Source organism: Variovorax sp. Soil_C_12, assembly GCF_057657375.1.
On record NZ_JBDGIO010000001.1, the window covers coordinates 554,429 to 609,028 of the forward strand.

The 54,600-nt window shown below is 67.3% G+C and carries 59 protein-coding genes and 1 pseudogene (2 of these 60 only partly in view); 5 read left to right on the top strand and 55 right to left on the bottom strand.

The genetic code is table 11. The features are described from left to right. The 5 genes from AC3A6X_RS02800 to petA all read right to left on the bottom strand — a co-directional run. Positions 1-59, bottom strand: the 5' portion of a protein-coding gene (locus AC3A6X_RS02800) for a ClpXP protease specificity-enhancing factor (RefSeq protein WP_487840714.1). It extends 514 nt beyond the left edge of the window; only the first 59 of its 573 coding nucleotides appear in the window; the start codon lies at positions 57-59; the stop codon falls past the left edge of the window. Positions 60-86: 27 nt separating this feature from the next. After that, entirely contained in the window at positions 87-698 is a 612-nt protein-coding gene (locus AC3A6X_RS02805) for a glutathione S-transferase N-terminal domain-containing protein (RefSeq protein ID WP_068684852.1), read from the bottom strand. Between the two features lie 95 nt (positions 699-793). Next, positions 794-1,549, bottom strand: a complete 756-nt coding sequence (locus AC3A6X_RS02810) for a cytochrome c1 (RefSeq protein ID WP_487840715.1) — start codon at positions 1,547-1,549, stop codon at positions 794-796. Positions 1,550-1,569: 20 nt separating this feature from the next. After that, positions 1,570-2,970 (bottom strand): cytochrome b, encoded by a 1,401-nt coding sequence (locus AC3A6X_RS02815; protein ID WP_487840716.1) that lies wholly within the window; start codon positions 2,968-2,970, stop codon positions 1,570-1,572. A 14-nt stretch (positions 2,971-2,984) separates the two neighbouring features. Beyond that, a complete protein-coding gene (gene petA / locus AC3A6X_RS02820) occupies positions 2,985-3,599 on the bottom strand; it encodes a ubiquinol-cytochrome c reductase iron-sulfur subunit (RefSeq protein ID WP_487840717.1) in 615 nt (204 codons plus the stop codon). Positions 3,600-3,754: 155 nt separating this feature from the next. Between petA and mscL the strand changes: the two genes are divergently transcribed. After that, complete coding sequence (mscL, locus tag AC3A6X_RS02825) at positions 3,755-4,183, top strand: large conductance mechanosensitive channel protein MscL (RefSeq protein ID WP_487840718.1); 429 nt, start codon at positions 3,755-3,757, stop codon at positions 4,181-4,183. A gap of 3 nt (positions 4,184-4,186) precedes the next feature. On the opposite strand, the gene pdxA is transcribed toward mscL, so the two are convergent. After that, the gene (gene pdxA / locus AC3A6X_RS02830; protein WP_487840719.1) at positions 4,187-5,224 is read right to left on the bottom strand and encodes a 4-hydroxythreonine-4-phosphate dehydrogenase PdxA; all 1,038 of its coding nucleotides are present in this window, start codon (positions 5,222-5,224) and stop codon (positions 4,187-4,189) included. Next, positions 5,221-5,997: a Nif3-like dinuclear metal center hexameric protein gene (locus tag AC3A6X_RS02835; protein WP_487840720.1), complete on the bottom strand. Its 777-nt coding sequence runs from the start codon at positions 5,995-5,997 to the stop codon at positions 5,221-5,223. The genes pdxA and AC3A6X_RS02835 overlap by 4 nt, the downstream gene beginning before the upstream one ends. A 191-nt stretch (positions 5,998-6,188) precedes the next feature. On the opposite strand from AC3A6X_RS02835, the gene AC3A6X_RS02840 reads away from it, so the two are divergent. After that, positions 6,189-7,346, top strand: coding sequence for a S1C family serine protease (locus AC3A6X_RS02840; RefSeq protein ID WP_487840721.1), 1,158 nt, complete (start codon positions 6,189-6,191; stop codon positions 7,344-7,346). Between the two features lie 10 nt (positions 7,347-7,356). On the opposite strand, the gene tatC is transcribed toward AC3A6X_RS02840, so the two are convergent. The 43 genes and pseudogenes from tatC to AC3A6X_RS03055 form a co-directional block, all read right to left on the bottom strand. Next, the gene (tatC, locus tag AC3A6X_RS02845) at positions 7,357-8,160 is read right to left on the bottom strand and encodes a twin-arginine translocase subunit TatC (RefSeq protein ID WP_106555007.1); all 804 of its coding nucleotides are present in this window, start codon (positions 8,158-8,160) and stop codon (positions 7,357-7,359) included. A gap of 61 nt (positions 8,161-8,221) precedes the next feature. Further along, the gene (gene tatB / locus AC3A6X_RS02850) at positions 8,222-8,680 is read right to left on the bottom strand and encodes a Sec-independent protein translocase protein TatB (protein WP_487840722.1); all 459 of its coding nucleotides are present in this window, start codon (positions 8,678-8,680) and stop codon (positions 8,222-8,224) included. A 13-nt stretch (positions 8,681-8,693) separates the two neighbouring features. Continuing rightward, positions 8,694-8,933: a Sec-independent protein translocase subunit TatA gene (tatA, locus tag AC3A6X_RS02855; protein ID WP_309964963.1), complete on the bottom strand. Its 240-nt coding sequence runs from the start codon at positions 8,931-8,933 to the stop codon at positions 8,694-8,696. Between the two features lie 67 nt (positions 8,934-9,000). Further along, on the bottom strand, positions 9,001-9,360 hold the full coding sequence (locus AC3A6X_RS02860; protein ID WP_309964960.1) for a histidine triad nucleotide-binding protein: 360 nt from the start codon (positions 9,358-9,360) through the stop codon (positions 9,001-9,003). After that, positions 9,350-9,739, bottom strand: coding sequence for a DUF4870 family protein (locus tag AC3A6X_RS02865; RefSeq protein WP_106555011.1), 390 nt, complete (start codon positions 9,737-9,739; stop codon positions 9,350-9,352). The genes AC3A6X_RS02860 and AC3A6X_RS02865 overlap by 11 nt, the downstream gene beginning before the upstream one ends. Positions 9,740-9,767: 28 nt before the next feature. Beyond that, positions 9,768-10,154, bottom strand: coding sequence for a phosphoribosyl-ATP diphosphatase (locus AC3A6X_RS02870; protein WP_309964956.1), 387 nt, complete (start codon positions 10,152-10,154; stop codon positions 9,768-9,770). Further along, positions 10,151-10,552: a phosphoribosyl-AMP cyclohydrolase gene (hisI, locus tag AC3A6X_RS02875; protein WP_487841086.1), complete on the bottom strand. Its 402-nt coding sequence runs from the start codon at positions 10,550-10,552 to the stop codon at positions 10,151-10,153. The genes AC3A6X_RS02870 and hisI overlap by 4 nt, the downstream gene beginning before the upstream one ends. Positions 10,553-10,578: 26 nt before the next feature. Continuing rightward, a complete protein-coding gene (gene hisF / locus AC3A6X_RS02880; protein WP_487840723.1) occupies positions 10,579-11,358 on the bottom strand; it encodes an imidazole glycerol phosphate synthase subunit HisF in 780 nt (259 codons plus the stop codon). 22 nt (positions 11,359-11,380) lie between these two features. Further along, complete coding sequence (locus AC3A6X_RS02885; RefSeq protein WP_487840724.1) at positions 11,381-12,223, bottom strand: D-hexose-6-phosphate mutarotase; 843 nt, start codon at positions 12,221-12,223, stop codon at positions 11,381-11,383. A gap of 91 nt (positions 12,224-12,314) precedes the next feature. Next, the gene (locus tag AC3A6X_RS02890) at positions 12,315-12,701 is read right to left on the bottom strand and encodes an autotransporter domain-containing protein (RefSeq protein ID WP_487840725.1); all 387 of its coding nucleotides are present in this window, start codon (positions 12,699-12,701) and stop codon (positions 12,315-12,317) included. Positions 12,702-12,891: 190 nt separating this feature from the next. Then, positions 12,892-13,488 (bottom strand): annotated as a pseudogene (locus AC3A6X_RS02895) (autotransporter-associated beta strand repeat-containing protein); the annotation flags it as partial. A 925-nt stretch (positions 13,489-14,413) separates the two neighbouring features. After that, positions 14,414-14,527, bottom strand: a complete 114-nt coding sequence (locus AC3A6X_RS02900) for an ESPR-type extended signal peptide-containing protein (RefSeq protein ID WP_487840726.1) — start codon at positions 14,525-14,527, stop codon at positions 14,414-14,416. A gap of 323 nt (positions 14,528-14,850) precedes the next feature. Further along, the gene (gene hisA / locus AC3A6X_RS02905; protein WP_106555016.1) at positions 14,851-15,594 is read right to left on the bottom strand and encodes a 1-(5-phosphoribosyl)-5-[(5-phosphoribosylamino)methylideneamino]imidazole-4-carboxamide isomerase; all 744 of its coding nucleotides are present in this window, start codon (positions 15,592-15,594) and stop codon (positions 14,851-14,853) included. A gap of 52 nt (positions 15,595-15,646) precedes the next feature. Beyond that, entirely contained in the window at positions 15,647-16,303 is a 657-nt protein-coding gene (gene hisH / locus AC3A6X_RS02910; RefSeq protein WP_487841087.1) for an imidazole glycerol phosphate synthase subunit HisH, read from the bottom strand. After that, a complete protein-coding gene (hisB, locus tag AC3A6X_RS02915; protein WP_487840727.1) occupies positions 16,300-16,935 on the bottom strand; it encodes an imidazoleglycerol-phosphate dehydratase HisB in 636 nt (211 codons plus the stop codon). Before hisB ends, hisH begins: the two co-directional genes overlap by 4 nt. Continuing rightward, positions 16,932-18,026, bottom strand: a complete 1,095-nt coding sequence (hisC, locus tag AC3A6X_RS02920; RefSeq protein WP_487840728.1) for a histidinol-phosphate transaminase — start codon at positions 18,024-18,026, stop codon at positions 16,932-16,934. The genes hisB and hisC overlap by 4 nt, the downstream gene beginning before the upstream one ends. 5 nt (positions 18,027-18,031) lie before the next feature. Next, the gene (locus AC3A6X_RS02925) at positions 18,032-18,397 is read right to left on the bottom strand and encodes a hypothetical protein (RefSeq protein ID WP_309964942.1); all 366 of its coding nucleotides are present in this window, start codon (positions 18,395-18,397) and stop codon (positions 18,032-18,034) included. An 11-nt stretch (positions 18,398-18,408) separates the two neighbouring features. After that, complete coding sequence (gene hisD, locus AC3A6X_RS02930; RefSeq protein WP_487840729.1) at positions 18,409-19,773, bottom strand: histidinol dehydrogenase; 1,365 nt, start codon at positions 19,771-19,773, stop codon at positions 18,409-18,411. Position 19,774: 1 nt separating this feature from the next. Further along, positions 19,775-20,416, bottom strand: coding sequence for an ATP phosphoribosyltransferase (gene hisG / locus AC3A6X_RS02935; RefSeq protein WP_487840730.1), 642 nt, complete (start codon positions 20,414-20,416; stop codon positions 19,775-19,777). Further along, positions 20,413-21,699, bottom strand: a complete 1,287-nt coding sequence (gene murA / locus AC3A6X_RS02940; RefSeq protein ID WP_487840731.1) for a UDP-N-acetylglucosamine 1-carboxyvinyltransferase — start codon at positions 21,697-21,699, stop codon at positions 20,413-20,415. The genes hisG and murA overlap by 4 nt, the downstream gene beginning before the upstream one ends. A gap of 16 nt (positions 21,700-21,715) precedes the next feature. Then, positions 21,716-21,958, bottom strand: a complete 243-nt coding sequence (locus AC3A6X_RS02945) for a BolA family protein (RefSeq protein ID WP_106555023.1) — start codon at positions 21,956-21,958, stop codon at positions 21,716-21,718. Positions 21,959-21,971: 13 nt separating this feature from the next. Then, entirely contained in the window at positions 21,972-22,736 is a 765-nt protein-coding gene (locus AC3A6X_RS02950) for an ABC transporter permease (RefSeq protein ID WP_106555125.1), read from the bottom strand. Beyond that, positions 22,736-23,683 carry an ABC transporter ATP-binding protein gene (locus tag AC3A6X_RS02955; RefSeq protein ID WP_487840732.1) on the bottom strand — a complete coding sequence of 316 codons (948 nt, stop codon included), beginning with the start codon at positions 23,681-23,683 and terminating at the stop codon, positions 22,736-22,738. Before AC3A6X_RS02955 ends, AC3A6X_RS02950 begins: the two co-directional genes overlap by 1 nt. 64 nt (positions 23,684-23,747) lie before the next feature. Beyond that, positions 23,748-24,020, bottom strand: coding sequence for an STAS domain-containing protein (locus tag AC3A6X_RS02960; RefSeq protein ID WP_487840733.1), 273 nt, complete (start codon positions 24,018-24,020; stop codon positions 23,748-23,750). A gap of 10 nt (positions 24,021-24,030) precedes the next feature. Further along, entirely contained in the window at positions 24,031-24,642 is a 612-nt protein-coding gene (locus AC3A6X_RS02965) for an MlaC/ttg2D family ABC transporter substrate-binding protein (RefSeq protein ID WP_487841088.1), read from the bottom strand. Between the two features lie 163 nt (positions 24,643-24,805). Further along, positions 24,806-25,495, bottom strand: a complete 690-nt coding sequence (locus tag AC3A6X_RS02970) for an MlaA family lipoprotein (protein ID WP_487841089.1) — start codon at positions 25,493-25,495, stop codon at positions 24,806-24,808. A gap of 53 nt (positions 25,496-25,548) precedes the next feature. Beyond that, positions 25,549-26,037, bottom strand: a complete 489-nt coding sequence (mlaD, locus tag AC3A6X_RS02975; protein WP_487840734.1) for an outer membrane lipid asymmetry maintenance protein MlaD — start codon at positions 26,035-26,037, stop codon at positions 25,549-25,551. 17 nt (positions 26,038-26,054) lie between these two features. Further along, positions 26,055-26,837 (bottom strand): lipid asymmetry maintenance ABC transporter permease subunit MlaE, encoded by a 783-nt coding sequence (gene mlaE, locus AC3A6X_RS02980; RefSeq protein WP_309964930.1) that lies wholly within the window; start codon positions 26,835-26,837, stop codon positions 26,055-26,057. After that, positions 26,834-27,658, bottom strand: coding sequence for an ABC transporter ATP-binding protein (locus AC3A6X_RS02985; protein ID WP_487840735.1), 825 nt, complete (start codon positions 27,656-27,658; stop codon positions 26,834-26,836). Before AC3A6X_RS02985 ends, mlaE begins: the two co-directional genes overlap by 4 nt. Positions 27,659-27,782: 124 nt before the next feature. Then, positions 27,783-29,261: a glutamate synthase subunit beta gene (locus AC3A6X_RS02990; RefSeq protein WP_487841090.1), complete on the bottom strand. Its 1,479-nt coding sequence runs from the start codon at positions 29,259-29,261 to the stop codon at positions 27,783-27,785. A 37-nt stretch (positions 29,262-29,298) separates the two neighbouring features. Then, the gene (locus AC3A6X_RS02995; RefSeq protein ID WP_487840736.1) at positions 29,299-34,041 is read right to left on the bottom strand and encodes a glutamate synthase-related protein; all 4,743 of its coding nucleotides are present in this window, start codon (positions 34,039-34,041) and stop codon (positions 29,299-29,301) included. Between the two features lie 183 nt (positions 34,042-34,224). Then, positions 34,225-34,917: a transposase gene (locus tag AC3A6X_RS03000; RefSeq protein WP_487840737.1), complete on the bottom strand. Its 693-nt coding sequence runs from the start codon at positions 34,915-34,917 to the stop codon at positions 34,225-34,227. 8 nt (positions 34,918-34,925) lie between these two features. Continuing rightward, positions 34,926-35,792, bottom strand: a complete 867-nt coding sequence (locus AC3A6X_RS03005; RefSeq protein ID WP_487840738.1) for a class I SAM-dependent methyltransferase — start codon at positions 35,790-35,792, stop codon at positions 34,926-34,928. After that, positions 35,789-36,364, bottom strand: coding sequence for a DUF1415 domain-containing protein (locus tag AC3A6X_RS03010; protein ID WP_487840739.1), 576 nt, complete (start codon positions 36,362-36,364; stop codon positions 35,789-35,791). The genes AC3A6X_RS03005 and AC3A6X_RS03010 overlap by 4 nt, the downstream gene beginning before the upstream one ends. After that, positions 36,361-37,626: an MFS transporter gene (locus tag AC3A6X_RS03015; protein ID WP_487840740.1), complete on the bottom strand. Its 1,266-nt coding sequence runs from the start codon at positions 37,624-37,626 to the stop codon at positions 36,361-36,363. Before AC3A6X_RS03015 ends, AC3A6X_RS03010 begins: the two co-directional genes overlap by 4 nt. Then, on the bottom strand, positions 37,623-38,753 hold the full coding sequence (locus AC3A6X_RS03020) for a deoxyguanosinetriphosphate triphosphohydrolase (RefSeq protein WP_487840741.1): 1,131 nt from the start codon (positions 38,751-38,753) through the stop codon (positions 37,623-37,625). The genes AC3A6X_RS03015 and AC3A6X_RS03020 overlap by 4 nt, the downstream gene beginning before the upstream one ends. A gap of 16 nt (positions 38,754-38,769) precedes the next feature. Next, positions 38,770-39,870, bottom strand: a complete 1,101-nt coding sequence (gene aroB, locus AC3A6X_RS03025) for a 3-dehydroquinate synthase (RefSeq protein ID WP_487840742.1) — start codon at positions 39,868-39,870, stop codon at positions 38,770-38,772. Between the two features lie 37 nt (positions 39,871-39,907). After that, positions 39,908-40,453, bottom strand: a complete 546-nt coding sequence (locus AC3A6X_RS03030) for a shikimate kinase (RefSeq protein WP_487840743.1) — start codon at positions 40,451-40,453, stop codon at positions 39,908-39,910. Between the two features lie 25 nt (positions 40,454-40,478). Then, positions 40,479-42,623 (bottom strand): type IV pilus secretin PilQ, encoded by a 2,145-nt coding sequence (locus AC3A6X_RS03035; RefSeq protein WP_487840744.1) that lies wholly within the window; start codon positions 42,621-42,623, stop codon positions 40,479-40,481. Further along, positions 42,620-43,162: a pilus assembly protein PilP gene (locus AC3A6X_RS03040; protein ID WP_487840745.1), complete on the bottom strand. Its 543-nt coding sequence runs from the start codon at positions 43,160-43,162 to the stop codon at positions 42,620-42,622. Before AC3A6X_RS03040 ends, AC3A6X_RS03035 begins: the two co-directional genes overlap by 4 nt. Next, positions 43,159-43,833, bottom strand: coding sequence for a type IV pilus inner membrane component PilO (locus tag AC3A6X_RS03045; RefSeq protein WP_487840746.1), 675 nt, complete (start codon positions 43,831-43,833; stop codon positions 43,159-43,161). The genes AC3A6X_RS03040 and AC3A6X_RS03045 overlap by 4 nt, the downstream gene beginning before the upstream one ends. An 8-nt stretch (positions 43,834-43,841) precedes the next feature. Beyond that, a complete protein-coding gene (locus AC3A6X_RS03050; protein ID WP_487840747.1) occupies positions 43,842-44,462 on the bottom strand; it encodes a PilN domain-containing protein in 621 nt (206 codons plus the stop codon). Then, a complete protein-coding gene (locus AC3A6X_RS03055; RefSeq protein WP_106555043.1) occupies positions 44,459-45,538 on the bottom strand; it encodes a pilus assembly protein PilM in 1,080 nt (359 codons plus the stop codon). The genes AC3A6X_RS03050 and AC3A6X_RS03055 overlap by 4 nt, the downstream gene beginning before the upstream one ends. A 242-nt stretch (positions 45,539-45,780) precedes the next feature. Between AC3A6X_RS03055 and AC3A6X_RS03060 the strand changes: the two genes are divergently transcribed. After that, positions 45,781-48,192: a penicillin-binding protein 1A gene (locus tag AC3A6X_RS03060; RefSeq protein ID WP_487840748.1), complete on the top strand. Its 2,412-nt coding sequence runs from the start codon at positions 45,781-45,783 to the stop codon at positions 48,190-48,192. 9 nt (positions 48,193-48,201) lie between these two features. On the opposite strand, the gene cyaY is transcribed toward AC3A6X_RS03060, so the two are convergent. Then, complete coding sequence (gene cyaY / locus AC3A6X_RS03065) at positions 48,202-48,534, bottom strand: iron donor protein CyaY (RefSeq protein ID WP_487840749.1); 333 nt, start codon at positions 48,532-48,534, stop codon at positions 48,202-48,204. 12 nt (positions 48,535-48,546) lie between these two features. On the opposite strand from cyaY, the gene lptM reads away from it, so the two are divergent. Continuing rightward, positions 48,547-48,798, top strand: a complete 252-nt coding sequence (gene lptM, locus AC3A6X_RS03070; protein ID WP_487840750.1) for an LPS translocon maturation chaperone LptM — start codon at positions 48,547-48,549, stop codon at positions 48,796-48,798. Continuing rightward, positions 48,795-50,078: a diaminopimelate decarboxylase gene (lysA, locus tag AC3A6X_RS03075; RefSeq protein WP_487840751.1), complete on the top strand. Its 1,284-nt coding sequence runs from the start codon at positions 48,795-48,797 to the stop codon at positions 50,076-50,078. Before lptM ends, lysA begins: the two co-directional genes overlap by 4 nt. Before the next feature lie 6 nt (positions 50,079-50,084). Here lysA and AC3A6X_RS03080 read toward each other — a convergent pair whose 3' ends face one another. The 4 genes from AC3A6X_RS03080 to AC3A6X_RS03095 all read right to left on the bottom strand — a co-directional run. Next, positions 50,085-50,729 carry a protein-methionine-sulfoxide reductase heme-binding subunit MsrQ gene (locus AC3A6X_RS03080; protein ID WP_487840752.1) on the bottom strand — a complete coding sequence of 215 codons (645 nt, stop codon included), beginning with the start codon at positions 50,727-50,729 and terminating at the stop codon, positions 50,085-50,087. A gap of 7 nt (positions 50,730-50,736) precedes the next feature. Then, positions 50,737-51,735 (bottom strand): protein-methionine-sulfoxide reductase catalytic subunit MsrP, encoded by a 999-nt coding sequence (gene msrP / locus AC3A6X_RS03085; RefSeq protein WP_487840753.1) that lies wholly within the window; start codon positions 51,733-51,735, stop codon positions 50,737-50,739. Between the two features lie 115 nt (positions 51,736-51,850). Further along, a complete protein-coding gene (ccsB, locus tag AC3A6X_RS03090; protein WP_487840754.1) occupies positions 51,851-53,167 on the bottom strand; it encodes a c-type cytochrome biogenesis protein CcsB in 1,317 nt (438 codons plus the stop codon). Further along, positions 53,164-54,600: the 3' portion of a cytochrome c biogenesis protein ResB gene (locus AC3A6X_RS03095; RefSeq protein ID WP_487840755.1), read on the bottom strand. 699 nt of this gene lie beyond the right edge of the window; the window shows 1,437 of its 2,136 coding nt (coding positions 700-2,136); its start codon lies beyond the right edge, outside the window — the gene reads right to left on this strand; its stop codon occupies positions 53,164-53,166. Before AC3A6X_RS03095 ends, ccsB begins: the two co-directional genes overlap by 4 nt.

The following is a 54,600-nucleotide window of genomic DNA, read 5'->3' on the forward strand; positions in this document are numbered from 1 at the left end:
TCGTAAAGCGCCCGGATCAGGTAGGGGCGGGTCGAAGAGGACTCCAGCGCATTGATCATGAAAAAAGCGGCAACAGCGTTCGGCGTTTACTTGCGCATGACCTTTTCGGAAGGCGTCAGCGCCTCGATGTAGGCGGGGCGCGAGAAGATGCGCTCGGCGTACTTCAGGAGCGGGGCGGCGTTCTTGCTCAGGTCGATGCCATAGTAATCCAGGCGCCAGAGCAGCGGCGCAATGGCGACATCCAGCATCGAGAAATTGTCGCCAAGCATGTATTTGTTCTTGAGGAACACGGGCGCGAGCTGGGTCAGGCGGTCGCGGATGTGCGAGCGGGCCTTTTCCAGCGCCTTCTCGTTGCCCTTGGCGCTGCGGTTCTCGAGGGTGGACACGTGCACGAACAGTTCCTTCTCGAAGTTGAGCAGGAACAGGCGCACGCGGGCGCGGTCGACCGGGTCGCCGGGCATCAGCTGCGGATGCGGGAAGCGCTCGTCGATGTACTCGTTGATGATGTTCGACTCGTACAGGATCAGGTCGCGCTCGACCAGGATCGGCACCTGGCCGTACGGGTTCATCACGCTGATGTCCTCGGGCTTGTTGTAGAGATCGACGTCGCGAATCTCGAAGTCCATGCCTTTTTCGAACAGCACGAAGCGGCAACGATGGGAAAAGGGGCAGGTCGTTCCTGAATACAAGACCATCATGGCTTAAGGCTCCTAAAAACTAAAAAGAGTGGGTAGCTCTCGGCAACCCACTCCGCAAGGACGCGCGCCGGCAAAGGCCGGCCGCGTTCCCTCTGTTACTTCACGTCTTTCCAGTACGAGGCGTTGAGACGCCACACGAAGACCAGCGCCAACACCAGGAACAGCAGGACCCAGACACCAACGCGGATGCGGGTGTTCTGCGCCGGCTCGGCCATCCACTGCAGGTAGGCCACGAGGTCGCCCATCGCCTGATCGTACTGAAGCGGCGTCATGGTGCCGGGCGTGACCTGCTCCCAGCCCTTGAAGACTTCGGTCGCGTGGCCGTGGGCTTCGACCTTGTCGAAGACCGGGCGGCGGTCGCCCTGCAGCTCCCACAGCACATGGGGCATGCCGACGCTCGGGAACACCAGGTTGTTCCAGCCGGTCGCCTTGGTGTCGTCGCGGTAGAAAGTGCGCAGGTAGGTGTACAGATAGTCCGCCCCGGTACCGCCGTGGCCGGCGCGCGAGCGCGCGACCAGCGTGAGGTCGGGCGGAACGCCGCCGAACCAGGCCTTGGCCTGGGCCGGGTCGAGGTTGGCTTTCATGGTCTCGCCAACCTTGTCGGTCGTGAACAGCAGGTTGTCCTTGATCTGCTGCTCGGTGATGCCGATGTCCTGCAGCCGGTTGTAGCGCATGAACGCCGCTGAATGGCAGTTGAGGCAGTAGTTGACGAACAGCTTGGCGCCGTTTTGCAGGGCGGCCAGGTCGTTGGTCTTGTTCGGCGCCTTGTCCCAGGCAATGCCGCCCTCGGCGGCATGCGCGCCGGCCACGATGCCGAGCGCTGCGATCAACGTGAGGATCAGTTTCTTCATTGTTGTGTGCTCCGGCTCTCTCAGTGCGCGTGGAAGGTCACGCGCTCGGGCACCGGCTTGAATTCGCCGAGGCGGCTCCACCACGGCATCAGCAGGAAGAAACCGAAATAGAAGAGCGTACCGACCTGCGACACGCGCTCGCCGGTCGGCGAAGGCGGCTGGACGCCGAGGTAGGCGAGGACCACGAAGTTGATGACGAACAGGCCGTACAGGTACCAGTGCCAGGTCGGACGGTAGCGGATCGAGCGCACCGGGCTGTGGTCCAGCCAGGGCAGGAAGAACAGGATGATGACCGCGCCGCCCATCACCACCACGCCCCAGAACTTGGCGTCGATCGTCAGCATCATGGCGGCGACGCCGACGGCGACGATCACGATGACGGCCTTGAAGACCGCGGCGAGATGCGCCTTCCAGACGCCGAAGGCAGCACCTGCGACCACGCAGGCGATCAGCGCATACATCATCTCGCTGGTGATGGCGCGCAGCATCGAGTAGTAAGGCGTGAAGTACCAGACCGGCGCGATGTGGTTCGGCGTCTTCAGCGAATCGGCCGGGATGAAGTTGTTGTACTCCAGGAAGTAGCCGCCGGCCTCGGGCGCGAAGAAGATCACGGCCGAGAAGATGGTGAGGAACACCACCACGCCGAAGATGTCGTGCACCGTGTAGTAGGGGTGCGAGGGAATGCCGTCCAGCGGATAGCCGTCAGGGCCGCGCTTGGCCTTGATCTCGATGCCGTCCGGGTTGTTCGAGCCCACCTCGTGCAGCGCGATCAGGTGCGCGACCACCAGGCCCAACAGCACCAACGGCACCGCGATCACGTGGAAGCTGAAGAAGCGGTTGAGCGTGGCGTCGCTCACCACGTAGTCGCCGCGGATCAAGAGCGCCAGGTCGGGCCCGACGAAGGGGATGGCGGAGAACAGGTTGACGATCACCTGCGCGCCCCAGTAGCTCATCTGGCCCCAGGGCAGCAGATAGCCCATGAAGGCTTCGGCCATCAGGCACAGGAAGATGGCGCAGCCGAAGATCCAGATCAGCTCGCGCGGCTTGCGGTAGCTGCCGTAGATCAGGCCGCGGAACATGTGCAGGTACACCACGATGAAGAAGGCCGAGGCCCCCGTCGAGTGCATGTAGCGGATCAGCCAGCCCCAGGGCACGTCGCGCATGATGTACTCGACCGAGGCGAAGGCCTGCGCCGCGTCGGGCTTGTAGTGCATCACGAGGAAGATGCCGGTCACGATCTGGATCACGAGGACCAGCATCGCCAGCGAGCCGAAGATGTACCAGAAGTTGAAGTTCTTCGGCGCGTAGTACTGGCCCCACTGGTCGTTCCAGAGCTTGGTCAGCGGGAAGCGGTTGTCGACCCAGTTCAGCAGCTTGTCGCCGGCGGGGGCGTTGGGCGAGATTTCCTTGAATTCAGCCATGTTCCTTTTGCTCCTCAGGCCTTCTTGTCTTCGCCGATCAGAAGGCGCGTGTCGGAGAGGTACATGTGCGGCGGCACCGGCAGGTTGTCGGGTGCGGGCTTGTTCTTGAAGACGCGGCCAGCCAGGTCGAAGGTCGAGCCGTGGCAGGGGCAGAGGAAGCCGCCTTCCCAGTTGTCGGGCAGCGAGGGCTGCGGGCCGGGCTGGAGCTTGTCGATGGGCGAGCAGCCGAGGTGGGTGCAGATGCCCACGACCACCAGGACCTCGGGCTTGATCGAGCGGCCTCCGTTGCGCGCGTATTCGGGCGTGAACTCGTCGGGGTTGCGCTTGGACTGCGGATCGGCGAGCTGGTCGTCCAGCTTGGCCAGTTCGGCGACCTGGGCCGGCGAGCGCTTGAGGATCCACACCGGCTTGCCGCGCCATTCGACGGTCATCTTCTCGCCGGGCTGAAGACCACCGATGTCCACCTCGACGGGTGCGCCGGCGGCCTTGGCTTTTTCAGAAGGCTGGAAGGTGCTGACGAACGGGATGGCGGTGGCCACTCCGCCCACTGCGCCGGCACAGCCTGATGCGATCAACCACGTCCGCTTGCTGCTGTCGATCCGCTGGCGGCCGACGGAGATGTCACTCATGGGGGTCCTCAATCTTCTTCGCTGGGGGCTTGGGGGTCAGCCGGCGATTGTAGCGGAGCGTCACAAGCCGATTCAACGCGAGCGCGAGGCGTGGCCGCGAGTCACGGGCCCCTCTATACTGCCCCGGACCAACAACAAGCACGCGAGGTAGCCCGATGAGTTTTCTAAAGGAATTTCGCGAGTTCGCCGTCAAGGGCAATGTGGTCGACCTCGCGGTTGGCGTGATCATCGGCGCCGCCTTCGGCAAGATCGTCGACTCCATCGTGACCGACATCATCATGCCGATCGTGGGCCTGGTGTTCGGCAAGCTGGACTTCTCGAACCTCTACGTGGTGCTGGGCACGATACCGCCGGGCGTGGCCAACAACCTGGCCGACCTCAAGAAGGCCGGCGTGGCGGTGCTGGCCTACGGCAACTTCATCACCATCGTGGTCAATTTCGCAATCCTCGCCTTCATCATCTTCTTGATGGTCAAGCAGATCAACAAGCTGCGCAGAAGGCACGAGGAAGCACCGGCGCCGGCCGCGCCGCCCGAGGAGATCGTGCTGTTGCGCGAGATCCGCGACGGCCTCAGGCGCTCCTGAAGGTCAGTCCACCAGCGCGCGCGCCATCCGGATCGCCTCGATGAGGCTGGACGCGTCGGCCCGCCCGCTGCCTGCGATATCGAAGGCGGTGCCGTGATCGGGGCTGGTGCGCACCAGCGGCAAGCCCAGCGTCACGTTCACGCCCTTCTCCACGCCCAGGTACTTGACGGGGATCAGGCCCTGGTCGTGGTACATCGCGACGACCACGTCGAATTCGCCGGCGCGCTGCGCGGTGGCGCGGGCGCGCATGAAGACGGTGTCGGGCGCATGCGGTCCATCGGCGTCGATGCCCTGCGCGCGTGCGGCCGCGATGGCCGGCGCGATGATCTCGCGCTCTTCCGTGCCGAACAGGCCGCCCTCCCCTGCATGCGGATTCAGGCCGGCGACGCCGATCCTCGGCGCGCGCCCCAGCAGCGCCGACAGCGAATCGTGCGTGATGCGCAGCGTCTGCAGCACGCCCTCGAAGCTGACGGCCTCGATCGCCGCGCGCAAGGACATGTGGATGCTCACGAGCACGGTGCGCAGCTCGTCGTTGGCCAGCATCATGCGCACCGGCACGTCCGCCAGCGGCCGGCCCAGGTGAGCCGCGGCCTCGGCCTGCAGCAGCTCGGTGTGGCCGGGGAAGGCATAGCCGGCTGCCGCCAGCGCCTCCTTGTGCAGCGGCGCGGTCACGATGGCCGCCACTTCGCCGCGCAGGGCGGCGCGTGCCGCCCAGACCACGCAGTCGCCGGCGACGCGGCCGGCGATCGCACTGATCGCACCGGGCGCGATCGCCACGTCGGGTGGGGCCACGACCTGCAGAACGGGAATGCAGTGCGGCGGCACGGCCAGCGCCTCGGCCGGCGCCTCGATCAGCGCGACCGGTAGCGCGGGCCGTCCCGGCGCCTCGAGCGCCTGCGCCGCCCGGCGCACGAGCCCCAGGTCGCCGGCCACGAAGCAGCCTCGCGTGAGCTCGGGCGCGTCGCGAAAGGCACGCGCGATGATCTCGGGGCCGATGCCCGCGGGATCGCCCAGGGTGATGGCAAGGGCCTGGCTCTTCACGCCGGGTTGTCGATGTCGATGAACTGGTGGGCGAGGCCCAGCTGCGCGGCCACATGGGCCGCCACCGCGGGCGCGCCGTAGCGCTCGGTCGCATGATGGCCGCAGGCCAGGAAGGCCACGCCCATCTCGCGCGCATAGTGCGCCTGGGGCTCGGAGATCTCGCCGGTGATGAAGGCGTCCGCGCCGGCCGCGATCGCGGCCTCGAAATAGCCCTGCGCCCCGCCGGTGCACCAGGCGATGCTGCGGATGGGCCGCGCCTTCGGCACGTCGACCAGCGTGATCTTCTTGCCCAGCGCCTGCTCCACGTGCGCGGCCAGCGCACGGGCGTTGTCGAAGCTCTCGCCGTTGCCGGGCGCGCCGAGGAAGCCGATCTCCTGCTCGCCGAAGCGGCCGGTCGAGCCCGCGTGCGCAACCAGCCCCAGCTTCAGCCCGAGCTGGGCGTTGTTGCCGAGCTCGGGATGGGCATCCAGCGGCAAGTGGTAGGCGAACAGGCTCACGTCGTCGCCGAGCAGCAGGCCCAGCCGCTGCTTCATCCAGCCGGTCACACGGCCGTCCTGGCCGCGCCAGAACAGGCCGTGGTGGACGAAGATCGCGTCGGCTTCGGCATGGATGGCGGCCTCGATCAGCGCGCGGCTCGCGGTCACGCCGGAGACGATCTTGCGCACCGAGGTGCGGCCCTCGACCTGCAGGCCGTTGGGTCCGTAGTCCTTGAAGCGCTCGGGCGCGAGCAGCAGGTCGAAGGCGTGCAACAGCTCGTGTCGGGTGGTGCTCATCGCGCCATTGTGGACCCGCGCGCGGCCAGGGGTGGGCGATCGGCAGGGTTTTCCCTAGATGGACAGGAGCCGGAATAGCCCCTGCGCGCGCAGGCGCACCGGAACGGCCCGGACGTTGAGGGACAATGCGACTCCTCGACGCCGGCTTTGCACGGCAACGCTGCAACCCTCCTTTTTCTCCCTGCTTTTTCATGAAACGCACCTGGCTGCTGTTCGCCCAAGCCGTGACCGTGATGCTCGCGGCCTATTTCGTCGTCGCCACGCTCAAGCCCGAATGGATCGGCCGGCGCGCCACATCGCTGGGCGGCGTGGTGTCGGTGATCGAGGCGCCGGCGTCCAACCCGTCGGCGCTCACGCCCGGCAGCCTGAGCGCCGCGGCCAAGAAGGCCTCCCCGGCCGTGGTCAGCATCAACACCAGCAAGGCGGCGCGGCGCAGCCCCCGCAGCGACGACCCGTGGTTCCGCTTCTTCTTCGGCGACCAGGGCGACCAGCCGCAAATCGGGTTGGGCAGCGGCGTGATCGTGAGCGCTGACGGCTACATCCTCACCAACAACCACGTGGTGGAGGGCGCCGACGAGATCGACGTCACGCTCAACGACAGCCGCCACGCGCGCGGCAAGGTGATCGGCACCGACCCCGACACCGACCTCGCGGTGCTCAAGATCGAGCTCGACAAGCTGCCCGTGGTCGTGCTGGGCAACTCGGACAACCTGCAGGTGGGCGACCAGGTGCTGGCCATCGGCAATCCCTTCGGCGTCGGCCAGACCGTGACCAGCGGCATCGTCTCGGCGCTGGGGCGCAACCAGCTGGGGATCAACACCTTCGAGAACTTCATCCAGACCGATGCGGCCATCAACCCCGGCAACTCGGGCGGCGCGCTGGTCGACGTGAACGGCAACCTCGAGGGCATCAACACCGCGATCTACTCGCGCTCGGGCGGCAGCATGGGCATCGGCTTCGCCATCCCGGTCTCCACCGCCAAGCAGGTGCTGGAAGACATCGTCAAGGAAGGCAAGGTCACGCGCGGCTGGATCGGCGTCGAGCCCAACGACCTCTCGCCGGAGCTGGCGGAGACCTTCGGCGTCAAGGCCCGCAAGGGCGTGATCATCACCGGCGTGCTGCAGAACGGCCCGGCCGCGCGGGCGGGCGTTCGCCCCGGGGACGTGATCACCGGCGTCGGCGAGAAGCAGATCGGCAACGTGCAGGAGCTGCTGACGGCGGTCGCGGGGCTCAAGCCCGGCGACGCCACGCGCTTTGCGCTTCAGCGCGGCAGCGACAAGATGGAGCTGGACGTCACGCCGGGCCTTCGGCCCCGCAGCCCGGTGCGCCGCGGGCCGCAGACCGAGTAGTCGGCGCCGCTCAGGGCTGCGGCGAGTCGGCGCTTTCGCTTTCGTCGGGCGCCTTGCTGTGCTTGACGAAGTAGCGCGCGGCGACGATGCCGACTTCGTAGAGCACGCACATCGGGATCGCCAACGCGAGTTGCGAGACCACGTCGGGCGGCGTGAGCACCGCCGCCACCACGAAGGCCAGCACGATGAAGTAGCCGCGGAAGCTCTTCAGCTTCTCGATGGTGACCATTTCGAAGCGAACGAGCAGCATCACGACGATCGGCACTTGGAAAGCCACGCCGAACGCAAGATAGAGCGACAAGATGGCTTCGACGTAGGACGCGATGTCAGGCGTTGCCGCTACCGCCTCCGGCGTGAATTTCTGGATGAAGCCGAACATCTTGTCGAGCACGAAGAACTGCACGAAGGCGATGCCGGCATAGGCCAGGAAGCTGCCGAAGATGATGAGCGGCAGCGCGAACTTCTTTTCGTGGCTGTAGAGGCCGGGCGCGACGAACATCCAGGCCTGGTACATGAGCCAGGGCAGGGTCAGCAGCACCGCCGCCATCATCAGCGCCTTCAGCGGCACGAAGAAGGGCGAGAACACGCCCACTGCGATCAGCTTGGCATCGGGCGGCATGTGGGAGCGAATCGGCACGGCGATCAGGTCGATCAGGCCGCTCGGGCCGGGCCAGATCGCCAGCAGGACGCCTGCGATCGCGAGCCCGTAGACGCAGTAGAGCAGGCGGTCGCGCAGCTCCATCAGGTGCGCGACGAAAGGCTGCTCGGTGCCGGCCAGCTCGTCTTCTTTGTTCTTGTCGGGGGAATCGGCCATGTGGGGCGCTGCGGGCGAGGTTGGGGGCGCGCTGCGCGCGGCCGGAACGAGCGGACGGCTCTCAGTTGATCTTGTGCGGGCGGTAGCGCGCCACGCGCGCCGCACCCGAAAGCGCCCGGGTGCGGACGCCGTTGCGTGCCTTGTACCACTGCGGCATGGCGCCCTGCTTCAGGCGCCACTTCTTGCGGGGGTGCTTGTACTCGGGGTAGCTCGGGGTCGGCTCGGTCAGCTCGGAGCCGGTCTGGCCGACCTCGGAGAACTGCTTCTCGAACTCGCTGGCGCCGGTCTGGATGCTGTGCTCGACGTCGCGGGCGGCGTCCTGGACCGTGTCCTTCATCTTGCGCAATTCGTCGAGGTCCATCGAGCGGTTGACCTCGGCCTTGACGTCGTTCACGTAGCGCTGGGCCTTGCCCAGCAGCGTGCCGACGGTGCGCGCGACCCGCGGCAGCTTTTCGGGCCCAATCACGATCAGCGCGACGGCGCCGATCAACGCCAGTTTCGAGATGCCGAGGTCGATCACGGAGGCAGCGTGCTCAGGACTTCTGGCGCGCTTCGACGTCGATGGTCGACTTGTCGGCGTTGCTGCTGTTGGCGCTCACCTGGGGGTTCGGGGTGGCGGGCGTCTCGGGCGCCGAGCCGTCCTTCATGCCGTCCTTGAAGCCCTTGACGGCGCCGCCCAGGTCGGAGCCCATGTTGCGCAGCTTCTTGGTGCCGAAAATCATCACGACGACGAGCAGCACGATCAGCCAGTGCCAGATGGAAAGTGAACCCATGGATTACTCCTGAAGAATGTTCGATTTTAGTCGGCGCGAGAGGCAGCCCCCGGCGCAGAACGGAATATCAACCCTTGAGCCAGGGGCGGGGTCCGCCCATGACATGGACATGGAGATGGTGAACCTCCTGCCCGCCCTCGGCGCCCGTGTTCACCACGATGCGAAAGCCGCCCTGAGGATAGGGCCGGCAGCCCTGCTCGAGGGCCAGCTTGGGGGCCAGCGTCATGATTCGGCCGAGCAGCGCCGAATCTTCCGGCGTAACCTGGGCCATCGAGGGAATGTGGCGCTTGGGCACCAGCATGAAGTGAACCGGCGCCCAGGGCGCGATGTCGTGGAAGCCGAACAGCTCGTCGTCCTCGTAGACCTTGCGCGAGGGGATCTGGCCCGCAGCGATTTTGCAGAAGATGCAGTTCGGATCAGAGGACATTCGAAGGCTCCATGGAACGGCCCGCATTCATGCGCACCATCCCCTTGACGATGCGATAGAGGAACCACAGTGAAATCAGCGCCCAGGCGATCCAGCCGGGCAGCAGCAACAGCAGCCAGAGCCAGGAGGTCAGGATGTAGGCCAGGCCGGCCCACAGCACCGAGCGGATGCGCCAGCTGAAGTGCGAGGCCTGCCAGGTGCCGGCGGCATCGTCGCGCTTGACCAGGTCGATCACCAGCGCGATCAGCAGCAGTGCGATGGAGGCTTGCGTACCGGGCAGCACGGCGCCTACGGCGACGACCAGATGCAGGATGTAACTGATCCAGCCCCAGGTCTTGAGCGACGAATCGGGCTCGACGGTCACGATGTCGTTGGGCATGGCGTCCTCTCAGTCTCGATCGTTGGACTCAGTCGTTGGAAGCTTCGCGGTCCTGCGCCTTGCGCAAGGCCTTTTCCTCGATGCCGCTGGTGCCTGCGCGCCGCTCCAGCTCGGCGACCACGTCGCGCGGCGAGAAGCCGTAGTGGGCCAGGGCCACCATGCTGTGGAACCAGAGGTCGGCCACTTCGTTCACTATTTTCGTGCGTTCGCCGCCGTGGTCGGCATCCTTGGCGGCCATCACCACCTCGGTGGCCTCCTCTCCGATCTTCTTGAGGAAGGCGTCGGGGCCGCGGTGCAGCAGGCGCGCGACGTAGCTCTTGTCGGGGTCGCCGCCATGGGCGGGCAGACGGCTCTCGATCACGGCGGCCAGACGGGCCAGTGCGTCTTCCATCGGGCGTTGAGTGTCTGTGCTCATCGGGGCGAGACAGGGTAAATCGTTGAGGGATCCTTCAGGACCGGTTCGGTCACGGTCCACCGGCCGTTCTCGTACTTGCTGAAGAAGCAGCTGTGGCGGCCGGTGTGGCAGGCGATGCCGGGCTCGTGGCCGGTCTGCGTGACCTCGAGCAGCAGGACGTCGTTGTCGCAGTCCATGCGGATCTGGTGCACGGTCTGCACATGGCCCGACTCCTCGCCCTTGAACCAGAGCTTGCCGCGCGAGCGGCTGAAGTAGACGGCGCGGCCCAGCTCGGCCGTCTTTTGCAGGGCCTCGCGATTCATCCAGGCGAACATCAGCACGTCCTTGCTGCCCTGTTCCTGCGCGATCACCGGCACCAGGCCGTTCGCGTCCCACTTCACTTCGTCCAGCCAGTTCATCTTGGTCATTGTCGGGGATGTTTGTTTCACATCCGCACGGGAATCCCGCGCGCCGCCATGCAGGCCTTGGCCTCGCCGACGGTGTATTCGCCGTAGTGGAAGATGCTGGCCGCCAGCACTGCGTCGGCGCCGCCGGTCTGGATGCCGTCGGCCAGGTGGTCCAGGTTGCCGACGCCGCCCGAGGCGATCACCGGCACGCTCACCGCGTCGCTCACCGCCCGGGTCAGCGCGAGGTCGAAGCCGCTCTTGGTGCCGTCGCGGTCCATGCTGGTCAGGAGGATCTCGCCGGCGCCGCGTCGCGCCATCTCGACGGCCCACTGGACCGCGTCCAGGCCGGTGTTCTTGCGGCCACCGTGGCTGTAGACGTCCCAGCCCTCGCCGAGCCGGGCCGCGTCCTCGGCGGAACGGCGCTTGGCGTCGATCGCGACCACGATGCACTGGGCGCCATACTTGCGCGAGGCGTCCTCGATGACCTGCGGATTCGCGATGGCGGCCGAGTTGAAGCTGGTCTTGTCGGCACCCGCGTTGAGCAGCCGGCGCACATCCTCGACGGTGCGCACGCCGCCGCCAACCGTCAGCGGGATGAAGACCTGCGAGGCGACGGCCTCGATGATGGGCAGGATCAGGTCGCGGCCATCGCTGGTGGCCGTGATGTCCAGGAAGGTCAGCTCGTCGGCGCCCTGGGCGTTGTAGCGCGCCGCGATCTCGACCGGATCGCCGGCATCGCGCAGTTCGACGAAGTTGACGCCCTTGACGACGCGGCCGCCGGTGACGTCGAGGCAGGGAATGATGCGCTTGGCAAGCATGTGGGTTAGCTCGGGAAGGAGTTCAAAGGACGGTGAGCAGCTGCCAGCCCTGCCAGCTGCCGCCGGGCGCCAGCAGCACCTGCTCGTCGATGCGCGCGGCCTCGACGCAGAGCATGTGGCGCCAGCCGTCGTCGGGCAGGTCCGCCAGTTGTGCGCTCAGTTCGGGGCCGGGGTTCCAGACCACCGTTTCGGTGCAGCTCGCGCTCTGCGCGATCTCGAGCGTGCCGGAGGGCTGCACCAGGTGCAGCGGGCGGGCCGGCGCCGCGTAGACGCTGTCGAACTCGGTGCCGAAGCGCAGCGCGGGGGCGAGGTCGACGTGGCGGTCGTCGCGCACCGCGTCCCAGCGGTTGGCGCCCTGCAGGCCTTCCAGCGTCGCCTGAGCGATGTCGTCCACGCGCAGGTAGCTGTGCAGTGCGGCGGCGAAGGACCAGGGCGCACCCCCGGTGTTGTCGATGGTGAGCGCGATGCGCAGCGAATGCGGCGCCAGAGTCACCGTCAGCTTGGCGTGAAAGGCATGCGGCCAGATCGCGCGCGTGGCCTCGTCGTCGTGCAGCGCAAGCACCAGGGTGTCGGGCTTGCCGGCGGCGCCGGCCGGGTCGGCCCGCCAGGCGACGTTGCGCACGAAACCGTGCTTGGGCAGCGGTCCGCGCTGGTTGAACTGGGGCCAGCAGAGGGGCACGCCGCCGCGGATCGCGCTCTGGCCGTCGAAGCGCGCTTCCGGGCTGAGGTACAGGCGCTCGGTGCCATCCGCCGTGGTCCAGGACAGCACATGGGCGCCGTGCAGCGCTACCGTGAAGGCGCCGCCCTCGGGCAAGGCGAGGCGCAGTGCGGGCTGGCCATGGAAATCGAGCTCTTGGAGAGACATGGCCCCATTCTAGGTTTTGGCGTGCGACCGCCGAGGGGGACCACGTCACGCTGACGTGTCGCCAGTCGAGCGCGTCGAGCGCGCCTTCAACCTACCATCGCACCCGCAGCCCCGCCGAGGCGTTGAGCTGCGACTTCACGCGGTTGTCTCCGCCTGACGCCCACAGCTTGCCGAGCTCGCCGTAGAGGCTGGTCGATTCGCTCAGGCCCAGCGTAAAGCCTGCGGCGAGTTCGGCGGAGGTGCTGCCGTTGCTGCTGACAATGGTCGTGATGGCGGCCGGGATGATGAAGCGCGTGGCGTCATCGCCACCTCCGGTGCGGTACAGGTTCACGCGCGCATAGGGTTGCAGCCGGCCTGCACTCGTGCTTATGTCGCCCTTCACCCGCACGCCCACGCGGGCGAGCCAGCTCGCGTCGCTCTCCTGGTGCATGCGCGTGGCCCCGAGGTGGACGTCGTCGAATTCGACGTGCTGGTGCACCAGTTGCGCCTGTGGCTCGATCTGCCAGCCTTCCGGTCGTCAGCGTGCCGGTGCCCAGGGTCACGAAGCCATAGCCCGCCAGGCTGCCGATGGTCTGGTCGTAGTTGTTCAGGTCCAGAGTGGCGCCTCCGCCGAGCGTGACCGCGCTGGCGGCGCTGAAGGCATTCGCCGCTCCGGCTCGCAGCGTGCCTGCGACGGTCGTCGCGCCGGTGTAGGTATTGGCGCCGGCGAGGATCAAGACGCCGAAATCACCGGTCTTGGTCACGCTGCCCGTTCCCGAGATGCCGCCGGTGGAGGTCAGGTCGGCGTTGGCGTCCGTCTGGAAGGTGCCCCCGGCACCGCCGATGGTGATGGCACGCGCCGTCGTGACGGCCGCCGTGGTCTGCAATGTGCCGCCGTCGAGGGTCAACGGGCCCGACGCCGCACCGAGGTTCTGGTCTGAGGAGATCGACAGCGTGCCGCCGGTGACGGTGGTGCCGCCGCTGTAGGTGTTGGCGCCCGAGAGGACCAGGCGGCCAGGGCCTGCTTTGGTAATGCCGATGCTGCCTGCATTGGCGCCGGCGCCGCCGGAGCCGGTCTGGTCGGCGATGGCGTCGTCGAAGGTCTGGGTGGCATCGGTGCCGGGCACGAAGGTGAGCGTGCTGGTCGTGCCCTGCATGAAGATGCCGGTGCCGAAGGCCGAGCCGGCTCGAGCACCGCCACCACCCACCACGCTGTTTCCGCGCACCTCGCTATTGCCACCCAGCGTGAGCGAGCCGCCGTCCATGACGAAAACGGCACCGCCCATGCCAGCGCCGCCGCCGCCTTGCCGGCTGGAAGAGTTGCCCCCCCGAAACCGCCGGCCCTTACCTCAATGATGTCGCCGCCGCCGCCGCCGCCGCCAAATCCGCCTGCCCCTCCCCTTGCGGCAGGACCGCCACCGCCGCCACCACCACCAAATCCTCCGCTTCCTCCCTCGGATGACCTGATTCCGGTGCCGCCGCCACCGCCGCCGCCGCCCAAGCCGCCGTTTCCGCCATCGGTGTCAGAGACCACCCCTGAAAACGCACCTCCGCCTCCGCCACCCGTGTAGGGGCCGCCATTCTGCCCACTCACCGCGTCTCCACCTTTGCCGTCATTCGGCCCGCCGCCGTTGCCACCGAGGAAGGTGGCATCCGACCCGGCGCCTCCGTCGTCGAACAATCCGCCGCCGCCACGGCCTGCCAAATTGGCTCCCGCGACGACTGTGCCACCATTCCCACCCATTCCCCCGCCGCCACCGCTGCCTTCACCGGGCACCGTGCTGCCACCATCGCCACCGACCGCACCGTTGCGGAGTACGACGACGTCGTTCAGGTTGACTCCTGCTCCGGTGACCACGAACACCGCGCCGCCCGCACCCATGCCGCCGCCGCCTGAAGACGAGCCCATCCCACCGTGCCCCCCTTGGGCCCGCAGGTTCTGCATCGTCAGGCCATTGACGGTGGTGGTGCCCGAGCCGATGAAGAAGCCTCGGAACTGGCCGGCGCCATCAAGCGCGAAGCGCTGGCCGGTGGGGCTCGTGCCGTTGATGGTTACGTCGCGCTCCAGCACCGGCAGATTCCCGCTCAACGTGATGGAGGCCGTGAGATCGATGGCCGCGTCGTTGCCTGTGATGCAGGCGGCCAGCTCGGCGGTGCTGCCTGCAGTACACGCATAGGCGGCAGGCATACCCGCGCACAAGATAGCGGCCGTCAGCGCCGAAGCCCTCGCAATGCCGCTGCGCTTGCCCGCGCACGGGTGTTCTCGGGGGCGGCAACCCAGGCGCCTAGTGCGGAGTTCCAAAGGCTGCGATGCGTTCTGTTCATTGGGGGGAGTTCACGGGTCGTTCAGGGACCCACGCGCGCGGCGCGCACGTGGCGGGCACGCCGCCTGAGCGTGGGCCGTGCGCCCCCGTACACACGCCGGAAGCTCAGGCCGCAGTTCGTGAAACCCGGAGGGGCCGAGGAATGCTAGGAATTCCTGGCAGCGCAGTCGGACCGGAGCGACAAAAAGCGAGAATTCATTCGCAGTCCGGCACGCCGGCCCATCCGAGACCTGCCTCTGCAGAAAGGGGCGCCAGAAAAACAAAGGGCACGCGATGCGTGCCCTGTAGAGCGCCCGGCGAAGCGCGCGACGCCTGTTCGCAGGACTACTGTTCGGCGAGCTCGTCGGCTCGCGCTTGCGCGGCCGCGAAATCCAGGTCGCCCGAATAGATCGCACGCCCGCAGATCACGCCCTCGATGCCATCGGCCTCGACGGCGCAGAGCTTGTCGATGTCGGCCATGTTAGACAGCCCGCCGGAAGCGATGACCGGGATGGTGAGTGCCTGTGCCAGCTTCACCGTCGCATCGATGTTGATGCCCGAGAGCATGCCGTCGCGGCCGATGTCGGTGTAGATGATCGACTCGACGCCGTAGTCCTCGAACTTCTTGCCGAGGTCGGCCACCTCGTGGCCGGTGAGCTTGCTCCAGCCGTCGGTGGCGACCTTGCCGTCCTTCGCGTCGAGGCCGACGATGATGTGGCCGCCGAAGGCACTGCAGGCGTCCTTCAAAAAGCCCGGGTTCTTGACCGCGGCGGTGCCGATGATCACGTAGCGCAGGCCGTCGTCGATGTAGCGCTCGATGGTGTCGAGGTCGCGGATGCCGCCGCCCAACTGCACGGGGATGTCGTCGCCCACCTCCCGCAGGATCGCCTTGATCGCGGCGTGGTTCTGCGGCTTGCCCGCGAACGCGCCGTTCAGGTCGACCAGGTGCAGCCGCCGCGCACCGGCCTCGATCCACTGGCGCGCCATGGCGGCCGGGTCTTCGCTGAAGATGGTGGACTGGGCCATGTCGCCTTGCTTGAGGCGAACGCAGTGGCCATCCTTGAGGTCAATCGCGGGAATAAGGAGCATGGTGCGGGATTTGCGCAGGGCGCGAGCGATGAAGCGCAGCGAAAAAACTGCTTCAGGGATTCCAGTGGAGAAAGTTTCGGTACAGCTGCAACCCATGGTCCGCGCTCTTCTCGGGGTGGAACTGGGTCGCAAAAATATTATCGCGTGCAATGGCGGCGGTAAAGCGATCGCCGTATTCCGCCTCGCCCGCGCTGTGGAGGGCATCGGCCGGCCGGGCGTAGAAGCTGTGGACGAAATAGAAGTAGCTGCCGTCCGGCACCCCGGCCCACACCGGGTGCGGCCGGGTCTGCAGCACCTGGTTCCAGCCCATCTGGGGGACCTTGTAGCGGCTGCCGTCGGGCTGGGTGCGGCCGGCGAGCTCGAACTTGAGCACGCGGCCGGGGATCAGGCCGAGGCCCTCGGTCGGGCCCTCGTCGCTGGCCGACAGCAGCATCTGCATGCCCACGCAGACCCCGAAAAGAGGCTTGGAAGCCGCCGCCTCCAGCACCGATTCCTGCAGGCCGGAGTCGCGCAGCTCGCGCATGCAGTCGGGCATGGCGCCCTGGCCCGGCAGCACCACGCGGGTGGCGCGGCGCACCACCTCGGGGTCGGCGGTCACGAAGACTTCCACCCCGACCTGGTCGGCCGCATGCTGCACCGCCTGCGAGACGGAGCGCAGGTTGCCCATGCCGTAGTCGACGACGGCGACCGTGTTTTTGCTGCTGCTCAGAGGGAACCCTTGGTCGAAGGAATGACGCCGGCCGAGCGCGGATCGAGCTCGAGCGCGGCCCGCAGCGCGCGCGCGAAGGCCTTGAAGACGGTCTCGCACTGGTGATGCGCATTGACGCCCTTGAGGTTGTCGATGTGCAGGGTGACGAAGGCGTGGTTGGCGAAGCCCTGGAAGAACTCGTAGGTGAGCTGGCTGTCGAAGCCGCCGATCATGCCGCTGGTGAAGGGCACGTGCATCACCAGGCCGGGCCGGCCGGAGAAGTCGATCACCACGCGGCTGAGCGCTTCGTCCAGCGGCACGTAGGCATGGCCGTAGCGGCGGATGCCCTTCTTGTCGCCGACGGCCTTGGAGACGGCCTGGCCCAGGGTGATGCCCACGTCCTCGACCGTGTGGTGGCCGTCGATGTGCAAATCGCCCTGGCAGTCGATCTCGAGGTCGATCAGGCCGTGGCGGGCGATCTGGTCCAGCATGTGGTCGAAGAAGCCGATCCCGGTCGAGAGCTTCGAGCGGCCGCTGCCGTCGAGGTTGACCGACACCGTGATCTTCGTCTCGGCCGTGTTGCGCGTGACGGAAGCAGCCCGCGCGCCAGCAGCGGCGGAGACGACGGGTTCGGGGGCCGAGGGGGTATTCATAGCGAGGCTTCGAGGGCCGCGAGCATCCTGGCATTCTCGTCGGCGGTTCCGACGGTCAGGCGCAGGCAGTTCGCGAGCAATGGGTGCATTTTAGAAACGTTCTTGATCAGCACTCCGCGCGCCTTCATGCCCTCGAAGGTCCTGGCGGCATCCGGCACGCGCACCAGGATCATGTTGGCGTCGCTGGGCCAGCTCTTGACCGCCGGGAGGCGGGCCAGCGCCCGGGCGATGCGGGCGCGCTCGGCGCGAATTTGGGCCGCCTGCTGCGCGAACACCTCGGCATGCTCGAGCGCGAAAAGCGCGCACTCGCAGTTCAGCACGCTGATGTTGTAGGGCGGGCGAACCTTGTCCACCTCGGCGATCAGCGCCTGGGGCCCGACCAGGTAGCCCAGGCGCACGCCCGCCAGCCCGAACTTGCTGAGGGTGCGCATCAGCAGCACATGGCCGTGGCGCGCGACGCGGTCGATGTAGCTGCGGGCCGCGAAGGGCTGGTAGGCCTCGTCGATCACGACCAGGCCGCCCTGGACGCCCTGGGCCTGGACGATCTTCTCGATCGCGGCGTCGTCCCACAGGTTGGCGGTCGGGTTGTTGGGATAGGCCAGGTAGACGATGGCCGGCTTCTCGCGCGCGATGGCCGCGAGCATGGCGGCCTCGTCGAGCTCGAAATCGGCCGTGAGCGGCACGCCGACGAAGCGCAGGCCCTGCAGCCGGGCGCTCATCGCGTACATCACGAAGCCGGGCTCGGGCGCGAGCACGGCGGCCCCGGGAAGGTCGCAGGCCATGGCGAGCAGCGAAATCAGCTCGTCCGAGCCGTTGCCGAGCATCAGGCCGAAGCCTTCCGGCACGCCGGCGTAGGCGGCCAGCGCGCGCTGCAGGTCGGCGCTGCGCGGGCCGGGATAGCGGTTCAGCGCCAGCGCACCCAGGCGCTCGCCCAGCGCGGCCTGCAGCGCGGGCGGCAGGCCGTGGGGGTTCTCCATGGCGTCGAGCTTGAGCAGGCCGCGCGCGTCCTGCACGGCGTAGGCATGCATGGACTGGACGTCGGCGCGGATGCGGCCGAGGGCGCGGGTGGTGTCGTCGGGAGCGGAAGTCATTCGATTCAAGGACAGCGGTAGCTGTTGCGCAGGGCGGCGGAGATCACCAGTTGCACCGGCATGTCGGCCTCGTAGCTGTCGGCGTTGCGTGTCAGTTCGGTCTGGTAGAGCATGCGCGCCATCGCAGGCTCGAGCCGGCGGCCGTTGACGCAGAACAGCGGCTTCTGCCCGGCGCGCTGCTCGGCCTCGCTGGCTTCGCGCAGGCCCTCGACCACCCCGACCAGGTAGTAGTTGGCGTAGATCTTGCCGTCCTTCTCGTTGGCTTCGAGCAAGCGCAGCTCGCGAATGCTCATGGCCTGGCAGGCGGCGCCGGCGGCCACCAGGCCCAGGAGGACCAGGCAGCGGACGGACCGGAGCGTCGGGATCGCCATGCCCGCCCCCCTCAACGCAGACGCATGCGGGCGGCCTCGGCGTGCGCCGGCAGGCCCTCCCCTTCAGCCAGGGTCACGGCGATCCGGCCCAGCGGCTGCGCACCCGCCTCGCTGACCTCGATCAGGCTGGATCGCTTCTGGAAGTCGTAGACGCCCAGCGGCGAGCTGAAGCGCGCGGTGCCGCTGGTGGGCAGCACGTGATTGGGGCCTGCGCAGTAGTCGCCCAGGCTTTCGCTGGTGTAGGCGCCGAGGAAGATCGCGCCGGCATGCTTGAGCAGCGGCTCCCAGCGGTGCGGCTCGCGGCTGCTGACCTCCAGGTGCTCGGGCGCGATGCGGTTGCTGATGGCGCAGGCCTCTTCCATGCTCTTGGTGTGGATCAGCGCGCCACGGCCATTGAGCGAGGCGGCGATGATCGCGGCACGCGGCATCGTGGGCAGCAGGCGGTCGATCTCTTGCTGCACCTGCTCGATGTAGGCGGCGTCGGGACACAGCAGGATGCTCTGCGCGAGCTCGTCGTGCTCGGCCTGGCTGAAGAGATCCATCGCAACCCACTCAGGCGGCGTGCTGCCGTCGGCCAGCACCAGGATCTCGCTCGGGCCCGCGATCATGTCGATGCCCACGGTGCCGAACACCCGGCGCTTGGCGGCCGCCACGTAGGCATTGCCGGGACCGGTGATCTTGTCGACGGCCGGGAGGGTGGCGGTGCCGTAGGCCAGCGCGGCCACGGCCTGCGCACCGCCGATGGTGAAGGCGCGCGTCACGCCGGCCACGTGGGCGGCGGCGAGCACGAGAACATTGCGCTCGCCCTTGGCGGATGCCTCGCTGCCCGAGCCCCCGGTGGCGACGCTTCCCTTGGCCGGCGTCGGGACGGCCATGATGATCTCGGCCACGCCGGCCACGTGCGCGGGAATCGCGTTCATCAACAGGCTGGACGGGTACGCCGCCTTGCCGCCCGGCACATAGATGCCCACGCGATCCAGCGGCGTGACCTTCTGGCCCAGCAGCGTGCCGTCGGCGTCGCGGTAGCTCCAGCTCTCGCCGCTGGCCTTCTTTTGTGCCTCGTGGTAGCTGCGGATCCGCTCGGCCGCCATGCGCAACGCGTCCCGCTGCACTGCAGGGAGCGAATCGAAGGCGGCCTTGAAGTCCGCTTGCGTCAGCTCCAGCTGCTGCACCGACCCGGCCTCCAGGCCATCGAAGCGCCGCGTGTACTCGAGCACCGCGGCATCGCCGCGCCGGCGCACATCGGCCAGGATGTCGGCCACCACCTGCTCGATCGCGGCGTCGGTGTCGGCCGACCAATGCAGCCGCGCCTGGAAATCGGCTTCGAAGCCGGCGGCGGCGGTCGACAGGCGGGCGGGAGTGGCTTTCACGTTCATGTCAGGCGGAGGGGATGGCGGCGGCAAAGGCGTCGATGATGTGCCGGATCGGCGCCTGCTTGAGCTTGAGCGCGGCCTGGTTGACCACCAGGCGCGCGCTGATGTCCATGATGCGCTCGACCTCGACCAGGTGGTTGGCCTTGAGCGTGTTGCCGGTCGACACCAGGTCGACGATGGCATCGGCCAGGCCGGTGAGCGGCGCCAGCTCCATGCTGCCGTAGAGCTTGATCAGGTCCACGTGCACGCCCTTGCTGGCGAAGAACTCGCGCGCCAGGCCGACGTACTTGGTCGCGACCTTGATGCGCGAGCCCTGGCGCACGGCCGAGGCGTAGTCGTAGTCGGCGCGCACTGCCACGCTCAGGCGACAGGCGGCGATGCGCAGGTCCAGCGGCTGGTACAAGCCCTGGTTGCCGTGCTCGAGCAGCACGTCCGCCCCGGTCACGCCCAGGTCGGCGCCGCCGTACTGCACGTAGGTGGGCACGTCCGAGGCGCGCACCAGCACCACGCGCACCTCGGGGCGGGAGGTCGCGAGGATGAGCTTGCGCGATTTCTCGGGGTCCTCGCTGACCTCGATGCCGGCCGCCGCCAGCAGCGGCAGCGTCTCGTCGAAGATGCGTCCCTTGGACAGCGCGAGCGTGATCACGGCTGGTACTCCGCCGGGCCGGCCACGCGCTCGATGTCGGCGCCCAGGCCGCGCAGCTTGCTTTCCATGCGGTCGTAGCCGCGGTCCAGGTGGTAGATGCGGTCGACCAGGGTCTCGCCCTCGGCCACCAGGCCGGCGATCACCAGGCTGGCGGAGGCGCGCAGGTCGGTCGCCATGACGGTGGCGCCGGAGAGCTGATGCACGCCCTCGATCACCGCCACCTTGCCGTCGGTCTGGATCTTGGCGCCCAGGCGCAGCATCTCGTCCACGTGCATGAAGCGGTTCTCGAAGATGGTCTCGGTCACGGTCGAGGTGCCGTCGGCGATCACGTTGAGCGCCATGAACTGGGCCTGCATGTCGGTGGGGAAGCCCGGGTACTCGGTGGTGCGGAAGCTTTGCGCCTTCAGGCGGCCCTGGCTGCGCACGCGGATGCCCTCTTCCACTGCGTCCACTTCCACGCCGGCCTCGCGCAGCTTCTCGATCACGGCGTCGAGGTGGTCGGCGCGGCCGTGGCGCAGCAGCACCTCGCCGCCGGTGGCGGCCACGGCGCAGAGAAAGGTGCCGGCCTCGATGCGGTCGGCCACCACGCGGTGGTTGCAGCCCTGGAGCTTCTCCACGCCCTGGATGCGGATGCGGCTGGTGCCGTGGCCTTCGATCTTCGCGCCCATCTCGATCAGCATCTCGGCCAGGTCGGTGATCTCGGGTTCCTGCGCGGCGTTCTCGAGCACGGTCTCGCCCTCGGCGAGCGCGGCGGCCATCAGGAAGTTCTCGGTGCCGGTGACGGTCACCATGTCGGTGGTGATGCGCGCGCCGTGCAGGCGCCGGCGCCCGCCCCCGATGCTCGCCACCATGTAGCCGTGCTCGACGACGATCTCGGCGCCCATGGCCTGCAGGCCCTTGATGTGCTGGTCGACCGGGCGCGAGCCGATGGCGCAGCCGCCCGGCAGCGAGACCCTGGCCTTGCCGAAGCGGGCCAGCAGCGGCCCCAGCGCGAGCACCGAGGCCCGCATCGTCTTCACCAGCTCGTAGGGTGCCTCGGGCGTGTGCAGCGGGCCGGCATCGAGGCGCACCGTGCCGTTGTCGTCGCGCTCGGCCGCCACGCCCATGTTGCGCAGCAGCTTGAGCATGGTCGTGACGTCGTTGAGGCGCGGCACGTTGTGCAGGGTGACCGGGCGGTCGCTCAGGAGCGCCGCGCACAGCTCCGGCAGGGCCGCGTTCTTCGCGCCGGAAATGAGCACTTCGCCGCGGAGCTGGCGCCCGCCGCGAATCAGGAGTTTGTCCATCAAAGGTCCGAGAAAACTAGGAGTTTTGGGCTGCCCATTCCGCGGGCGTGTAGGTCTTCATCGAAAGCGCATGCACCTCGTCCGTGTGCATTTTGGCACCCAAGGTGGCGTACACGCGCTGGTGTCGCTGGATCGCGCGCTTGCCCTCGAACTCGGTGGAAACGATGGTGGCATACCAGTGGCGGCCATCGCCCTCGAGCGTGATGTGCTCGCAGGGGAGGCCGGCCTGGATGATGGATTGCAGCTCTTCGGCGGTCATGTCGTGGAAGGGGTCAGCCCCGGATCTTGTAGCCGATGCGCAGCAGGTGGATCGCGATCGCGCTCACCACCAGCCAGGCGCCGCCGACGATGGCCAGGCTCACCCAGGGCGAGATGTCGCTGACGCCGAAGAAGCCGTAGCGGAAGCCGTCGATCATGTAGAAGAAGGGGTTCAGGTGGCTCACCGTCTGCCAGAAGGCCGGCAGCGAATGGATGGAATAGAACACGCCCGAGAGGAAGGTCATGGGCATGATCAGGAAGTTCTGGAACACGGCCATCTGGTCGAACTTCTCGGCCCACAGCCCGGCGATCAGGCCCAGCGTGCCGAGTATGGCGGCGCCCAGGAAGGCGAAGACCACGATCCACAGCGGTGCGACGAAGCCGGGCACGGCAAAGAAGGCCGTCACCGCGAACACGCCCAAGCCCACCACCAGCCCGCGCACCACGGAGGAACCGACGTAAGCCAGGAACCACCCCCAGTGCGACAGCGGCGTGAGCAGGATGAAGACCAGGTTGCCCATGATCTTGCTCTGGATGATCGAGGACGAGCTGTTCGCGAAGGCGTTCTGCAGCACGCTCATCATCACCAGGCCCGGCACCAGGAAGGCGGTATAGCTGACCGAGCCGTAGACGGTGACGCGGCCTTCCAGCACATGGCCGAAGACCATCAGGTAGAGCAGCGCGGTGAGCACCGGTGCGCCCACGGTCTGGAAGCCGACCTTCCAGAAGCGCAGCGTTTCCTTGTAGAGCAGCGCGCGCCAGCCCAATGCGTGAACCATCATCGGGCCACCTCCAAGGGCGTCTGCTCCCCGGCCATCAAGTCGATGAAGACGTCCTCGAGATCAGCCTTGCGCATCTCGACGTCTTCCACGTCGAGTCCGGCCTCGCGGATCGCGGCCAGCAACTGTTCGACCTCGCGTGCGTTCTGCGCCGGCAGCTGCACGATGCGCCCCGTGATGCGCGCATGCTGGGCCAGCTCCCAGGGCAGCATGCCGTCGGTCTTGAATCGCAGCACGTTGCTGGCGGCCGAGCGCAGCAGCTCGCTGGTGCGGTCCAGCGCGATCACGCGGCCCTGCTTGAGCATCGCGATGCGGTTGCACAGCGCCTCGGCCTCCTCCAGGTAGTGCGTGGTCAGGAGAACGGTGCTGCCCTGCTTGTTGAGCTTGGCGACGAACTGCCACAGGGTCTGCCGCAGTTCGACGTCGACGCCCGCGGTGGGCTCGTCCAGCACGATGACCGGTGGCTTGTGCACCAGCGCCTGCGCCACCAGCACGCGCCGCTTCATGCCACCGGAGAGCTGGCGCATGTTGGCGCCGGCCTTGTCGGCCAGGCCCAGGCTGCTCAGGAGCTCGTCGATCCAGGCGTCGTTGTTCTTGATGCCGAAGTAGCCCGACTGGATGCGCAACGATTCGCGCACGTTGAAGAAGGGATCGAAGACCAGCTCCTGCGGCACCACGCCGAGCGCCCGGCGTGCCTGCCCGTATTCGCGCTGGACGTCGAAGCCGTGGACGCTGATGGTGCCCGCGCTCGGCCTGGACAGGCCGGCCAGCATGCTGATCAGCGTGGTCTTGCCGGCGCCGTTGGGGCCCAGAAGACCGAAGAACTCGCCTTCCTCGATCTGGAACGTGACCCCGTCGACGGCACGCAGCCCAGGTTTTCCCTGGGCACGCTGTTGGCGCGAGGCAGGATAGGTCTTGGAGACCGATTGGAAGGAGATCGCAGGCATGGGAGCCCGCGATTTTAGGGCCCTGCCATTTTTCCGCTTCCGGGCGCCATAAAGGCCCGCCGGATCAGGGCGCAGCGGGAAGAAGGCCTGCCACGCCGTACAGCGACGCGAGTTTGCGCAGGCGCGGCGGCAGCCCCTTCACCGCGAAGCCGCGGCCCAGCGCTCCGGCTTCGCGCCGGCATTCGAGCAGCACCGCGAGGGCCGACGAATCGAACTGCGCGAGCGCGCTGGCATCGACCACCATCGACGAGGCGGCCTGCCCCGCGAGCCCCTGGCGCAGCATGAGCACACAGGCCGGCGCTTCGTCATGCGTGAGCTTGGGCGGCAGGACCAGCATCGGGCTTGGCTCAGCTCTTGCCGTTGCGCTTGTTGCGCTCCGTCAGCGCAGCGATCAGGCCGTCGATGCCCTTGGCGTTGATCTCCTGCGCGAACTGGCTGCGGTAGGTATCGACCAGCCACACGCCCAGCACGTTGAGGTTGTAGATCTTCCAGCCACCCGCCTCGCCGGGCGTCTTCTCGAGCCGGTAGTCGAGTTGCACCGGGTCGCCGCTGCCGCGGACTTCCGTGCGCACCAGCACTTCCTTGTCGTCGGGCGAGCCGCGGAAGGGACGCACGACCACGCTTTGGTCGCTGACCTGGTCGAGCGCGCCGGCATAGGTGCGCACCAGCAGCTTCTTGAACTCTTCCTGCAGGCGCTGCTGCTGCTCGGGCGTGGCCTGGCGCCATGCCGGGCCGACGGCGGACGCGGTCATGCGCTGGAAGTTGACGTTCGGCATGATCTTGGTGTCGACCAGGACCATGATCTTGCTGACGTCACCGGCCTTGATCGACTTGTCGGCCTTGATGGTCTCGAGCACGTCGGTCGACAGCCGCTTGACCAGCGCGTCCGGCGCGTCGTCGGCGGCGTGGACCGGCCGCACGAAGGCGGCGGCGCCCGCGAGCAGCAGGCCGGCCAGCATCAGGCGTCCGACGGAGCGTCGTTGCAGGATCTGATTCATCGATGTTTCCCTTGTTGAAAGTTTCGGATCTTTGCGACCCGTTGCGAATTGGAGCTGAGGCCTGTGAACGGGGTTCCCGCTCCCGTGCAAAGCGCGCAACGGGATGCAAGCGCCGGACCGACGGTCAATTGCCCTCGTTGGGCAGGTCCCCGTCATGCACGTCGTTCTTCCGGCGCTGCAGGTAGGCATCGCGCGTGAAGGTGTATTTGTCGAGCGCCGCGTTGTCGAGCAGCTGGCTCGCACGCAGGAAGTTCGAGCGCGCGTCGATCACGCGAACAAAATAAAGCGAGTTGCGCCACGGGACGTCGTGGATCTGGTTGAGCAGGTCGCCCTGCCGATCGACGGTCAGGGCGGCCGTATCGCGCACGGTCGAAGAACCCAGCAGCGGCAGCACCAGGTACGGGCCGCTCGGCACGCCCCAGCGCCCCAGGGTCTGGCCGAAGTCTTCGGAGTGGCGGTCGATGCCGGCTTCGGTGGCGACATCCAGCAGCCCGCCGAGCCCGAAGACGGTGTTGACGTTCACGCGCATGAAGGTCTGGGCACTGTGCTCCAGCTTGAGCTGCATCACGCTGTTGGCAAAACTCCACACATCGGACAGGTTGCCGAAGAAGTTGTTGACCCCCGTGCGCACGAAGGAAGGCAAGGCTCGGCGATAGGCCGTCGCAGCCGGCACCAGCACGGCGTCGTCCACGACGTCGTTGAAACGCATGACGCCGCGGTTGAGAGGTTCGAACGGGTCGGCCGGATTGGTCTTGGGCCCGGAGGCGCAGCCGGTGGCCAGCGCCAGCGCTGCAATGGCGCCCAGGCCGCGCATGGCCGAGGCCGTGCCGCGCAGCGTGCGCGGCAGATCTTGGGGGAATCGTGGTTTCATTTCTTGTTGCTGCTGCCCGATGGCGTGCTGCCGTCAGCCGCCTTGCTGTAGAGAAACTGACCGATCAGGTTCTCCAGCACGACCGCCGACTGCGTCGCAGTGATGGTGTCACCGGCTTGAAGGTTCTTCTCCTCGGCGCCCGCCTCGATCCCGATGTACTGCTCGCCGAGCAGGCCACTGGTCAGGATCTTGAGGGAGCTGTCCTTGGGGAAACTGTAACGGCTCTGCAACGCGAGCGTGACGCTGGCCTGGAAATTCTTGTCGTCGAACGTGATCGATTCGACACGGCCGACCACCACGCCCGCACTCTTGACGGCGGTCTGCGGCTTGAGTCCGCCGATGTTGTCGAAGCGCGCGCTGACGGAGTAGGTCTTCTGGAAGTTCAGGCTCAGCAGATTGGCGGACTGCAGCGCGAGGAACAGCAGCGCTGCCGCGCCGATGAGCACGAACAGGCCGACCCAGACGTCATTCTTGGAACGTTGCATGGAGTGCCTTCATTTTTCTAGATACTGAACATCATGGCGGTGAGCAGGAAGTCGAGCCCCAGCACCGCGAGCGAGGCGACGACCACCGTGCGGGTGGTGGCGCGCGACACGCCCTCGGGCGTCGGCTGGGCCTCGAAGCCCTGCAGCAGTGCGATGAAGGTGACGGTGAAGCCGAAGACGATGCTCTTGACCACGCCGTTGCCCACGTCGCGCCAGACATCGACGCCGCTCTGCATCTGGCCCCAGAAGGCGCCCGGGTCGACGCCCAGCATCAGCACGCCGACGACCCAGCCGCCGATCACGCCGACCGCGCTGAACACGGCCGCCAAGAGCGGCATGGTGATCACGCCGGCCCAGAAGCGCGGCGCCAGGATGCGCTGCACCGGGTCGACCGCCATCATCTCCATGGCGCTGAGTTGCTCGCCGGCTTTCATGAGGCCGATCTCCGCGGTCAGCGAGGTGCCCGCGCGGCCCGCGAAGAGCAGGGCCGAGACCACGGGGCCGAGCTCGCGCACCAGGCTCAGTGCCACCAGCAGGCCCAGCGCTTCGGAGGAGCCGTAGCGCTGCAGCGTGTAATAGCCCTGCAGCCCGAGCACGAAGCCGACGAAGAGGCCGGAGACCGCGATGATGGCCAGCGAGTAATTGCCGAGAAAGTGGATCTGGTCGCGCACCAGGCCGAAGCGGCGCAGGCTGCGCGCGCCGCGCAGCGTGAGGCGCAGGAACAGGCGCGCGCCCATGCCGAGATCGCTCAGCTTGGAGCGCGCGGCGAATCCCAGATCGGCGGGCCGATACCAGGTCATCCCCGTTCCCCATGCGCGTTGTTGCCGAAGTCCTGCTCCACCGGGACGCCCGGATAGTGGAAATGCACCGGCCCGTCGGGCAGCGCATTGACGAACTGGTGGACCAGGGGATCGCCGCTCGCGCGCACCTCTTCGGGCCGGCCCTGCGCGGCGACGCCGCCGTTGGCCAGGATGACCACGTGGTCGGCGATGCGGAAGGTCTCTTCCAGATCGTGCGACACCACGACGCTGGTCAGGCCGAGTGTGTCGTTGAGCTGGCGGATCAGGCGCGCCGCGGTGCCGAGCGAGATCGGGTCGAGGCCGGCGAAGGGCTCGTCGTACATGACCAGGTCGGGGTCGAGGGCGATCGCCCGGGCCAACGCCACGCGCCGGGCCATGCCGCCGGAGACCTCGCTGGGCATCAGCTGGCGTGCGCCGCGCAGGCCGACGGCGTCGAGCTTCATGAGCACGATGTCGCGCACCAGCGCCTCGGGCAGCTTGGTGTGCTCGCGCAGCGGGAAGGCGACGTTGTCGAACACGCTCATGTCGGTGAACAGGGCACCGAACTGGAACAGCATGCCCATGCGGCGACGCGCGGCATAGAGCGCGTCGCTGCCCAGCTTGCCGATGTCCTGGCCGTCGAGCAGCACCTCGCCGCGCTGCGCGCGCACCTGGCCGCCGATGAGGCGCAGCACGGTGGTCTTGCCGCCGCCGGAAGCACCCATGAGCGCCGTCACCTTGCCGCGGGGCACGGTGAAGGAGACGCCGTCGAGGATCGCCCGCTCGCCGTAGCCGAAGCGGACATCGCGAAATTCAACCAGTGAGGACTCGGGTGGGTTCATGGACAACAGAAAAGCCGGGGCGCCTGAGGCATCCCCGGCTCGCGGTAGCCATCCATGATAAATGAAGCACAGGACGTGCCCATCCACCGAAGTAGGGGGCTAATCTCCGCCTAATTCAGCGCATTCAACGAGGCAGGTCGCTGTAGCCCATGAGGAACTCGTCGACCGCGCGCGCCGCCTGGCGGCCTTCGCGGATCGCCCAGACCACCAGCGACTGCCCGCGGCGGATGTCACCGGCGGCGAACACCTTGGGCACGTTGGTCGCATAGCCACCGACGAAGTCGACGCCGGCCTTGGCGTTGCCGCGGCCGTCCTTTTCGACGCCGAAAGCGTCCAGCACGCCGGCAACCGGGCTCACGAAGCCCATGGCCAGCAGCACCAGGTCGGCCTTCAGCACCGTCTCGGTGCCGGGGACCTCGACCATCTTGCCGTCCTTCCACTCGACGCGCACGGTCTTGAGGCCGGTGACCTTGCCCTTCTCGCCGATGAATTCCTTGGTGGAGATCGCGAACTCGCGCTCGCATCCCTCCTCGTGGCTGGAGCTGGTGCGCAGCTTGTAGGGCCAGTAGGGCCAGGTCATCGGCCGGTTTTCTTCTTCCGGCGGCTGCGGCATCAGCTCGAACTGGGTGACGCTGGCGGCGCCATGGCGGTTGCTGGTGCCCACGCAGTCGGAGCCGGTATCACCCCCGCCGATCACGATCACGTGCTTGCCGTCGGCACGGATCTGGCCCTTGACCTTGTCGCCCGCATTGACCTTGTTCTGCTGCGGCAGGAATTCCATCGCGAAATGGATGCCATCCAGATCGCGCCCCGGCACCGGCAGGTCGCGCGACTGCTCGGCGCCGCCGGTCAGCACCACGGCGTCGAATTCCTTGTCGAGCTGCTCGGGCGTCACCGTTTCCTTGGCCCAGTTGGTGACCTTGGAGCCCTTGCCCAGCGGGTCCTTCGCGGCGCCGACCACCACGCCGGTGCGGAACACCACGCCCTCGGCCTTCATCTGCTCGACGCGGCGGTCGATGTGGGTCTTCTCCATCTTGAAGTCGGGGATGCCGTAGCGCAGCAGGCCGCCGATGCGGTCGTTCTTCTCGAACAGGGTAACGTCGTGGCCGACGCGCGCGAGCTGCTGTGCGGCCGCCATGCCGGCCGGGCCGGAGCCCACCACGGCAACCTTCTTGCCGGTCTTGTGCTTGGCCGGACGCGGGACGACCCACTCTTCCTGCCAGGCGCGGTTGACGATCGCGTGCTCGATGGACTTGATGCCCACAGGATCGTCGTTCACGTTGAGCACGCAGGCCGCCTCGCACGGTGCGGGGCAGATGCGGCCGGTGAACTCGGGGAAGTTGTTGGTCGAGTCCAGCACCGCGAAGGCGCTCTGCCAGTCGTTGCGGTAGACCAGGTCGTTGAAGTCCGGAATGATGTTGTTGACCGGGCAGCCGCTGTTGCAGAAGGGCGTGCCGCAGTCCATGCAGCGCGCGCCTTGCACCTTGGCCTGCTGCGCATCGAGGCCGATGACGAATTCCTTGTGATGCTTGACGCGCTCCTCGACGGGCTTGTAGCCCTCCTCGATGCGCTCATGCTCCATGAAGCCGGTGATCTTTCCCATCGTGATGTCCTGGTTCTTTTCTTCGTTCAAGCGGCGCTCAGGCGGCCACCGCCGGCTTCGTCATGGCGTGCGGCTCGAGGCCCACATGCGCGTTGTTGCCGCTGCTGGTGAGCTCGACCTTGCGGTCGTGGATCTCGGCCAGCGCGCGCTTGTACTCGTTCGGGAAGACCTTGACGAAGCGCGTGCGCGCCACCGCCCAGGTGTCGAGCAGCTCGCGCGCGCGCTTGCTGCCGGTCCAGCGGTGGTGGTCCTCCAGCAGCTTCTTGAGCCTGGCCTCGTCGGTCTCGCCCTCGTGCCAGATCTTGCGATGCACGCTGGCAGTCTGCTCGGCCGAGGTCAGCACCTTGTCGAGCGAAACCATCGCCAGGTTGCAGCGCGAGGCGAACTGGCCGTCCTCGTCGTAGACGAAGGCGACGCCGCCGCTCATGCCGGCCGCGAAGTTGCGCCCGGTCTTGCCGAGTACCACCACCGTGCCGCCGGTCATGTACTCGCAGCCATGGTCGCCCGTGCCTTCGACCACGGCGGTGGCGCCCGACAGGCGCACGGCGAAGCGCTCGCCCGCGACGCCGCTCAAGAAGGCCTCGCCGGTGGTCGCGCCGTAGAGCGCGGTGTTGCCGACGATGGTGTTGCGCGTGGCCTCGCCGCGGAAGTCCAGGCTGGGGCGCACCACCACTCGCCCGCCCGAGAGGCCCTTGCCGGTGTAGTCGTTGGCGTCGCCGATCAGGTAGAGCGTGATGCCGCGCGCCAGGAAGGCACCGAAGGATTGGCCGCCCGTGCCCTCGAGCTGGATGCGGATCGAATCGTCGGGCAGACCCTGCGGATGCACCTTGGTCAGCGCGCCCGAGAGCATGGCGCCCACCGAGCGGTTGACGTTGCGCGCCACCTCGATGAACTGCACCTTCTCGCCCTTCTCGATGGCGGGGCGCGACTTCTCGATGAGCTTGTTGTCCAGGCTCTTCGCGAGGCCGTGGTCCTGTGCCTCGACGTGGAAGCGCGGCACCTCGGCCGGCACGTTCGGCTGCGCGAACAGGCGGCTGAAGTCCAGGCCGCGGGCCTTCCAGTGCTCGATGCCCTTGCGGGTGTCGAGCAGGTCGGCGCGTCCGATCAGATCATCGAACTTGCGGATGCCCAGCTGCGCCATGATCTGGCGCACTTCCTCGGCGACGAAGAAGAAGTAGTTCACCACGTGCTCGGGCCTGCCCGAGAACTTCTTGCGCAGCACCGGGTCCTGCGTGGCGACGCCGACCGGGCAGGTGTTGAGATGGCACTTGCGCATCATGATGCAGCCCTCGACCACCAGCGGCGCGGTCGCGAAGCCGAACTCGTCGGCGCCCAGCAGCGCGCCGATCGCGACGTCGCGGCCGGTCTTCATCTGGCCGTCGGCCTGCACGCGGATGCGGCCGCGCAGGCGGTTGAGCACCAGGGTCTGCTGGGTCTCGGCCAGACCGATCTCCCAGGGGCTGCCCGCATGCTTGATCGAGGACCACGGCGAGGCGCCGGTGCCGCCGTCATGGCCGGCAATCACGACGTGGTCGCTCTTGCACTTGGCCACGCCCGCCGCGATGGTGCCCACGCCGACCTCGCTCACCAGCTTGACGCTGACGCTGGCATGCGGCGCGACGTTCTTCAGGTCGTGGATCAGCTGCGCCAGGTCTTCGATGGAGTAGATGTCGTGGTGCGGCGGGGGCGAGATCAGGCCCACGCCGGGCACCGAGTAGCGCAGTTGGCCGATGTAGTTGGAGACCTTGCCGCCGGGCAGCTGGCCGCCTTCGCCGGGCTTGGCGCCCTGCGCCATCTTGATCTGCAGCTGGTCCGCCGACGAGAGGTATTCGGCCGTGACGCCGAAGCGGCCGGAGGCGACCTGCTTGATCTTCGAGCGCAGGGAGTCGCCGTCTTCCAGCGGCAGGTCGACCTCGACGTTGGCCTCGCCGATCACGCTCTTGAGCGTGTCGCCCACCTTGATGGGGATGCCCTTGAGCTCGTTGCGGTAGCGCGCCGGGTCCTCGCCGCCCTCGCCGGTGTTGCTCTTGCCGCCGATGCGGTTCATCGCCACCGCCAGCGTCGAGTGCGCCTCGGTGCTGATCGATCCCAGCGACATGGCGCCGGTGGCGAAGCGCTTGACGATCTCGCTCGCGGGCTCGACCTCGTCCACAGGAATCGCCTTGGCCGGGTCGATGCGGAACTCGAACAGGCCGCGCAGCGTGAGGTGGCGCCGGTTCTGGTCGTTGATGAGCTGCGCGTATTCCTTGTAGGTGTTGAAGTTGTTGGCGCGCGTGCTGTGCTGCAGCTTGGCGATGGCGTCCGGCGTCCACATGTGCTCCTCGCCGCGGGTGCGCCAGGCGTATTCGCCGCCGGCGTCCAGCATGTGGGCGAGCACCGGGTCGTCGCCGAAGGCCGCCTTGTGCATGCGGATGGCTTCCTGCGCGATCTCGAACACGCCGATGCCTTCGACCCGGCTGGCGGTGCCGGTGAAGTACTTGGCCACCGTGTCGCTGTTGAGGCCGATGGCCTCGAAGAGCTGGGCGCCGCAGTAGCTCATATAGGTGCTGACACCCATCTTCGACATGATCTTGGACAGACCCTTGCCGATCGCCTTGACGTAGTTGTAGATCGCCTTCTCGGCGCTCAGGTCACCGGAAAGGTCCTCGTGCATGGCGGCCAGCGTTTCCAGCGCGAGGTACGGATGGACCGCCTCGGCGCCATAGCCGGCCAGCACGCCGAAGTGATGCACCTCGCGCGCCGAACCGGTCTCGACCACCAGGCCGGCGGTGGTGCGCAGGCCCTCGCGCACCAGGTACTGGTGGATGGCCGAGAGCGCGAGCAGCGCGGGGATGGCGATCTGCGTGGCGCTGACCGCGCGGTCGCTCACGATCAGGATGTTGTGGCCGCCCTTGATGGCATCGACCGCCTCGGCGCACAGCGAGGCGAGCTTGGCTTCCACGCCCTCCTCGCCCCAGGCGAGCGGGTAGGTGATGTCCAGCGTGTAGCTCTTGAACTTGCCCTGCGTGTAGGTGCCGATGTCGCGCAGCTTCGCCATGTCGGCGAAGTCGAGGATGGGCTGGCTCACTTCCAGCCGCATCGGCGGGTTGACCTGGTTGATGTCCAGCAGGTTCGGCTTCGGGCCGATGAAGGACACCAGCGACATCACGATCGCCTCGCGGATCGGGTCGATGGGCGGGTTCGTGACCTGCGCGAACAGCTGCTTGAAGTAGTTGTAGAGCGGCTTGTTCTTGTTGGACAGCACGGCCAGCGGGCTGTCGTTGCCCATGGAGCCGATGCCCTCCTCGCCGGCGGCGGCCATCGGGCTCATCAGGAACTTGATGTCTTCCTGCGTGTAGCCGAAGGCCTGCTGGCGGTCGAGCAGCGCGACCTGGCTCAGCGGCGGCTGCACGGCCTCGGCCTCGACGCTGTCGAGCTTGATGCGCAGGTTCTCGATCCACTGCTTGTAGGGCTTGCTGTTGGCGAGGGTGGCCTTGACCTCCTCGTCGTCGATCATGCGCCCCTGCTCCAGGTCGATGAGGAACATCTTGCCCGGCTGCAGGCGCCACTTGCGAACGATCTTCTGCTCGGGGACCGGCAGCACGCCGGACTCGGAGGCCATGATGACCAGGTCGTCGTCGGTCACGCAGTAGCGCGAGGGGCGCAGGCCGTTGCGGTCCAGCGTGGCGCCGATCTGGCGGCCGTCGGTGAAGACGATCGAGGCCGGGCCGTCCCAGGGCTCCAGCATGGCCGCGTGGTATTCGTAGAAGGCGCGGCGGCGCGGGTCCATGGTCGCGTGCTGCTCCCAGGGCTCGGGGATCATCATCATCACGGCCTGGCTGATCGGGTAGCCGGCCATGGTGAGCAGTTCGAGGCAGTTGTCGAAGGTGGCGGTGTCGGACTGGTCGGCGAAGCTGATGGGGTAGAGCTTCTGCAGGTCGGTGCCCAGCACCGGCGAGGACATCACGCCCTCGCGCGCCTTCATCCAGTTGTAGTTGCCCTTGACGGTGTTGATCTCGCCGTTGTGGGCGACGTAGCGGTACGGGTGGGCCAGCGGCCACTCGGGGAAGGTGTTGGTCGAGAAGCGCTGGTGCACCAGACCCAGGGCCGAGATGCAGCGCTTGTCCTGCAGGTCGAGGTAGTAGGTGCCGACCTGGTCGGCCAGCAGCAGGCCCTTGTAGACCACGGTGCGGCTCGACATGCTGGGGACGTAGTACTCCTTGCTGTGCTTGAGCTTCAGGCGCTGGATGGCGGCACTGGCGGTCTTGCGGATCACGTAGAGCTTGCGCTCCAGGGCGTCCTGCACGATGACGTCGTTGCCGCGGCCGATGAAGATCTGGCGCAGCAGCGGCTCCTTCTTGCGCACGGCCGGGGACATCGGCATCTCGCGGTTGACCGGCACGTCGCGCCAGCCCAGCAGCACCTGGCCTTCGGCCTTGACGGCGCGCTCCAGTTCCTGCTCGCAGGCTTCGCGCGATGCGTGCTCCTTGGGCAGGAAGACCATGCCGACGCCGTATTCGCCGGGCGGCGGGAGCGTGACGCCCTGTTTGGCCATCTCGTCGCGGTAGAGGACGTCGGGCAGCTGGATCAGGATGCCGGCGCCATCGCCCATCAGCTTGTCAGCGCCCACTGCGCCGCGATGGTCGAGATTCTCGAGAATCTTCAAGCCCTGCAGGACGATCGAATGGCTCTTCTCGCCCTTGATGTGGGCCACGAAGCCGACGCCGCACGAATCGTGCTCGTCGGCGGCGGAATAAAGACCGTGTTGTTGGAGATGCTCGATCTCGGCAGCCGTCGTCATGGGCGCGCTCCTTCAGTTTTTCGCAGGGAGGGGAAGGATATTGCGTTGCACAAACAATGCCAAGTGTTTTATTTAGGGTCAGATTCCCATTAAATCTTGAGTCTTTGGCTCGGATAAAAAATAGGGACATATTGGAAGGAACGGAAGGCAACCCTTGGGTCTCGCATCCGAGGCTCAGCGGTGTCAGCCTCGGGCAGAGGGAGGACGCCCGGGCCGCGCCTTCAGGACCCGTCGCGACGTGTTCTTCTGCAGCGCCTCGAGGAAGTCCCGATCGCCCGCCGCCCATCCGTGCAGCGTGGCCTCGGTGAGCAGGGTCTGGTCGGCGCCCGCCACGCCGCCACGCACCATCTCGGCGTAGGCGGCCTCGCGGGCGAAGGGCGTGTTGCCCAGCGACCAGTAGAGCGGGTGCGGCGTCAGCAGCTTGTCGTGCCGCAGCCCGGCGTAGTGCGCATGGCTGGACCAGGGATAGTCGCGGGCCTCGGCGACCATGCCGGCGCGCACCGGGTTGAGGTCGATGTAGGCCATGCAGGTCAGCAGGTAGCGCTCGGTCTGGATCAGCGTGGACTTGTAGCGCCCCTCCCACAGGGTGCCGGTGCGCCCGTGCCGGTCGTTGAAGTAGCGCACGTAGCGCCGGCCCACGGCCTGCATCCACAGCGGGAGACCGTCCGCACTCGCCGGCGTGGCCAGCAGGTGGTAGTGGTTGTCCATCAGCACGTAGGCATGCAGCGCGATGCCGAAGCGCGCCGCGTTCTCGCCGAGCAGCGCCAGCAGCATCTCGCGGTCGGCGTTGTCGACGAAGATGGCCTGGCGGTTGTTGCCCCGCTGGATCACGTGGTGCGGCTGCTCGGCCAGCGTGAGACGTGGAAGGCGGGCCATGGTGAGGATCAGCCCGGACGGAAGCGCGTCTCCAGCAGCGACTCCAACCCGAACTGGGCCAGCAGTTCCTGGAGCCGGGCCGCGGCGCTGGCTTTGCGCTGGCCGGTACGGCGCGCAATGATCAGCTCGTTCTTCAGACTGTGCTCCCAACCCACCAGCTCCGTGACCGTGACCTGGTAGCCGTTGGCCTCCAGATAGAGGCAGCGCAAGACGTTGGTGAGCTGGCTGCCGATCTCGCGCGTGTGCAGAGGATGGCGCCAGAGCTCGGCCAGGGGCGTGCGCGAGAGCGACAGCGCCTTGGTCTGGCGCAGGCAGGCCGCGACCTCGGCCTGGCAACAGGGCACCAGCACCATGAAGCGCGCCTGCTTCGCGAGGCCGAAGGCGATGGCGTCGTCGGTGGCGGTGTCGCAGGCATGCAAGGCGGTCACTACGTCGATCTGCGCCGGCAGCTCGGCCGCGTCGGCGGATTCGGCCGCGCTGATGTTGAGAAAGGCCATGCGGTCGAAGCCCAGCCGCTTCGCCAGCGCGCGCGACTTGTCGACCAGGTCGGCCCGCGTTTCGATGCCGTACACCCGCCCCCCGCCGCGTGGGCCGAAGAACAGGTCGTAGAGGATGAAGCCGAGATAGGACTTCCCTGCCCCGTGGTCGGCCAGGCTGGCGTGCGCGCCCTCCTCCGGCAGCTCGAGCAGCAGCTTCTCGATGAACTGGAACAGGTGGTAGACCTGCTTGAGCTTGCGGCGCGAGTCCTGGTTGAGCCGCCCTTCGCGCGTGAGGATGTGCAGCTCCTTCAGCAGCTCGATCGACTGGCCCGGACGCAGGACCTCCTGCAGTTCGGCTTCGGCCTTCGAGGCCTTGGCGACGGCCTTGCCGTTCATCGCGGCGCTCCGCCCGGCCCGACGTCCAGGGCCGACCAGCCCTCGGTGCCGAGCTGCTGCAGGATCTGCATGTTGCGACCGAAGATGGCGTGCGCATCGGGAAAGGCCTCGACGGCGCGGCTCACGCTGTCCTCGCGCAACAGATGCAGCGTTGGGTAGGGGGCGCGATTGGTCGCATTCGTGATGTCTTCGGGCTCGGCTCCGGCGAACTGGAAACGCGGATGGAAGCTGGCCAGCTGGAACTGACCCTCGAAGCCCGCGCGCGCCAGACGGCGCTCGGCGCGGGCGGTGAAATCGTTGAAGTCCAGGAAGTCGGCCAAGGTGTTGGGGGCGATCAGGAGGGTGGTGTCGCGCTCGGAAGCCCCGCAGGCCGCCAGCGCGCGCGCCTCGTCGAGCAAGGCGTCGATCAAGCCGCCCTCCTCGTCCTGCAGGTACAGCGCATAGTGGATCTGGCCTCGTGCATGCACGGCCTTGGCGAAGGGACAGAGGTTGAGGCCGATCACGGCACGCTCGAGCCAGCGCTGCGTGTCCGCCCGTGCCTGCTCGGCAGTGATGAGAGGATGGTCGTTCATGTCGCAGTCCCTGTGCGGGATCTCGCGGGCGCCACGCGCGCCGCCAGTGCCAGGCCCGCCATGGAGCAGGCGAGGGTCACGACCCAGGTCCATTGCCAGCCCCCGGCCCGATGGGCGATCCAGGCGACCACCGGCGGGGCGATGAACTGGCCGAGCGAGGAGGCCTGCTGCATCATCCCCACGGTCGTCGAGACCGTCGAGGGACTTGGCGCAAGCCGGATGGAAAGCATGAAGAGCGTCGCCGGAATCATTCCGCCGGCCAGCGAGAACAGGCACACGGCGAGGTAGCGCAGCGCGGGCGGCAGGCTCGCGGCGCTCCCGGCCGGGCCGATCTGCGCAAAGGCCGCGACGCTGCCCAGCGCCATCGCGACGAAGCCCCAGCGCAGCAGGCGCTCGGGCGCGACGCCGTGCTGCAGGAAGCGGCCGCCGCTGACGTTGCCGACGATGTTCATCGCGGCGGCGAGCGCGGTCAACGCCGCGCTCCAGGCGGCCGGCACGCCGGCGTCGGCATAGATCGCGGGCAGAAAACCGATCACGGCCATCCATTGCGAGGAGTAGACGGCGAAGGCCGATGCCAGCGTCCAGGGGCCGCCGGAGCGGGCCGTGTCGAACAGGCGCGCCGACCAGCGCGAAGACGAAGGGGCTCCCGGCGCAACGGGCGGCCGCCTGTCCGCCGGCACAACGAGCAGCACCCACAGCGCCGCGGCAGCCGAGACCAGGGACAACACCCACCACCAGCCCGGCCAACCGCCCCAGGCGATCAAGGCCGGGCCGAGCAGGAGCGCCAGCGCCACGCCCAGGGGCATGTAGGCGCCCCAGAGGCCGAGCGCCTTCTTCTCTGCGCTCGGCGGCGCGAGCGAACGGATCAGCCCGGGCCCGGGCATCACCGCCAGCAGGAAGCCCAGGCCTTCGAGCGCGCGCAGGACGAACAGCCAGCGAACGGCGCCCGGGCCGGCATCGGCCGTGCTCCCGACCAGGCCGCCGAGCACGCTCGCAACGGTCACCACGGCAAGGCCCGCCAGCATGCTGCGCCGCAAGCCGATGGCGTCGGCCATCAGGCCGAACACGATGCCCAGGCACATGCCCGCGACCTGCACCAGCGACAGCAGGAAGCCTGCTTCGACCAGGTCGATGCCCAGCGTCGCCTGCAGCGCCGGCACTGCCGGCGGCAGCTTGCCCAGGTGCAGGGCCGCGGCCACGCCGGCCAGCACCACGGCCAGCGCGGCGCCTGGGATGCGTGCACGCGAAGACATGGCGCTCATTCGCTCCACGGCCGTCCCGTGATGCGTTCGTGCTCGCGGATCGCGAAGCGGTCCGTCATGCCGGCGATGTAGTCGGCCACCGCGCGGTGGCGATCGTCGCGTTGCGCGTAGGACGCCGGCATCTGCTGCGCATCGTCGATGTAGGCCGCGAACAGCTCGCGCACCACCTCCTTCGCCCGGCTCGTGGTCTGCATGACGCGCGGATGCCGGTAGAGGTTGCGGAAGAGAAACTGCTTCAGCTCGGTGGACTGGGCGCGCATGGTCTCGCTGAAGAGCACCAGCGGCACGGCACGGCGCACCGCATCCACATCGGCGGGCGCTGTCGCCTCGAGCGCGCTGTGCGTGGCGTCGATCACGTCGTAAACCTGAGCGCTCAGCATGCGGCGGATGGCTTCGTAGAGCACGCGCCGGCCCTGCAGCTGCGGATGCTCGTCGAGCGTCTCGCGCAGGTAGCGGCTGAACAGCGCGACCTCGCCCAGCCGTTCGAGGCCGATGAGCCCCGAGCGCACGCCATCGTCGATGTCATGCGCGTTGTAGGCGATCTCGTCGGCGAGGTTGCACAGCTGTGCCTCGAGGCTCGGCTGGGTGCGATCGCGGAAACGCCGCGCTACCCCGCCCGGCTCGGCTGCCTCCAGGCGCTCGGCATTGGCGCGCGAGCAATGCTTGAGGATGCCCTCGCGCGTCTCGAAGCTCAGGTTGAGCCCGTCGTACTGCGGATAGCGATGCTCGAGCGCATCCACCACCCGCAGGCTCTGCAGGTTGTGCTCGAAGCCGCCGTGTTCCGCCATGCAGGCATCCAGCGCGTCCTGCCCCGCATGGCCGAAGGGCGTGTGGCCCAGGTCGTGGGCCAGCGCGATGGCTTCCACCAAGTCCTCGTTGAGGCGCAACGAGCGCGCAATGGAGCGGCCGAGCTGGGCCACTTCGAGGGAATGCGTGAGGCGGGTGCGGAACAGATCGCCCTCGTGGTTGAGGAAAACCTGGGTCTTGTAGACGAGCCGCCGGAAAGCCGTGGAATGAACGATGCGGTCGCGATCGCGCTGGAAGACGTCGCGCGTGGGAGCCGGCGCCTCGACATGGCGCCGGCCGCGGGACTGCGCCGGATGGCTGGCGTAGCGTGCCAGGCTCATCGCCCTGCTGCCGGATTCAGTCCGCACAGCACTGCGCCAGCACCTCGCGCACGATGGCGTCGGGGGCGCTGCGCATGACGGCCGAGCCGGGCTTGTCGATCACCACGAATCGGATCTCGCCGGCTTCCGATTTCTTGTCGATGCGCATCAGCTCGAGGTAGCGCTCGGCGCCGAGCGCGGGGGCGGTCACCGGCAGGCCCGCACGCTCGACCAGCGTCGACAGCCGCTGGACGAAGGCCGCATCGACGCCGCCGAGGCGTTGCGACAGATGGGCGGCCAGGACCATGCCGCATCCGACCGCTTCGCCGTGCAGCCAGCGGCCGTAGCCCATGCCGGCCTCGATGGCGTGGCCGAAGGTGTGGCCGAAGTTCAGGATCGCCCGCAAGCCGGTCTCGCGCTCGTCCTGCCCCACGACCGCGGCCTTGATCTCGCAGCTGCGCCGGACCGCATGGGCCAGCGCCCCCGGGTCCCGGGCGACCAGCGCTTCGACGTTCGCCTCGATCCAGTCGAAAAATGCCATGTCGTAGATCGGGCCGTACTTGATGATCTCGGCCAGGCCCGCGCTGAGCTCGCGCGGCGGCAGCGTGGTCAGCGTGGAGAGGTCGCACAGCACGAGGCGCGGCTGGTAGAAGGCGCCGATCATGTTCTTGCCGAGCGGATGATTGATCGCCGTCTTGCCGCCCACGGACGAATCGACCTGCGCGAGCAGCGTGGTGGGCACCTGGACGAAGGGCACGCCGCGCATGTAGCTGGCGGCGGCGAATCCGGTCATGTCGCCCACCACCCCGCCACCGAGGGCGAAGAGCACCGTCTTGCGGTCACAGCCATGACTCAGCAAGGCGTCGAAGATCAGGTTCAGCGTTGGCCAGTCCTTGTGCGTCTCGCCGTCCGGCAGTTCCAGCAGATGCACGGCCCGGAAGCGGCCGGCCAGCGTCCGGTGCAGGGCCTCTCCATAGAGCGGCGCCACGGTGGTGTTGGTGACGATCAGGGCCGTGGCGGCTGCGGGCACGGCATCGAAATGAGTTGGGTCGCCGAGCAGCTCGCTGCCGATCAGGATCGGATAGCTGCGCTCGCCGAGGTGGATCTCGACGCATTCGGGGGAGGCGGACACTCGCATGGCTCCGAGTTTAGGCGCACGGCGCCCAGGCCCCGGCTCAGCCCGGCGGATCGCTGTGGGAGCCGGGGGGTATGAGGCCGGCCAGCTCCAGCTGCATCACGATGATGTTCACCAGCATCGCGACCGAAGGGCGGCCGGTCTCGACCACGTCGTGGGCGGCCTCGCGGTAAAGCGGATCGCGGGCGGTGTAGAGCTCGTGCAGACGGCCCAGCGGATCGGCCACCTGCAGCAGCGGCCGCTTGACATCGTGGCGAAGGCGCCTGAACAGGTCCTCGGGCGAGGAATGCAGGTAGATCACGTGGAAGTTCGTACGCAGCTGGACCCGGTTGGCCTCGCGCAGCACGGAACCGCCGCCGGTCGACACGATGCCCTGGGCCGACGCCGCGAGCTCGGTGATCACGGTCTGCTCGAGGTCGCGGAAGCTCTGCTCTCCCTCGCGCTCGAAGTAGTCGCGGATGGAACAGCCGATGCGCCGCTCGATCAGGTCATCGCTGTCGATGAAGGGAAGCTGGAGCCGCTGCGCCAGGCGCCGGCCCACTGCGGACTTTCCGGCGCCGGGCAGACCGACGAGTGCGACCGCCACGCGGTGCTGCGAACGCCCGCGCGTTTCAGCGCGCGGCGTTACGGTCGGTAATCATCTTTGGGGTGATAAAGACGAGCATTTCGGTCTTGTTGGCAACGCGATTGCGTGTGCGGAACAGCGCCCCGACATAGGGCACTTCACCCAGCACCGGCACGCGCGATTCGTCGCTGGTTTCGGTGAGCTCGAAGATACCACCGATAACCACGGTTCCGCCGTTCTCGACCAGCACTTCGGTCTGCACGTGCTTGGTGTTGATCGCGAAGCCGGCGGTCGTCGCCTGGCCGACCGTGTCCTTGTTGACGTCCAGCGTCAGGATGATATTGCCCTCGGGCGTGATCTGCGGCGTGACTTCGAGCTTGAGGTTGGCCTTGCGGAAGGCGATCGAGGTGGCACCGCTGGAGGTGGCGACCTGGTAGGGCAGTTCCGTGCCCTGCTCGATCAGCGCCTTGGTCTGGTCTGCCGTCACCACGCGGGGGCTGGACACCACCTTGCCCTTGCCGTCGGCTTCGAGGGCCGAGATTTCCAGGTTCAGCATGCGCGAGAAGCTGGAGTTGAAGAGCGAGATGGCGAAGGTTCCCGGCGCGTTGCCGTTGCCGGCCACGCCGGTCGAGGGCAGGTTCACGAAATTCGAGTTCGTGAAGGTCGTGAGCGCGCTGGCCGGGGTGGTCGCGGTGGCCGCCGTCACGACGGGGATCGCGCCGATGTTGCCGAACACCGGGCGGCCGTTGTTGGAGCCCACCGAGCCGCCGGCGACGCCGCCGCCCAAACGCACGCCCAGGTTTTTGCCGAAGGTGTCCGAGGCCTCGACGATACGCGCCTCGATCAGCACCTGGCGCACCGGCACGTCGAGTTTCTGGATCAGCTCGGCGACCTGTTGGAGGCGGGAGGGGATGTCCGACACGAAGAGCTGGTTGGTGCGCGATTCGGCGATCACGCTGCCGCGCGAGCTCAGGATGCGGGTGGTGGTGCCCGAGCCGCCGCCGCTGGCCTGGCCGGTGCCCGTGAGGCCCTGCGCGATCGTGACCGCTTTGGTGTAGTTCAGCTGGAAGGACTGGGTGCGCACCGGCTCCAGGTTCTGGATCGCGGCTTGCGCCTCGAACTCGAGCTTTTCCTTGGCGTTGATCTCGTCCTTGGGCGCGATCCACAGCACGCTGCCGTTCTTGCGCATGCCCAGGTTCTTGGCCTGCATGATGATGTCCAGGGCCTGGTCCCAAGGCACGTCCTTCAGGCGAAGGGTCAACGCGCCGGTGACCGAATCCGAGGTCACGATGTTGAAGTTGGTGAAATCGGCGATCACCTGCAGCAGGGAGCGGATCTCGATGTTCTGGAAGTTCAGCGACAGCTTCTCGCCGGTGTAGCCCACGCCCTGGGTCAGCTTGGTCGGGTCGACCTTGCGCGGGCGCACCTCGACCACGAACTGGTTCTCGCTCTGGTAGGCGCTGTGCTCCCAGTCGCCCTTGGGCTCGATGGTCATGCGCACGCGGTCGCCGGCCTGCTGGGTCGTCACGGTCTGCACGGGGGTGCCGAAGTCCGAGACGTCGAGGCGGCGGCGCAGGCCTTCGGGCAAGGTCGACTTGGTGAATTCCACCACCAGATTGCGGCCTTGTTGCCGGATGTCGACACCCACCTGGTTGTTGGCCAGGTCGACCACTACACGGCCGGTGTTGTCCGAGCCCAGGCGGAAATCGACGTCGCGCAGCGGCAGGGTGTCGCGGTTGCGGTTCTCGGCGAAGGCCTGCGGCGTCGAGGCGACGAGCGCGGCACCGGGGACGGGCTCCAGCGAAACCAGGAGCGACTTGCCCTGGATCTCGGCCTTGTACGCCGTGGCCTGCTTGAGGTTCAGCACCAGGCGCGTACGCTCACCGGCCTGCACCACATTGATGGAGCGCAGGTTGCCTTGGTTGACGTCGATCGCCGAGCGGCCGATGGCATTCGTCACGCCCGGGAAGTCGAGCGCGATGCGCGCCGGCGTCTGGATGGCGAAGCCCGTGGGCGCCGCGACCAGCGGTTGAGTCAGGTCGATCCGGATGACTTCGGCACCCGATTGCATCGAGGTAGTGACCGACTCGATTGCGTTCTGCGCATGTGCCGCCGCGACCGCGCCGAGCGCGAGCAGGCTGACGCTGACCACGCGCAGCCACTGCGCGAACCTTGAATTCTTGGGTTTCATTTCGACCTCTCTTGCAACTGCAGCGTCGCCACGCGTTCGATCCATTCACCGGCGGCGTCCTGCACGATTTCACGCAAGGCGAGTTCGGTTTCGCTGATACGGGTGATGCGCCCGTAGTTGAGTCCCAGATAGCTCCCCACCCGAACCTGGTAGAGAAGCTTGTCGACGGTGACCAGGGCCACCGGCTGTCCATTGCGGTTCATGCTGCCCACCATCGCCATCGAATCGAGCGGGAAAGCCTCCAGCGCCTCCTTGCGGCGTGCCAACTCCGGCGCGATGAGGCCCGAAGTGCTCGGCTGGGCCGAATCACGGCGCAGGGCCTGCGTGAGCTTCTGCATGTTGAAGGGCTCGAACGCACTGCCTTCGGTGTAGGCCTGGGGCGTGAACTTCTTGGGTTCCGTGATGGGCGGCACGGTGGGGCGCACCTGCGCCCGCTGCTCGGCCATCCACTGCTGGAGTTCATCCTGTTCAGAGCCGATGCAGCCGCTCAGGCCGACGGCCGCTGCACCGATGCACAGCACAAAGGCAAGCCTGCTCATTTCTTTTGTGCTCCCGCCGCGGCGCGCTTCTGCGCCGCCTGCTCTTCCTCGTCCAGATAGCGGAAGGTCCGCGCGGTGGCGTCCATCGTCAGGACGCCGTCTTTACCGGGCGTGACGGCCAGATTGTTCAAGGTCACGATGCGCGAGAGATTGGCGACGTCTGCGGCGAAGGCACCCATGTCGTGGTAGCGCCCGGTGACGCGCACGGCGATCGGCAGCTCCGCGTAGTAGTCCTTCACGATGATCTGGCCCGGGCGGAACAGCTCGAACTGCAGACTGCGGCCGAGGCCGGCCTGGTTGATATCGGAGAGCAAGGCATCCATCTCGGCCTTGCTCGGCAGTTGCTTTTCGAGCAACGTCACGTACTGCTGCACCTGCTCGCGCTGCTTCTTGAGCAACTCGAGATTGGCGGCCTGCCCCACCTTCTTCTGGTAGTCGGCCCTGAGCGCGACTTCCTTGGCCCGCTCGGCCTCGAGCTCGTCGTTCGAATTGGTGAGCCAGACGAACCACAGGGCCACCAGGACCAGAGCAGTGACCACCACGCACAGCGCGTAGCGCGGCACCGGCGGCCAGACCGAGGGATCGTTCGGATTCAGCCCCCGAAACTGGTCGCCGAAGCGCTGCAGGGCGGCGCCGATGTCGATGTTGGAGGATGCGCGTTGGGTTGCCATGATGACGCTCAGCCTTTGCCTGCGGCCGATGTCGCCGCGCCTGCGCCGGTCGCAGCCTTCTGCGCATCCGTAGGCCGCTTGAGCCCGATGCGCATCGTGAAGTTCGCCACGCGACGCTGGTCGCGCGCGCTCAGGCTGACATTGCCGGAAGTAATTTCGATCAGCTCCGGCTTGACCAGCCAAGGGCTGTTGTTGCCCAGGTTGCGCAGCAGTTCCGAGACCCGCTCGTTGGACTGCGCCTGGCCGAGAAGCGTGACGGTCTGGTTTTCCTGCTTCATGCTCGTCAGGTAGACGCCATCGGGCAGCTGCCGCACGAGCTCGTTGAGCAGGTGCACGGGCATGTTGCGGTCTCCCTGCAGGTCCTCGACGGCCTGCTGGCGGGCGCGCAGGGCGGCGATTTCGGCCTGCAACGTAGAAATTTCCTTGATCTCGGCCTCGAGTTTCTTGATCTCAGCCTGGAGGAAGCTGTTCTTGCCCTGCTGGCTGGAGATCTGGGCCTGGTACCAAAGAAAGGCGCCGCCCGCGATCAGGAAGCCCGCCACGGCCGAGGCACCGAGGGTGGCATAGAAGGTTTCGCGCCGGCGCTTGCGTGCAGCTTCCCGGTGCGGGAGCAGGTTGATCAGGATCACTGCAGGAACCTCCGCATGGCAAGCCCGCACGAGGTCAGGTATGAGGGCGCCTCGCGCCGGACCTTCTTCTCGCGGATGCCGCTGCCGATCTCCATGCCGTCGAAGGGATTGACCAGCGAGCAGGCGAAGGAGGTCTGACGCGTCACGGCACTGGTAAGGCCGGGCAGCGCGGCCGAGCCGCCCGCCAGCAGCACGTAGTCGACGCGGTTGTGCGGCGTACTGGTGAAGAAGAACTGGAGCGCGCGCGCGATTTCCTGCGCGATGCTCGCCACGAAGGGCTTGAGCACGCCCGAGCCGTAGTCGTCGGGCAGGTCGCCGCTGCGCTTCTTGGTCTCCGCCTCCTCGGCGGAAAAGCCGTACTGCCGCACGATCAGCTGCGTGAGCTGGGCGCCACCGAAGGCCTGGTCACGGTCGTAGAGCACTTCCTGGTTGCGCAGCACCTGCATGCTGGTGGTGAAGGCGCCCACTTCAAACAGGGCCACCACCGCGTCGCGGCCCTGGCCGGGCAGCTGCTCGATCAGCCGCGCCGTCGCCAGTCGCGAGGCATAGGATTCGACATCCAGAATCACGGCCTTCAGGCCAGCCGCTTCGGCCAAGCCCTGGCGGTCCTGGACCTTTTCCTTGCGCGAGGCGGCGATCAGGACCTCGACATCGCCCGCCGCGCTGGCGCTCTGGCCGATGACGCAGAAGTCCAGGCTGACCTCGTCGAGCGAGAAGGGGATGTATTGATTGGCCTCGGACTCGACCTGGATCTCGAGCTCCTGCTCGCTCATGCCCCCAGGCAGGACAATCTTCTTCGTGATGACAGCCGAGGGTGGCAGGGCCAGGGCGGCGTTCTTGGTCCGGCTGCCGCTTTTGCGCACGGCACGGCGAACTGCCTCGGCCACTTCATCGAATTTCTCGACGTTGCCATCGGTGATCCAGCCGCGCTCCAGTGGCTCGATCGCGCAACGTTCCAGAATCAACTTGCCGCTGGCGTCGCGGCCGAGCTCGACCAGCTTGACACTGGAGGAGCTGACGTCCAACCCGAGCAACGGCGCGGGTTGACGGCTAAACAGCGATCCCAAGGCAGCCAAGTTATATCCCGTTGTGTTTGTAACGATTGGAAATATTTGCGTGTGGTTGCATGCTATCAGGACGTGTAGCGCCAACCAAGCGCCTTGGCCCCAACTGTCGCATCAAGCGTTGTCAAAAGGGAACGTAACAGCGCCGATTCACAACTTACGTCACAAATGCGAGTACTTGGGTTTTATCTGGCTTCAATGAGCCGCCGGAGGGGCTCGCTTTTTATAATTGCGGCTGACTTCACCCTCGCTTCATGCCCGAAAAAACTCGCCCCAACGGGCCCGCCAAGACTCCCTCGCTTCCTCAGCGCCCTGCCTGGCTGACCTGGCTTCTGCGCTTCGTGATGTGGGGACTGGGCATCGCCGCGGCTGGTGTGGTGTCCATGATCTGCGTGGTCGCCGTGGCCCTGGCCGTGGCCTATCCCAATCTGCCGGACATCTCCGAGCTGGCGGACTACCGGCCCAAGCTGCCGCTGCGGGTGTTCTCCTCCGAAGGCATCCTGATCGGCGAGTTCGGCGAGGAGCGCCGCAACCTGACGCCCATCGCGACCATTCCCAAAGTGATGAAGGACGCCGTGCTGGCCGCCGAGGACACCCGCTTCTACGATCACGGCGGGGTCGACTACAAGGGCTTGCTGCGCGCCGGGATCGCGAACATGAACCGGGTGAAAAGCCAGGGCGCCTCCACCATCACCATGCAGGTGGCGCGCAACGTCTATCTGAGTTCCGAGAAGACGCTGACCCGCAAGATCTACGAGGTCCTGCTCACTTTCAAGCTCGAGCACCTGCTGAGCAAGGACCAGATTTTCGAGATCTACCTCAACCAGATCTATCTGGGCAATCGCGCCTATGGCTTCGCGGCCGCCTCGGAAGCCTATTTCGGCAAGCCCCTCAAGGACATCAGCATCGCCCAGGCCGCGATGCTCGCCGGCCTGCCGAAAGCGCCGGGCGCGAACAATCCGGTCAATAATCCGACGCGTGCGCGCGGGCGCCAGCTCTATGTGATCGACCGCATGCAGGAAGCAGGCTTCATCACCGCCGAACAGGCGGCCGAGGCCAAGAAGGAAGAGCTGCACCTGCGCGACGGCGCCGACCCCACCCGCCTGCATGCCGAATACGTGGCGGAGACCGTGCGCCAGCTGATGTACGCGCAGTACGGCGACAGCACCTACACCCGCGGCCTCAAGGTCTACACCACGCTGGTGGCTGCCGACCAGGCGGCAGCCTACAAGGCGCTGCGCAAGGGCATCATGGATTACGAGCGCCGCCAGATCTATCGCGGCCCCGAAAAGTTCGTCGACCTGCCCAACGATCCCAAGGAAGTGGACGAAGCCGTCGATGACGCCCTGGCCGAGCATCCCGACAACGGCGACGTGATGTCGGCCGTAGTGCTCAAGGCCAATGCCAAGGAAATCAATGCGGTGCGTGCCAACGGCGACACCGTGCAGATCGTCGGCGAGGGGCTGCGTCCGGCGCAGTCGGGCCTGTCGGACAAGGCACCACCCAATATCAAGATCCGCCGCGGCGCGGTGATCCGCGTCGTCAAGACGCCGAAGAACACCTGGGAGATCACCCAGCTGCCCGAGGTCGAGGGCGCCTTCATTGCACTCGATCCACGCGATGGCGCCGTCAAGGCCATGATCGGCGGCTTCGACTTCGACAAGAACAAGTTCAACCACGTGACGCAGGCCTGGCGCCAGCCGGGCTCGAGCTTCAAGCCCTTCATCTACTCGGCGGCACTGGAGAAGGGCTTCACGCCCGCGACGGTGGTCAACGACGCGCCGCTGTTCTTCGACGCCGGCACCACCGGCGGCCAGCCCTGGGAACCCAAGAACTACGACGGTAACTTCGAGGGCCCGATGTCCCTGCGCCGCGCGCTCGCCAAGTCCAAGAACATGGTGTCGATCCGCGTGCTGCAGTCGATCGGCACGCGCTACGCGCAGGACTGGATCGGCAATTTCGGCTTCGAGCGCGAGAAGCATCCGGCCTACCTGCCGATGGCGCTGGGCGCCGGCGCGGTCACGCCGATGCAGATGGCAACCGCGTACTCGGTGTTCGCGAACGGCGGCTACCGCGTCAATCCCTACCTCGTGACGCGCATCACCGACCACAAGGACAAGGTGCTCGTGGAAACGCAGCCGCCGCTGCTCAACGAGACCATGCGCGCCATCCCGCAGCGCAACGCTTTCATCATGGACAGCCTGTTGCAGGAAGTGGCCCGCAGCGGCACCGCCGCCAAGGCGCAGGCCACGCTGAAGCGCCCCGACCTCTACGGCAAGACGGGCACGACCAACGACTCGCTGGATGCCTGGTTCGCCGGCTTCCAGCCGACGATGGCGGCGGTGGCCTGGATGGGCTACGACACGCCGCGCAAGCTTGGCGACCGCGAGACCGGCGGCGGCCTGAGCCTGCCGATCTGGATCAGCTACATGGAGACCGCCATCAAGGGCGTGCCGGTGACGGAGCTGACTGCCACGGCCCCGTCCGGCGTGGTCAACGTCGGCGGCGAGTGGTACTACGACGACTATGCGCCGGGCCGCGGCGTCGCGAACCTCGGCGTCGAGGCCGGGCCGACACCGCCGGTCGAGGCGATTTCTGGCGCGCCCATCGGTGCGCCGCCGCCGCCGGAAGAGCGCAATCGCATCCTCGAGCTCTTCCGCAACTGATCGCCTTCTTCAGCCGGCCGAGAACTGCAGCGGCAGGCCGGCCTGCGCGCTCGCCTCGCGCGACAGCTGGCCAAAGAACTCCTCGCTCGTCTTCGTGTCGACCCACGCGCGGCCGTCGTGCCGGTAGTGGTAGCCACCGGAGCGCGCGGCCAGCCAGATCTCCTGCAAGGGCTTCTGCAGGTTGATGATCAACTGGCTGCCGTTGCGGAAGGTGATGGTGATCATGCCCCCCACGCGCTGGTTGTCGATATCGGCATCGGTCGCATCGTTGATGCGGTCGCAGCCGCGTTCAATGGCGGCCAGCACGGCCTCGGCGCAGTCCATGTATTCGGGATCGGTCATTACAATTTCGTCATGCTGAATGTTCGTCAAATTCTAGTGAGCGCGATTGGCCTCGCGCTCGTCGGGGTCGCGCTGGTGGGATGCGGCCAGAAGGGTGCGCTCTACCTGCCCACAGATCCGGCCGCGAAGAATCGCGCCACGCTCCCGGGGCTGCTCATGCCCGGCTCGGGCAGTGCCGATGATGCTACGAGTTCCGGGGCAGCGGCCGCGCCCGCCCCTGCCGCCGCCAGCAGTGCGCCCGCGACCCGCGAAGGAACAAAGTGACGAGCCCCGAACGCCTCCCCGGGCATCCCCACATCGCCTATCGGAGCGGCTCGCTGCAGGTCGAGGGCGTGGCGCTGCGAGACCTGGTCCGCGAGCACGGCACGCCGCTTTTCGTCTACTCGAAGCAATGGATGCTCGACGCGCTGGCCGCGTACCAGCGCGGCTTCGAAGGGCGCGACGCGCTGGTCTGCTATGCCATCAAGGCCAACTCCTCGCTGGGCGTGCTGCGCGTCTTTGCCGCGGCGGGCTGCGGCTTCGACATCGTCTCCGGCGGCGAGCTTTCGCGCGTGCTCGCGGCCGGCGCCGATCCGGCCAAGGTGATCTTCTCCGGTGTGGGCAAGACGAAGCAGGAGATGCGGCAGGCCCTGGCGGCCGGCATCGGCTGCTTCAACGTCGAGAGCGAAGCCGAGATCGACGTCCTCAACGCGGTCGCGCTCGAAACGGGGCACCGTGCCGCGATCAGCGTGCGCATCAATCCCAACGTCGACCCGAAAACGCACCCCTACATCTCCACCGGCCTGAAGGGCAACAAGTTCGGCATCGCGCATGACCGCGCGCTCGCCATCTACCGTCATGCCGCGTCGCTGAAGGGCCTGCAGGTGGTCGGCATCGACTGCCACATCGGCTCGCAGATCACCGAGGCCGCGCCCTACCTCGAGGCGCTGGAGCGGGTGCTCGACCTGGTCGAGGCCATCGAGAAGGCCGGCATCGCGCTGCATCACCTGGACTTCGGCGGTGGCCTGGGCATCGACTACAACGGCGACACGCCGCCCGCGGCCGATGCGCTGTGGCAGCAGTTGCTCGCACGCCTCGACGCACGCGGCTTCGGCAAGCGCCGGCTGATCGTCGAACCCGGGCGTTCGCTGGTGGGCAATGCCGGCGTGTGCGTGACCGAAGTGCTTTACACCAAGCCGGGCGAGGCCAAGAACTTCTGCATCGTCGATGCAGCAATGAACGATCTGCCGCGGCCCGCGATGTACCAGGCCTTCCACCGGATCGTCCCGGTCGCCCCGCGCCAGGGCGAGGCCGTGAGCTACGACGTCGTCGGCCCGGTCTGCGAGAGCGGCGACTGGCTCGGCCGCGACCGCGCGCTCGACGTGCAGGCCGGCGACCTGCTGGCGGTGCTGTCGGCCGGTGCCTATTCGATGGCGATGGCCAGCAACTACAACACCCGCGGCCGCGCGGCCGAACTGCTGGTCAGCGGCAACGGCGCCACGCTGATCCGCCGCCGCGAGAGCATCGAGGACCAACTGCGCAGCGAGCAGTTCGACGGCGGCTGAGCGCCCTCACTTGCTCAGCTGCACGCGCCCGGCCGGTACGGGCCGCGGCGCTCTCTTGTTCCGCGCGAAGTTCCAGACGCGCCACCCCAGCAGCGCCGCGATGATGGCGGCATAGACGAAGACTTCGGCGAAGTTGTTCTTCCCGGCCCGCATCCAGAAGAAATGCAGCAGGCCCAGGCCGGCGATCACATAGACCAGCTTGTGCAGCGTCTGCCAGCGCTTCGCGCCCAGCGCCTTGATCGCGCGGTTGAACGAAGTGGCCGCGAGCGGCGTGAGCAGCACGAAGGCCGTGAAGCCCACCAGGATGAAGGGCCGCTTGGCGATGTCCTTGGCGATCTCCGGGATGTCGAAGCCCATGTCGAACAGGCTGTAGCTCAGCAGGTGGATCACCACGTAGAAATACGCGAACAAGCCCAGCATGCGGCGAAAGCGCGCCAATGCGTTGGTCTTCGTCATCACGCGCAGCGGGGTGACCGCCAGCACGATGCAGATGAAGCGCAGGGTCCAGTCGCCGGTCGAGCGGATCAGGTACTCGGCGGGATTGGCGCCCAGTGCGTCGGTGAACGCGCCCCAGGCCAGCCAGGCAAAAGGTAGCAGGCACAGGACGAACACCAGCGGCTTGGCGGCCGGGTGAAGCAGCAGCTTGTTCATGATGGGCTCAATAGAACTTCTTCAAGTCCATGCCGGCGTAGAGCTGGCCGACCTGCGCCTCGTAGCCGTTGAACATCAGCGTCTTGTGGCGCTTGGCGAACAGCCCGCTGCCGTCGCCGATGCGGCGCTCGGTGGCCTGGCTCCAGCGCGGATGGTCGACGTTGGGATTGACGTTGGAGTAGAAGCCGTACTCCTGCGCAGCCGCCTTGTTCCAGGCCGTGCCGGGCTCCTTCTCGACGAAGCGGATCTTGACGATCGACTTGGCGCTCTTGAATCCGTACTTCCATGGCACCACGATGCGCACCGGGGCGCCGTTCTGGTTGGGCAGCACCTCGCCGTACATGCCGAAGGTGAGCAGCGTCAGCGGATGCATCGCCTCGTCCATGCGCAGCCCTTCGGCGTAGGGCCAGTCGAGGACGCGCGAGCCGACGAAGGGCATGGTCTTGGGGTCGGCCAGCGTGACGAACTCGACGTACTTGGCATTGCCCTGCGGCTCGACCCGCTTGATGAGCTCGGCCAGCGAGTAGCCGACCCACGGGATCACCATCGACCAGCCCTCGACGCAGCGCAGGCGGTAGATGCGTTCCTCCTGCGCGCTGAGCTTGATCAGGTCCTCGATCGCGTACTTGCCCGGCTTCTTGACCAGCCCCTCGACTTCGACGGTCCAGGGCCGGGTCTTCAGCGTACCGGCGTTCTTGACCGGATCGCCCTTGTCGGTGCCGAACTCGTAGAAGTTGTTGTAGCTGGTGGCATCCTTGTATTCGGTGAGCTTCTCCATGGTCTGGGCACCGGCCACCGCCGATTTCTCGCCTTTCAACGCGGCCAGCTTGCCCGGCGCGGCGGCCTGGGCCAGTACCTCACGCCCGGCCCAGGAGGCCATGGCCGCGCCGGCGACGCCGGTGGCCAGCAGCTTGAGCATGTCGCGCCGCCCTTCGTAGGCCGCGCGCGGCGTGATCTCGCTCGGATGCGGATGGATGAAGCCCTGGTCCTTGGATCGAATCAACATGGATCGCCTTTCGCGTGTTTTGTCGTACTGGGATCTATTCGTTCCCAATGCTGATTCGGTTACGCACCGGGCGTTCCATCGGTTTCACCCGGCCGCCCGCCCGGCGGCCGGCGCGCTACAAGGTCCCGTAGCTGTGCAGGCCGCTCAGGAACATGTTGACACCCAGGAAAGCGAAGGTGGTCACCGCCAGCCCCCCCAGCGCCCACCAGGCCGCCACGGTGCCGCGCAGGCCCTTGACCAGGCGCATGTGCAGCCAGGCCGCGTAGTTGAGCCAGACGATCAGCGCCCAGGTTTCCTTCGGGTCCCAGCTCCAGTAGCCGCCCCAGGCATCGGCCGCCCACAGCGCGCCCAGCACAGTGGCGATGGTGAAGAAGGCGAAGCCCACGGTGATGGACTTGTACATCACGTCGTCCAGCACCTCGTTGGCCGGCAGCCGTGCCGCGATGCGCTTGCGGCCCAGCAGGATGCCGGCGGCGATCAGCGCCGAGATGGCCGCGTAGACGAACCAGTAGCTGCCGCCCGCCTCCTGCACCCGCTGGCGGAAGGCCACCGGCACGAAGCACAGCGCCACGCCCAAGAGCCACATCGGCGTGAGCTTGTACCAGCGCGTCTCCTGCGCCTGCTCCTTGATGAGATAGGCGAAGGCGACCATCGCCGCCAGCGCGAAGGTGCCGTAGCCGATGAAGTTGGCCGGCACGTGCAGCTTCATCCACCAGCTTTGCAGGGCCGGCACCAGCGGCTGGATCTCGTGGGCCTCGCGCACCAGCGTGTACCAGAGCAGGAAGCCGACCGCGGCGCTCACCACCAGCATCACGAAGGCGCCCAGCGCGCGCGTGCCGTAGCGCGATTCGAAGTACAGGTAGAAGGCCGCCGTGAGCCAGCAGAACAGCACGAAGACCTCGTAGAGGTTGCTGACCGGGATGTGGCCGATGTCCGGGCCCAGCTGGTGGCTTTCGTACCAGCGCACCATGGAGCCGATCAGCGCCATCGTGACCGCCGCCCAGGCCAGGCGCGAGCCGATCAGGTCCATGGCGTCGGCCTGCCGTCCACCGAAGAGGCCGATCCAGTAGAACAGCGTGCTCATGAAGAAGAGCACGCTCATCCAGAGGATGGCCGACTGGCTGGACAGGAAGTACTTGAGCCAGAACACGGTGTCGGCGCGCGCCAGGTCGCCCTGGTAGGAGACGATGCCCAGCAGCGCCGCCGCGGCCACCACGATGGCCAGCACGCGCAGCGGCCGCCAGAACCAGCCCAGCCAGATGGCGAAGGGCATGGCCGCCAGCAGGATGACTTTCTCGTAGATGTCCATCGCGCCCGCATAGCGCGAGAAGGCGAAGAGGCCACCGGCCACGACCAGCGCGGCGAACACCCAGTCGAAGGCGTTGCGGCGCGAGAACCAGCTCTCGTTGAGCGTGAGGGTGGTGGTGTTCATGATCCACTGTCCTTGGTGAGGGCGAGCAGCCTGTCTTTCAGGCGCTCGAATTCGCGGTCGCTGTCGATGGTCTTGCGGTTGACCGAGTAGGCCATCGTGGCCGCCGTGCCGCCGGCGCCCGCGTCCTTCGCGAGCCACACCCAGAGCCTGCGCTCGCGGACGTACAGCATGGCAAAAATGCCCACGATCAGCAACAGGCAGCCCAGGTAGACGATGTTCTTGCCCGGGGCGCGGGCAACCTGGAACACGCTGGCTTGGACCTGCTTGAAGTCGGTCATCATCATCGCCACCGGCGCGGGGTAGAAGTAGGCGTCGCTGACGGCCAGCACCGCCTGCGTCAGGAAGGCCTGCGCCTTCTCGTCGGCCGGCAGCGCCGCCAGGCCGGCCTGCTCGCGGCTGAGGTTCAGCACCTCGAACAGCACGTCGTTGAGGATGCGCACCAGCACGGCGCCCGCCCGCTCCCGGTCGGCCTCGGGCACGTTGGCCTCCATGAACTCGGCGATCGCCTGCCAGCCGCCGCTGCTCACCGCGTCGGCCTTGGCGCGCTCGGCGCCCGCGAACAGCGCGAGCGCACGCCCGGCCGAGATGCGCAGTTGCCCAGCCAGCTCGGGCCGCTTGGGATCGATGCTGCGCGCGATGTAGCGCTCGATTGCGCGCGTGCGGGTATCGGCGTCGGCCAGGGCCGCGCGCATGCGCACGAAGCCGTCCATCGAGCCCTGCTCGTCGGCCGGCACGCGCAGGTAGCGGAAGGGTTCCTCCGGCCGCTCGCGCATGCCGAGCAAGAACACCGGCTGCCCGTCGCCTGTATCGACCGGCACCATGTAGTTCTGGTACTCGCGGGCCTGGCCCGCGGCGTCGCGCAGCTTGTAGCCGATGCTCGGGCCGATATTGCGCAGCACCTTGGGCTTGTTGGTCTTGTTGGCCGCGCCCAGGCGCGACTCGATGTCGTTGCGCAGGTCGACCTTGCGCACGTCGGCACCGCTCGTCATGGCGCCGGCGTCACCGAAGTTCTCGACGTTGATCACGCGCAGCGCCGTGTACTCCAGCGTCAGCCGCTCGCTGCCGTTGGTGATCTCCGAGCTGTTGCCGATGATGCCCTCGACCTCGAAGGGCTTGGCCGCTGCCGCCATCGGCACGGCCTTGAGCTTCACGCTGGAGCCGCCGTCGTCGAAGCTGGACTGGTAGATCTCGATGCCCTTGTAGCTGGCCGGATGATTTACCTCGATGCGCGCCGGCACCTGCTGGCCGGTCGCGCGGTCATGCAGCACCACCTCGCTGGCGAACAGCTTGGGCATGCCGGTCGAGTAGTAGTCGACGATGAACTTCTTCAGCTCGATGGAGAAGGGCAGGTCCTGCAGCAGCACGCCATCGGCCTGGTTCAGGATGGCGACGCTGGACTGCCCTCCTTCCGGCACGAGGATGTTGCCGCGGAA

Bases quoted from the DNA above. Each gene is read 5' to 3' on its own strand.
- AC3A6X_RS02805 (WP_068684852.1), bottom strand. From the start codon at position 698: ATGATGGTCTTGTATTCAGGAACGACCTGCCCCTTTTCCCATCGTTGC.
- AC3A6X_RS02810 (WP_487840715.1), bottom strand. From the start codon at position 1,549: ATGAAGAAACTGATCCTCACGTTGATCGCAGCGCTCGGCATCGTGGCC.
- AC3A6X_RS02815 (WP_487840716.1), bottom strand. From the start codon at position 2,970: ATGGCTGAATTCAAGGAAATCTCGCCCAACGCCCCCGCCGGCGACAAG.
- petA (WP_487840717.1), bottom strand. From the start codon at position 3,599: ATGAGTGACATCTCCGTCGGCCGCCAGCGGATCGACAGCAGCAAGCGG.
- mscL (WP_487840718.1), top strand. From the start codon at position 3,755: ATGAGTTTTCTAAAGGAATTTCGCGAGTTCGCCGTCAAGGGCAATGTG.
- AC3A6X_RS02835 (WP_487840720.1), bottom strand. From the start codon at position 5,997: ATGAGCACCACCCGACACGAGCTGTTGCACGCCTTCGACCTGCTGCTC.
- AC3A6X_RS02840 (WP_487840721.1), top strand. From the start codon at position 6,189: ATGAAACGCACCTGGCTGCTGTTCGCCCAAGCCGTGACCGTGATGCTC.
- tatC (WP_106555007.1), bottom strand. From the start codon at position 8,160: ATGGCCGATTCCCCCGACAAGAACAAAGAAGACGAGCTGGCCGGCACC.
- tatA (WP_309964963.1), bottom strand. From the start codon at position 8,933: ATGGGTTCACTTTCCATCTGGCACTGGCTGATCGTGCTGCTCGTCGTC.
- AC3A6X_RS02860 (WP_309964960.1), bottom strand. From the start codon at position 9,360: ATGTCCTCTGATCCGAACTGCATCTTCTGCAAAATCGCTGCGGGCCAG.
- AC3A6X_RS02865 (WP_106555011.1), bottom strand. From the start codon at position 9,739: ATGCCCAACGACATCGTGACCGTCGAGCCCGATTCGTCGCTCAAGACC.
- AC3A6X_RS02870 (WP_309964956.1), bottom strand. From the start codon at position 10,154: ATGAGCACAGACACTCAACGCCCGATGGAAGACGCACTGGCCCGTCTG.
- hisI (WP_487841086.1), bottom strand. From the start codon at position 10,552: ATGAACTGGCTGGACGAAGTGAAGTGGGACGCGAACGGCCTGGTGCCG.
- hisF (WP_487840723.1), bottom strand. From the start codon at position 11,358: ATGCTTGCCAAGCGCATCATTCCCTGCCTCGACGTCACCGGCGGCCGC.
- AC3A6X_RS02885 (WP_487840724.1), bottom strand. From the start codon at position 12,223: ATGTCTCTCCAAGAGCTCGATTTCCATGGCCAGCCCGCACTGCGCCTC.
- AC3A6X_RS02900 (WP_487840726.1), bottom strand. From the start codon at position 14,527: ATGAACAGAACGCATCGCAGCCTTTGGAACTCCGCACTAGGCGCCTGG.
- hisA (WP_106555016.1), bottom strand. From the start codon at position 15,594: ATGCTCCTTATTCCCGCGATTGACCTCAAGGATGGCCACTGCGTTCGC.
- hisB (WP_487840727.1), bottom strand. From the start codon at position 16,935: ATGAATACCCCCTCGGCCCCCGAACCCGTCGTCTCCGCCGCTGCTGGC.
- hisC (WP_487840728.1), bottom strand. From the start codon at position 18,026: ATGACTTCCGCTCCCGACGACACCACCCGCGCCCTCGGCCGCATCCGC.
- AC3A6X_RS02925 (WP_309964942.1), bottom strand. From the start codon at position 18,397: ATGGCGATCCCGACGCTCCGGTCCGTCCGCTGCCTGGTCCTCCTGGGC.
- hisD (WP_487840729.1), bottom strand. From the start codon at position 19,773: ATGAACGTGAAAGCCACTCCCGCCCGCCTGTCGACCGCCGCCGCCGGC.
- murA (WP_487840731.1), bottom strand. From the start codon at position 21,699: ATGGACAAACTCCTGATTCGCGGCGGGCGCCAGCTCCGCGGCGAAGTG.
- AC3A6X_RS02945 (WP_106555023.1), bottom strand. From the start codon at position 21,958: ATGACCGCCGAAGAGCTGCAATCCATCATCCAGGCCGGCCTCCCCTGC.
- AC3A6X_RS02950 (WP_106555125.1), bottom strand. From the start codon at position 22,736: ATGGTTCACGCATTGGGCTGGCGCGCGCTGCTCTACAAGGAAACGCTG.
- AC3A6X_RS02955 (WP_487840732.1), bottom strand. From the start codon at position 23,683: ATGCCTGCGATCTCCTTCCAATCGGTCTCCAAGACCTATCCTGCCTCG.
- AC3A6X_RS02960 (WP_487840733.1), bottom strand. From the start codon at position 24,020: ATGCTGGTCCTGCCGCCCAAGCTCACGCATGACGAAGCGCCGGCCTGT.
- AC3A6X_RS02965 (WP_487841088.1), bottom strand. From the start codon at position 24,642: ATGCTGGCCGGCCTGCTGCTCGCGGGCGCCGCCGCCTTCGTGCGGCCG.
- AC3A6X_RS02970 (WP_487841089.1), bottom strand. From the start codon at position 25,495: ATGCGCGGCCTGGGCGCCATTGCAGCGCTGGCGCTGGCCACCGGCTGC.
- mlaD (WP_487840734.1), bottom strand. From the start codon at position 26,037: ATGCAACGTTCCAAGAATGACGTCTGGGTCGGCCTGTTCGTGCTCATC.
- mlaE (WP_309964930.1), bottom strand. From the start codon at position 26,837: ATGACCTGGTATCGGCCCGCCGATCTGGGATTCGCCGCGCGCTCCAAG.
- AC3A6X_RS02985 (WP_487840735.1), bottom strand. From the start codon at position 27,658: ATGAACCCACCCGAGTCCTCACTGGTTGAATTTCGCGATGTCCGCTTC.
- AC3A6X_RS02990 (WP_487841090.1), bottom strand. From the start codon at position 29,261: ATGGGAAAGATCACCGGCTTCATGGAGCATGAGCGCATCGAGGAGGGC.
- AC3A6X_RS02995 (WP_487840736.1), bottom strand. From the start codon at position 34,041: ATGACGACGGCTGCCGAGATCGAGCATCTCCAACAACACGGTCTTTAT.
- AC3A6X_RS03000 (WP_487840737.1), bottom strand. From the start codon at position 34,917: ATGGCCCGCCTTCCACGTCTCACGCTGGCCGAGCAGCCGCACCACGTG.
- AC3A6X_RS03005 (WP_487840738.1), bottom strand. From the start codon at position 35,792: ATGAACGGCAAGGCCGTCGCCAAGGCCTCGAAGGCCGAAGCCGAACTG.
- AC3A6X_RS03010 (WP_487840739.1), bottom strand. From the start codon at position 36,364: ATGAACGACCATCCTCTCATCACTGCCGAGCAGGCACGGGCGGACACG.
- AC3A6X_RS03015 (WP_487840740.1), bottom strand. From the start codon at position 37,626: ATGAGCGCCATGTCTTCGCGTGCACGCATCCCAGGCGCCGCGCTGGCC.
- AC3A6X_RS03020 (WP_487840741.1), bottom strand. From the start codon at position 38,753: ATGAGCCTGGCACGCTACGCCAGCCATCCGGCGCAGTCCCGCGGCCGG.
- aroB (WP_487840742.1), bottom strand. From the start codon at position 39,870: ATGCGAGTGTCCGCCTCCCCCGAATGCGTCGAGATCCACCTCGGCGAG.
- AC3A6X_RS03035 (WP_487840744.1), bottom strand. From the start codon at position 42,623: ATGAAACCCAAGAATTCAAGGTTCGCGCAGTGGCTGCGCGTGGTCAGC.
- AC3A6X_RS03040 (WP_487840745.1), bottom strand. From the start codon at position 43,162: ATGAGCAGGCTTGCCTTTGTGCTGTGCATCGGTGCAGCGGCCGTCGGC.
- AC3A6X_RS03045 (WP_487840746.1), bottom strand. From the start codon at position 43,833: ATGGCAACCCAACGCGCATCCTCCAACATCGACATCGGCGCCGCCCTG.
- AC3A6X_RS03060 (WP_487840748.1), top strand. From the start codon at position 45,781: ATGCCCGAAAAAACTCGCCCCAACGGGCCCGCCAAGACTCCCTCGCTT.
- cyaY (WP_487840749.1), bottom strand. From the start codon at position 48,534: ATGACCGATCCCGAATACATGGACTGCGCCGAGGCCGTGCTGGCCGCC.
- lptM (WP_487840750.1), top strand. From the start codon at position 48,547: ATGCTGAATGTTCGTCAAATTCTAGTGAGCGCGATTGGCCTCGCGCTC.
- AC3A6X_RS03080 (WP_487840752.1), bottom strand. From the start codon at position 50,729: ATGAACAAGCTGCTGCTTCACCCGGCCGCCAAGCCGCTGGTGTTCGTC.
- msrP (WP_487840753.1), bottom strand. From the start codon at position 51,735: ATGTTGATTCGATCCAAGGACCAGGGCTTCATCCATCCGCATCCGAGC.
- ccsB (WP_487840754.1), bottom strand. From the start codon at position 53,167: ATGAACACCACCACCCTCACGCTCAACGAGAGCTGGTTCTCGCGCCGC.